Consider the following 55587-nt stretch of genomic DNA (forward strand, 5'->3'; position numbering starts at 1 on the left):
CGAGCTGGTGCCCGAGTTCGAGCAGGCCATGAGCCGGCTGCGCCCGGGCGAGGTATCCGAGCCGGTGGTCAGCCAGTTCGGCGTGCACCTGATCCAGGTCCTCGACCGCCGCGAAACCGAGATCACGCCGGAAAAGCAGCGCGATTTCGCCCGCGCCGAAGTGCGCGAGCAGAAGATCCGCGCGGCCTACGAAGATTGGCAGCGCCAACTGCGCCAGGCGGCCTACGTGGAATACCGCGTCAACCGCCAGCGTTCCGAGAATTGAGCGCGCGCGCCGCCGCCATGTCCGCACCGCTCGCGCTGGCCATCACCACCGGGGAGCCTGCCGGCATCGGCCCCGACATCACCGTGGGCGCCCTGCTGCAGATGGCCGGCGAGTACCCGCAGGCGCGCTTCCACGTGATCGGCGACGCGCGCCTGCTGGCCGAGCGCGCCGCCGCGCTCGGCGTGGCGCAGGCGTGGGCCCGCCGGCTGGCCGACGGCAGCGTGGCGAGTGAGGACATCGCGCTGTCGGTGCCGTGCCATGCCGGCCGGCTCGACGCGCGCAACGGCGACTACGTGCTGGCGCTGCTGGACCACGCCATCGACGGCTGCACGCCCGGCGCGGACGGCGCCGCGCGCTACGCCGGCATGGTCACGGCGCCGGTGCAGAAGAGCACCATCAATGACGCCGGCGTGCCGTTTACCGGCCACACCGAATACCTGGCCGAGCGCGCCGGCGTGCCGCGCGTGGTGATGATGCTGGCCGGCCCGCAGCCCGCGCACGCCAACGCCGTGCTGCGCGTGGCGCTGGCTACCACCCACCTGCCGCTGCGCGCGGTGCCCGACGCGATCGACGTGTCCATGCTGGTGCAGACGCTGGCCATCGTCGACGCCGACCTGCGCCGCCACTTCGGCATCGAGCGCCCGCGCATCCTGGTGACGGGGCTCAACCCCCACGCCGGCGAGAGCGGCCACATGGGCCACGAGGAAATCGACGTCATCATCCCCGCGCTGGCCGCGGCCGCCGACGCCGGCATCGACGCGCGCGGGCCCTATCCGGCCGACACGCTGTTCCAGCCGCGCCACCTCGACGGCGCCGACTGCGTGCTGGCGATGTACCACGACCAGGGCCTCGCGCCGCTCAAGTACGGCACCTTCGGGCACGGCGTCAACATCACGCTGGGCCTGCCCTTCATCCGCACGTCGGTCGACCACGGCACGGCGCTCGACCTGGCCGGCAGCGGCCGCGCCGAGCACGGCAGCATGATCGAGGCGATCCGCAATGCCATCGTCATGGCCGGACACGCCGGCGGCCGCTCGCGCGCTGTGCCGGCGGCAACCCGCTGAGGCCCGGCGAGAGCCGACGAGAGAGCTATGCGTTCCAACGTACATCAGGGCCACGTGGCCCGCAAACGATTCGGGCAGAACTTCCTGGTCGATGACGGCATCATCCACGGCATCGTCAGCGCCATCGACCCGCAGCCGGGCGACACCCTGGTCGAGATCGGCCCGGGCCTCGGCGCGCTGACCCAGCCGCTGCTCGAGCGCCTGCCGCGGATGCAGGTGGTGGAGCTGGACCGCGACCTGGTCGAGCGCCTGCGCCGCCGCTACGGCGAGCGCCTGACCGTCCATGCCGGCGACGCGCTGGCCTTCGACTTCGGCAAGCTGCACGAAGCGGGCAAGCCGCTGCGCATCGTCGGCAACCTGCCGTACAACATCTCCAGCCCGCTGCTGTTCCACCTCGCCGCCTTCGCCGACCTCGTGCGCGACCAGCATTTCATGCTGCAGAAGGAAGTGGTGGAGCGCATGGTGGCCGAGCCCGGCAGCAAGGCCTTCGGCCGGCTGTCGATCATGCTGCAGGTGCGCTATCACATGGAGCACGTGCTGGACGTGCCGCCGGCCTCGTTCAACCCGCCGCCCAAGGTCGACTCCGCCGTGGTGCGCATGATCCCGTGGCCGCGCCAGGCCGACGGCCAGTTGCGCTCGCCATATCCGGCCTGCGACCTGACCGTGCTTGGCGACGTGGTCGCCGCGGCGTTCTCGCAGCGGCGCAAGGTGCTGCGCAACACGCTGTCGATGCTGCGCGACCAGGTCGACTTCGACGCGCTGGGCTTCGACCTGAGCCGGCGCGCCGAGGAAGTGCCGGTGGCCGACTACGTCGGGCTGGCGCGCCAGCTCGAACTGCCCGCCGCGTGAGGCCGCTGCGATGATGCGCGCCATGCCGACCCGTATGCTCCGCGTCCATCGCTGGCGCCGCCGCTGAAGCGAGCGGCGTGCCGTCATCGATCCGGACATCCACCGACAGGTTCACCGATCCCGACTTCAGCCGCCGCAGCCCGCCCGGCAGGCGCATCGCCCCGCCGGACCGCTGCGCGGCGCCACCCCTCCCAAGGAAATGCCATGACTAGCGAAACGCAGGCGCCCCGGCGCAAGGTCATCCTCACCGGCGACCGTCCCACCGGCCAGCTCCACCTCGGCCACTACGTCGGCTCGCTCAAGAGCCGCGTGGCGCTGCAGGATTCCCACCAGCAATACCTGCTGCTGGCCGACACCCAGGCCATGACCGACAACGCGCACGATCCCGACAAGGTGCGGCGCAACGTGCTGGAGGTGGCGCTCGACTACCTGGCGGTCGGCATCGATCCGGCCAAGACCACCATCACGGTGCAGTCCTACCTGCCCGCGCTGGCCGAGCTGACGCTGCTGTACCTGAACTTCGTCACGGTGGCCCGCCTCGAGCGCAACCCGACCATCAAGGAAGAGATCCAGGCGCGCGGCTTCGGCCGCGACATCCCGGCCGGCTTCCTGTGCTACCCGGCCGCGCAGGCCGCCGACATCACTGGCTTCAAGGCCGAGGTGGTGCCGGTGGGCGAGGACCAGGCGCCGCTGATCGAGCAGACCAACGAGATCGTGCGCCGCATCAACCACCAGGTCGGGCGCGACGTGCTGCCCGAGGCCGCCGCGCTGATCCCGCGCTTCGGCCGCCTGCCCGGCGTCGACGGCAAGGCCAAGATGAGCAAGTCGCAGGGCAACGCGATCCCGCTCGCGGCCACGCCCGAGCAGATCAAGGAAGCGGTCATGCGCATGTACACCGATCCCAACCACCTCAAGGTGTCCGATCCGGGCCAGGTGGAAGGCAACGTGGTGTTCACCTACCTCGATGCGTTCGACGAGGCCGCCGACGAAGTGGCGGAACTGAAGGCGCACTACCGCCGCGGCGGCCTCGGCGACATGGTGCTCAAGCGCCGGCTCGAAGGCGTGCTGCAGGCGCTGCTGGCGCCGATCCGCGAGCGCCGCGAAGCGCTCGCCAAGGACCCGCAGCACGTGTTCGACATCCTGCGCCACGGCACCGAGCAGGCGCGCGGCATCACCCAGCGCACGCTTGACGAAGTGCGCGACGCGCTGGGCACGTTCCGCTTCTGAGTTTTTCGGGAAGGCGCGGCGCGCCGCTTCAGGCGCGCCGGTTCACCAGCACGATGCCGGCCAGCACCAGCAGCGCCGCCACCGCCGAGCGCACGCCCGCCTGCAGCACCGCGCCCATCAGCGGCGCGGTCATCTTGATCACCACCTGCTGCAGACCCCAGACCAGGCACAGCAGCACCATCAGGCCGATCGCGGTGCCGTCCAGCGGACGGCGGCTCAGCGCCGGCGCGCCCACCTCAAGGACGCGCCGCGTCGCGCGTGGAGTGGCGCTCGATCAGCTCGATCTTGTAGCCGTCCGGGTCCTCCACGAAGGCGATCACGGTAGTGCCGCCCTTGACCGGGCCCGCCTCGCGCGTGACCTTGCCGCCAGCCGCGCGGATACGCTCGCAGGTCGCCGCGGCGTCGTCGGTCTCCAGCGCGACGTGGCCGTAGGCGGTGCCCATTTCGTACTTGTCGACGCCGTAGTTGTAGGTCAGCTCCAGCACGGCCGTCTCGGATTCCGGGCCATAGCCGACGAAGGCCAGGCGGTACTTGTATTCGGGGTTGTCGCTCTGGCGCAGCAGTTGCATGCCGAGGATGCGGGTGTAGAAGTCGATCGAGCGCTGGAGGTCGCCGACGCGGAGCATGGTGTGGAGGAGACGCATTTTTGGGGTTTGGTTGTTGGTGGGGGGGAGGGGGGTATTTTAGACGGGATGGGGGTGGGCTTCAAAGGTGGCTGCATGACGTCAGTCTGCTGAGCTTCAAAGTCAACGGCTTTAACGTCAAAGGCTGAACGTCAAAGGCTTAACGTCAAAGTCAAAATCAACTTCAAAGTCAAAGGCTTTCGCTCCCCCGGAGCGACCTACTTTCTTTTCCCCGAAAAGAAAGTAGGCAAAGAAAGCGGGCTGCCTGGCCGGCAGGGGCAGAAACGTTGGGGTTTCTTGTTGGTGGTGGTTTCGTCGTGGGGCCTGTGGTTCTGCTGGCATCCTGCCGTTACCGGTGCGAGCGGCCACGATCTGGCTGGCGGTATGGGTTGCGGGGTCGGACCTATGATGGCGGGCGTACTGCTGGTTCGGGCATCTGCCGTTACCGGTGCTGGCGGTCACGGCGTAGCACCGGCACTGGTTTCGTGGTGGGCGTGGTGGACCCCGCGCGGGTGTGCTGGGTTGCTTTGAACCGGATTGCCTCTCAAGTCAAAACCATTTGGCACTGAGATCGAATGGGGGCCACCACGCCCACCACGAAACCAGCACCGTTCCTATGCCGTATGCATCCGCCCCGGTCGCGGCAGCAGCCCGAAGGGCCTGGACCTCCGCCATCATGCAGCGCCACCACGAATCGAACACTACCCGAGAGAACGTGGCCGCCAAAACCGGTGCCGGCAGAATCCCTGCAGAACCACGAACCCCACCACGAAACCACCAACCCGAGCAACCCTGTTCGGCTCTGCCCCTGCCGGCCAGGCAGCCCGCTTTCTTTGCCTACTTTCTTTTCGGGGAAAAGAAAGTAGGTCGCTCCGGGGGAGCGAAAGCCTTTGACTTTGAAGTTGACTTTGACTTTGACTTTAAGCCTTTGACGTTCAGCCTTTGACGTTAAAGCCGTTGACTTTGAAGCTCAGCAGACTGACGTCAAACCCCCTCTCAAAAAGTCGGCAACAACTCCGGCGGATGCGCCCGCAACTGCGCCCTCGCATCCCGAAACTCAGGAAAAATCGACGCCACCGTATCCCAGAACCTGGGACTATGGTTCATCTCCTTGAGATGCGCCAGCTCATGCGCCGCCACATAGTCGATCATCGACATCGGAAAATGCATCAGCCGCCAGTTCAGCCGGATCTTGCCGTCGGCGGTGCAGCTGCCCCAGCGCGTGGCGGCGGAGGTGAGCGCGAACGCGCTGTGCCGCACGCCGAGCTTTTCGGCGTAGACGTCCAGGCGCTGGGACAGCAGGCGCCTGGCCTGATGCTGCAGCCAGCCCTGCACGCGGTCCTTGATCTGCTGCTCGTCGGCGTGCGGCGGCAGCGCGAGGTGCAGCACGCGGGTGTCGGCGTCGAACAGCAGGATGCCGGCGGGGGACTCGAGCTGCAGCGTGATGGCCTGGCCCAGGAAGGGCAGGCTGGCGCCTTCGCGCCATTGCACGGTGGGCAGCACGCGCCGGGCTTCGCGGTGCCGCCACTCGCCGAGCTTGTTGAAGATCCAGCGCTGCTTTTCGAGGATCGCGGATTCGATGTCGGCCAGCGTCACCCAGCGCGGCGCGGTGATGGACAGGCCGCGGTCGTCGACGGTGAAGCCGATGGTCCGGCGCGACGAGCGCTTGAGCGTGTAGTGCACGCTGCGTTCGCCCACCTGCAGGCGGCGGGCGTTGGGCTGCGGCAGCGGCCAGGGCTGGGCACCGGGCAGGAGGGGCTGCGCCGGTGTGCATCCGCCCGGCGCCGCGCCGGATGCCGCGCCGTCGCCCGCGAGGGCGTCGGACAGCGGCAGCTCCATCTGGGAACCAGGGGCATCGGGGGATTGGCGCAGCAATTTCATGCGGGCTCGCGGCTCCGGTAGCTCTGGGCGTCGATTCTACGCATATCTTGCTCGATCCACGTCTCCACCTCCTGGTTGAGCTGGTCGGCGGTCTTGTTGGCCGAGGAAATCGGCGCGCCCACGGAGACCGTGATGGTGCCAGGGTACTTCATGAAGGCGTTGCGCGGCCACAGGCGGCCGGAGTTGACCGCGATCGGCACCACCCACGCGCCGGCCTCCACCGCCAGGCGCGCGCCGCCGCTCTTGTAGCGCGGTTTTTCCATGCCCGCGGGCGTGCGCGTGCCTTCCGGGAACATGATGATCCAGGCGCCCTCGGCCAGCCGCTCGCGGCCCTGGCGCACCGCCGAGGCGAACGCGCGCGTGCCTTCCTTGCGGTTGATGTGCACCATCTTGAGCATGCCCAGCGCCCAGCCGAAGAACGGCACCATCAGCAGCTCGCGCTTGAACACGAAGCACATCGGCTTGGGCATGGTGGCGACGTAGGCCACGGTTTCCCAGGCCGACTGGTGCTTGGACAGCACCACCACCGGCTTGTCGAGCACGCCGTCGAAGTTCTCGTAGCCCTCGAAGCGGTAGCGGATGCCGCAGATCAGCGTGGCGGCGGCGATCACCAGCCGCGGCCAGCCGCGCACGAAGGCGTAGCGGCGGTTGGCGCTCATGAACGGAAAGGCGATGAAGCACGCGCAGGCGTAGGGCGGCGTCAGCACCAGCAGGTACAGCGCGAACAGCAGGGAGCGGAGAAAGATCATCGGTGCGGGGAAAGGGCGAAAGGGCGCAGGGGATTCAGGAGGCGGCCAGGCGCGGGGCGCCGTCGCCGGTGAGCAGCCAGCGCGCGAACGCGCGCAGGTCATCGTGGACCAGCGTGCCGGCCGGCAGGCCGCCCTTGGCCAGGGTCTCCCGGCCCTTGCCGGTCAGCACCAGGTGCGGGGCGCAGGCCACCGCCACGCCGGCTTCGAGGTCGCGCAGCGAGTCGCCCACCAGCGGCACGCCCTTGAGCTCCACGCCGAAGCGCTCGGCCAGCTGCTCCAGCATGCCGGGCTTGGGCTTGCGGCAGTCGCAGCCGTCGGCGGCGGTATGCGGGCAGAAGAACACGGCGTCGACGCGCCCGCCGAGATGGGCCAGCGCCTTGTGCATCTTTTCATGCATGGCGTTGAGCGCGCTCATCTCGAACAGGCCGCGGCCGATGCCGGACTGGTTGCTGACGATCACCACGCGGTAGCCGGCCTGGTTGAGCGAGGCGATCGCCTCCAGGCTGCCTTCGATGGCGATCCATTCGTCCGGCGTCTTGATGAACTGGTCGCTGTCGAGGTTGACCACCCCGTCGCGGTCGAGGATGACGAGCTTGGGCGGAGTCTGCGGCATGATGGCCTCCCGGTTCGGTGCGCCCGCCTACGCGGCGAGCTTGGAGATGTCGGCCACGCGGTTGGCCAGCACGTGCAGCGAGGCCAGCAGCGCGAGCCGGTTGGCGCGCAGCTGCGCGTCCTCGGCCATCACCATGACGTCGTTGAAGAAGCGGTCCACCGCGTCGCGCAACTGCGCCAGGTCGCGCAGCGCGGCGGCGAAGTCGCCGCCGGCGAAGGCGGCCTCCACCTGCGGGCGCACGCTCTCGACGGCGGCATGCAGCGCGCTCTCGGCGGCTTCCTGCAGCAGCGCGGGCTGCACCTGGCCCACCGGCTCGGTGTTCTTGCGCAGGATGTTGGTGATGCGCTTGTTGGCCGCGGCCAGCGCCTCGGCCTGCGGCAGCGCGGCGAAGGTGCGCACCGCTTCCAGGCGGGCCAGGATGTCGTCCAGGCGCCGCGGGCGCTGGCTCACCACCGCTTCCACCTCGTTGGTGGTGTAGCCCTTGTCCTTGAGGTAGCCGCGCAGGCGGTCGTAGAGGAAGTCGGCGATGGCGTCCTGCGCGGGCTTGACCGCGGCGATGCCGGCGAACGACTGCTGCGCGATCTCCAGCAGCGTGTCCAGCGCCAGCGGCAGCGGCGTCTCCACCAGCATGCGCAGGATGCCCAGCGCGTGGCGGCGCAGCGCGAACGGATCCTTCTCGCCGGTCGGCGACAGGCCGATGCCCCAGATGCCGACCAGCGTCTCGAGCTTGTCGGCCAGCGCCACGGCCAGGCTCACCGGGCCGGCCGGCAGCGCGTCGCCGGCGAAGCGCGGGCGGTAGTGCTCGGAGCAGGCCAGCGCCACTTCCTCGGCCTCGCCGTCGTGGCGCGCGTAGTAGGTGCCCATCGTGCCCTGCAGCTCGGGGAACTCGCCCACCATGTCGGTCAGCAGGTCGGCCTTGGCCAGCTCGGCGCCGCGCATGGCGGCGGCCTTGTCCACGGCGATGCCGGCCGCGGCCAGCGCGTCGGCGATGTGGCCGGCGATCTGCTGCAGGCGCTGCACGCGGTCGAGCTGCGAGCCGATCTTGTTGTGGTAGACCACGCTGCCCAGTTGCGGCACGCGCGAGGCCAGGGTCTTCTTGCGGTCCTGGTCGAAGAAGAACTTGGCGTCGGCCAGGCGCGGGCGCACCACGCGCTCGTTGCCGGTGATGATGGACTGCGGCGTGTCGGTGGCGAGGTTGGAGACGATCAGGAAGCGGTTGCGCAGGTGGCCGGCGGCGTCGGTCAGCGCGAAGTACTTCTGGTTGGTCTGCATGGTCAGGATCAGGCATTCCTGCGGCACTTCGAGGAAGGCTGCCTCGAAATGGCAGGCGTAGACCACCGGCCATTCCACCAGCGAGTTGACTTCGTCGAGCAGCGCGTCGGGCATGATGACGCGGTCGTCGCCGGCCTGTTCCAGCAGCGCGGCGCGGATGCGCTCGCGGCGCGCGGCGTAGCTGGCCAGCACGCGGCCCCGGCTTTCCAGCACGGCGGCGTATTCGCCGGCGTGGGCGATCTCGATCGCGCCGTCGGACAGGAAGCGGTGGCCCTGCGTGGTGCGGCCGGCCTGCAGGCCGAGCGCCGTCACCGGCACGATTTCGGCGCCCAGCAGCGCGATCAGGCGGTGCGCGGGGCGAACGAAGTGCACGGTGCTGCCGTCCGGGCGCTGGTAGCTCATCACCTTGGGGATGGGCAGCTTGGCGATGGTGTCGTCGAGCGCCGCCTGCAGGCCCGCGACCAGCTCGGCGCCGCGCGCGGTGTAGCGGTGGAAGAAGGCGTCGGCCTTGCCGTCGGAGGCGCGCTCCAGGCTGCGCCAGTCGATCGATTCCACGCCCACCGACTTGGCCAGCGCGGCCAGCTTCTTGGCCAGCGGCGGGGTCGGCTCGCCGTTGGCGTCGAGCGCCACCGACAGCGGCAGCACCTTCTCGCGCTGCTCGCGGTCGGGCGCGTTGCGGCGCACGCGGGTCACTTGCGCGGCCAGGCGGCGCGGCGTGGCGAACGCGGTCACGGCCGCGCCGTCACCCAGCAGGCCCTGCGCCGAGAGGCCGGCGAACAGGCCCTGCGCGAAGGCTTCGCCCAGGCGCGCCAGCGCCTTCGGCGGCAGCTCTTCGGTGAACAGCTCGATCAGCAGCGTATCGTTCGAATCGGTCAGGAGTTGCGACATGAATCGTTTCCAGCAAGTTGGGGCACGCGCTGCGCGTCAGCAGCGCGGTGCGGTAGTGGGTTCTACGCCGGACAGCAGCCACAGGCCGTTCTGCTGGCGGAATTGCAGCGTGGTCGCCACGCACTGCGTGTCCGCGCCGGCGGGGCTGCTGCCGCGCGCGCCGGACGCGCCCGCGCCCGGGCGCGGCGCGAAGAAGCGCGCGTCGAGCCGGCGCAGGCGCCGGTCGTAGCGGATCTCGTCGATGCGGCCGCTGACCCAGAAATCGATCCGGGGCGGCAGTTGCGCAGCGGAATAATAGGTCTTGACCAGGCGCTTCACGCGGCCGTTGACGGTCTGCGTCTCGGTCCAGGTCAGCGGGTAGCGGATCGCGCTCTCGTAGGCGCGCAGCGGCACGCGGTGCCAGCCCAGGTCCTTGGAGCCGGACAGGTCGCACGAGAACGTGCGCACCAGTTGGGTCCACTGGTCGAGCGCGTTGTTGGGGCCGAACGCACCATGCCAGTGCCGGTCGATGGCCTGCTGCAGCGCCTGCGGGTTGGCCTCGCACACGTTGGACAGGTCGGCCGGCAGGTACAGCGCCTGCGGGCTGGGCACGGGCACGGTGGCGCCGGCCGCGCCGCGCGCGGCCAGGGCCAGCACCGCCAGGGCAGCGCCCCGGCGCCAGGCGCCGCGCGCGGCGCGCGTCATGCGGCGGCCTCGCGGTCGCACATCGGGAAGCCCAGCGCCTCGCGCGATTCGTAGTAGGCCTGCGCGACCGAGCGCGACAGGTTGCGGATGCGGCCGATGTAGGCGGCGCGCTCGGTGACGGAGATGGCACCGCGCGCGTCCAGCAGGTTGAAGGTGTGCGCGGCCTTGAGCAGCTGCTCGTAGGCGGGCAGCGGCAGGCGCCTGGCGGCCTCGGCTTCCTGTCCTTCGGCGGCGCCCATCAGGCGCTTGGCCTCGGCCTCGTGCTCGGCGAAATGGCGGAACAGGATCTCGGTGTTGCTCTGCTCGAAGTTGTAGGTGGACTGCTCCACCTCGTTCTGGTGGTACACGTCGCCGTAGGTCAGGCGGCGGGTCTTGCCGTTCTCTTCCCACTCGGTCCAGACCAGGTCGTAGACGTTCTCGACCTTCTGCAGGTACATCGCCAGCCGCTCGATGCCGTAGGTGATCTCGCCGGTGATCGGCTTGCAGTCGATGCCGCCGACCTGCTGGAAGTAGGTGAACTGGGTCACTTCCATGCCGTTGAGCCAGACTTCCCAGCCCAGGCCCCAGGCGCCCAGCGTGGGGTTCTCCCAGTCGTCCTCGACGAAGCGGATGTCGTTCTGCTTGAGGTCCAGGCCTAGCGCCTCGAGCGAGCCCAGGTACAGCTCCAGGATGTTCTCGGGCGCCGGCTTGAGCACCACCTGGTACTGGTAGTAGTGCTGCAGGCGGTTGGGGTTCTCGCCGTAGCGGCCGTCCTTGGGGCGGCGCGACGGCTGCACGTAGGCGGCGCGCCACGGCTCCGGCCCGATCGCGCGCAGGAAGGTGTGCACGTGCGAGGTTCCGGCGCCGACCTCCAGATCGATGGGTTGCAAGAGTGCGCAGCCCTGCCGGTCCCAGTAGGACTGCAGGGTGAGGATCATTTGTTGGAAGGTCAGCATAGGCGAAGACGGCAAAGACGACGGCGAAGACAAGTAGGGGCCCGCATGGGGTGCTCGATCACGCAGGGCCGGCAGGCGAGGGCGCCGCCGCGGCGGCAAAAGTCGCCAGAAGTCGCCGGGGCGTCGCACGGAGTTCGTGCCAAACCCCGAATTCTATCGGTTTTTTCCGCCAGGCCCGTCATCGGCACGGCCCTTGCATGTCATGGCGCGCTGGCGGGGCGTTTCGGGTGGCATCGGGGCGCTGTCGGGGGCGCTGTCGGCGCTCCGCAACGAATCGGGTAAACACCGAAGCCCCCTAAAGTCCCTGCCGATACTTGTCGATAGCGTTTTTGTATACAGTATTAGGCAGAGCCGCGCGCAGCGTCGTCATTGCTGCCGCAGCGGCCGAACCATCCGAATTCATCCACACGGACACCCAAATGGGGACACTGGTCATGTCGCTTCTTTCTCGCAAGCCCTATCTCGTCGCCATCGCCGTGATGATCGCCGCCGCGCTGCTGTCCGCCGTGGCGGGCGTCTCGGCCTAGCCCGGCCCGGGCCCGCTGCCTAGCCGCGCGCGCGCCGCCGCCAGGCGGCGGCCAGCACCAGCACGCAGCCCGCCAGCGCCGGCACGTTGCCCCAGCGCACGAACGGCGTGAAGCCCTGCGTGCCCTGCACGGTGGCCGTCAGCGTGCCGACCGTGAAGGTGGGCAGGCGCGCGCTCACCACGCCGTCGGGCGCGACCACGGCGGTCATGCCGGTGTTGGTCGAGCGCAGCATCGGCCGGCGCGTCTCCAGCGCGCGCATGCGCGAGATCTGCAGATGCTGGTCCAGCGCGATGGTGTCGCCGAACCACGCCAGGTTGGTCACGTTGGCCAGGATGTTGGCCGGCACCGGCTGGCTGCGCAGGGTCTCGGCGATTTCCTCGCCGAACAGATCCTCGTAGCAGATGTTGGGCGCCACCATGATGCCGCGCACCGGCAGCGGCGCCTGGTCCAGCCCGCCGCGGCGGAAATCCCCGAGCGGCATCTTCATCATGTCGACGAACCAGTGGAAGCCGAACGGGATGAACTCGCCGAACGGCACCAGGTGGTGCTTGTTGTAGCGGTAGAGCTGCTGCGTCAGCGGGCCCAGGCCGAACACGCTGTTGGTGAAGTCCACCGGCGAGTCCGCGCCGGCCGCGCCGAACAGCACGGTGGTGCCGCTGGCCGCGCTGAAGTCGCGCACGGCGATGGCGATGTCCACCGGCAGGTCCTGCAGGATGACCGGGAACGCGGTTTCCGGCGTGACCACGAGGTCGGCCGGCGTGGCCGTGATCAGGTCGCGGTACAGCTCCAGCGAGCGCTGCACGCCGGCCGGCTCGAACTTGATGTCCTGCGCCACGTTGCCTTGCAGCAGCCGCACCGAGATGGGCTTGCCGGCCGGCGTGGTCCAGGCCAGCGGCGCCAGCGCCGCGCCGGCCAGCGGCAGCGCCGCGGCGACCGCCAGCGCGAGCCAGCCGCCGCGCCGGCCATCGCGCCGGTCATCACGCTGGTCGTTGCGGGCAAAGCCGCGCACCGCCGCCACCAGCAGCGCGGCCACGGCGCCGGCCAGCGCGCCGATGCCGTACACGCCGACCAGCGGCGCGAAGCCGGCCAGCGGACCGTCGCTGTGGGCATAGCCGCTGGCCAGCCACGGGAAGCCGGTAAACACCACGCCGCGCAGCCATTCCGACAGGCCCCACGCGGCGCCGAAGGCCAGCGGCATCAGCAGCGCCGAAGCCCGCTCGCGCGCGCCCAGCCAGTGCCAGGCCGCGGCGGCCAGCGCCGGGTAGAGCGAGAGATAGGCGGCGAACAGCAGCACGGCCAGGAGCGCCATCCAGGCCGGCATCTCGCCGTAGACGTGCATGCTGATATAGAGCCACCACACGCCGGACAGGAACCAGCCCAGGCCGAAGGCGTAGCCGGCGGCGGCGGCGCCGCGCGCGCGCGGCGCGTCGGCGACCAGCGCCACCAGCCCGGCCAGCGACAGCAGCTGCAGCCACCACCAGGTGTGGGGCGCGTAGGCCTGGGTGTGGGCCACGCCGAGCACCGCGGCCAGCAGCAGGCGCGGCAGGCCGGCGCCGCGCGCGCGTTCGCGCCCGGCGGCGGCCGCACCGGTCCGGTCCGGGAACGGGCTCCTCATGCGCCGTCCAGGCCGGACGGCACGGCGGGCGCCTCGCGGCGCACCAGCAGCAGGTGTACCTGGCGCGCGTCGGCGCGCAGGACCTCGAAGCGCACCGGCGGCAGCACCACCACCTCGCCGCGGTGCGGGACGTGGCCGAGGTGGTTGCTCAGCAGGCCGCCCACGGTGTCCACGTCCTGGTCGGAGAAGTGGGTGCCGAAGACCTCGTTGAACTGCTCGATCTCGGTCAGGCCGTGCACGCGCCAGCCGCCGTCGGGCAGTTGCACGATGTTGTCGTGGTCCTCGTCGAGGTCGAACTCGTCCTCGATGTCGCCCACGATCTGCTCCAGCACGTCCTCGATCGTGACCAGCCCGGCGACGCCGCCGTACTCGTCCACCACCATCGCGATGTGGTTGCGGTTGATGCGGAACTCGCGCAGCAGGATGTTCAGGCGCTTGGATTCGGGGATGAAGACCGCCGGGCGCAGGGTCTCGCGCAGGTCGAACTGTTCGTCCGTGTAGTAGCGCAGCAGGTCCTTGGCCAGCAGGATGCCGATGACGTTGTCGCGGCTGCCCTCGTAGACGGGAAAGCGCGAGTGCGCGGTCTGCCGCATGAAGGGGATGAAGCTGTCCGGCGCGTCGGCGATGTTGACCATGTCCATCTGGCCGCGCGGCACCATGATGTCGCGCGCGGTCAGCTCGGAGACCTGGAACACGCCCTCGATCATGGAGAGGGAGTCGGCGTCGATCAGGTTGCGGGCGTGCGCGTCCTGCAGCACCGCAAGCAGTTCAACGCGGGATTCGGGCTCGGGGGAGATGAAATCCGAGAGCCGTTCGAGCAGGGATCGGGGTCGGTCGACTGGCTTCGAACTGGGATAAGGGTCGTTCATGGCGCGGCGAGCGCGTGGTGGAGATCGGTCAAAGGATACACCAAAAGAGTTTGCGTTCCGTGACAGCACAAGGCCGTGCGGCGCGGGCGCCGCACCGCGCGGCCCCGGGCGCGGCGGGCTCAGGCGGCCTTGCCACGCACGAGGTAGGGATCGGCGAAACCGAGCGCCTGCAGGGTCTCGGTCTCGATCGCCTCCATCTCCTCGGCCTCGGCGTCGTCTTCATGCTCGTAGCCCTGCGCGTGCAGCACGCCGTGCACGATCAGGTGGGCATAGTGCGCCTCGAGCGGCTTTTTCTGCTCGCGCGCTTCGCGCTCCACCACCGGGCAGCACAGCACGATGTCGCCGCTGACCGGGTCGGACTCGTGCTCGGCGTAGGCAAAGGTCAGCACATTGGTGGCGTAATCCTTGCCGCGGTAGCTGCGGTTCAGGCCGCGGCCTTCTTCCTCGCCGACGAAGCGCACGGTCAGCGCGGCGTCGGCGTACAGCGCCGATTTCACCCAGGTCTGCACCTTGCGCTGCGTGGGCAGGCCGCGGCGGCCCCGCATGCCGTCGCCGTACTGCAGCGCGAGGTCGAGTTCGGGCGGGGTGGCGGGCGTGCCCGTGGTGGTGACCAGCGGGGTGGCGGTGACGGCCACCGAGAGCGCGTCGTGGTTGTCCGGGCGCACCAGCAGGCCGGCCTGCTGGCGGTCGTCGGTGTGCTCGGCCAGCAGCGCGAGCACGCCGTCGGCGGCCTGCGACAGGTCCACGGTGAGGCTGCGGCCGTCGGCCAGCTGCACGCGCAGCGCATGCGCCTGGGTCTTGCGCGCGCGCCCGTCGGCGTCGAACAGGATCAGGCTGGCGGCGGCGTTCTTGATATTGGTGTTCACGGTCATTCGGTCAGGCATCCCGGTGCTGGGCATGGTATTCGTCATAGGCATCCACGATGCGCGCCACCAGCGGATGGCGCACCACGTCGATGCTGGTAAAGCGCGTCATGGCCACGCCGCGCACGTCGCGCAGCACGTGCTGCGCCTCCACCAGCCCGCTTTTCTGGCCGCGCGGCAGGTCGATCTGCGTGGTGTCGCCGGTGATCACCGCCTTGGAGCCGAAGCCGATGCGCGTGAGGAACATCTTCATCTGCTCCGGCGTGGTGTTCTGCGCTTCGTCGAGGATGATGAAGGCATGGTTGAGCGTGCGCCCGCGCATGTAGGCCAGCGGCGCGATCTCGATCATCTGGCGCTCGAACATCTTCTGCGTGCGGTCGAAGCCGAGCAGGTCGTAGAGCGCGTCGTAGAGCGGGCGCAGGTAGGGGTCGACCTTCTGCGCCAGGTCGCCGGGCAGGAAGCCCAGGCGCTCGCCGGCCTCCACCGCCGGGCGCGTGAGCACGATGCGCTTGACCGCGTCGCGCTCGAGCGCGTCCACCGCGCAGGCCACCGCCAGGTAGGTCTTGCCGGTGCCGGCCGGGCCGATGCCCAGCGTCAGGTCGTGGGCCAGGATGTTGCGCAGGTAGTCGCGCTGCATCGGCGTGCGGCCCTGCAGCCCGGTGCGGCGCGTGTGCAGCACCGGCGAGCTGTCCTCGCCCGTGCCGGCCTCGGCGGCATCGGCGCCCTCGGGCACGTAGCCGCCGTGCGCGGCCGACTGGCGCGCCTCCACCAGGCCGAGCTGCACGTCATCGATCGACAGCGCGCCGCGCGCCTGGTTGTAGAAGCGCTCGAGCGCCGCGGCGGCCTCGCGCGCGTAGGCGCCGCGCACCGTCATGCGGTGGCCGCGGCGCTGGATGGTGACGTCGAGCGCCTGCTCGATCTGGCGCAGGTTCTCGTCCAGCGGCCCGCACAGGTTCTGCAGGCGGGTGTTGTCGTCCTTGGGGGCGACGAATTCGGCTGAGGGGATCTTCATCTGGGCGGTCTTGTTCTTGTCGTTCCGGTCTGCATGGGCGCGGTTCGCGCGGTGCTACTGGCGCACCACGATCTCGCCGCGCAGCGAGTGCGGGAAGGCCTCGGTGATCGCCACCTCCACCATCTCGCCCACCAGGCGGTCGCGGCCGGCCTGCGGCACGCCGGGCAGCGCGAAGTTCACCACGCGGTTGTTCTCGGTGCGGCCGTGCAGCTCGGTCGGGTCCTTGCGCGCCGGGCCTTCGACCAGGATGCGCTGCACCGTGCCGACCATGCCGCGGCTGATGCGCTGCACGTTTTCCTCGATGGTGGCCTGCAGGTGCTGCAGGCGCCTGAGCTTGACCTCGTGCGGCGTGTCGTCGGACAGGCTGGCCGCCGGCGTGCCGGGGCGCGGGCTGAAGATGAACGAGAACGAGGTGTCGTAGCCGATCTCCTCGATCATCGCCATCAGCTTGTCGAAGTCGGCATCGGTCTCGCCGGGGAAGCCGACGATGAAGTCCGACGACAGCGACATGTCCGGGCGGATCGCGCGCAACTTGCGGATGATGCTCTTGTACTCCAGCACGCTGTAGCCGCGCTTCATCGCCATCAGGATGCGGTCCGAGGCATGCTGCACCGGCAGGTGCAGGTGGTTGACCAGCTTCGGGCAGCGCGCGTACATCTCGATCAGGCGCGGCGTGAATTCCTTCGGGTGGCTGGTGGTGTAGCGGATGCGCTCGATGCCGGGGATCTCGGCCACGTACTCGATCAGCAGCGCGAAGTCGGCGATCTCGCTGGTGCCGCCCATCGCGCCGCGGTAGGCGTTGACGTTCTGGCCCAGCAGCGTGACCTCGCGCACGCCCTGCCCGGCCAGGCCGGCGATCTCCGCCAGCACGTCCTCGAACGGGCGCGAGACTTCCTCGCCGCGCGTGTAGGGCACCACGCAGTAGCTGCAATACTTGGAGCAGCCTTCCATGATCGAGACGAACGCGCTCGGGCCTTCCACGCGCGCCGGCGGCAGGTGGTCGAACTTCTCGATCTCGGGGAACGAGATGTCCACCTGCGAGCGGCCGGTCTGGCGGCGGCGGTTGATCATCTCGGGCAGGCGGTGCAGCGTCTGCGGGCCGAACACCACGTCCACGTAGGGCGCGCGCTGCACGATGGCCGCGCCTTCCTGGCTGGCCACGCAGCCGCCCACGCCGATCACCAGTTCGGGCTTGAGCGCCTTGAGCGCCTTCATGCGGCCCAGCTCCGAGAACACTTTCTCCTGCGCCTTCTCGCGCACCGAGCAGGTGTTGAAGAGGATCACGTCGGCGTCCTCGGGGTTGTCGGTCTTCTCCAGGCCGTCGGTGGCGTGGAGCACGTCTACCATCTTGTCCGAGTCGTACTCGTTCATCTGGCAGCCGTAGGTCTTGATGAATACTTTCTTCATGGTGCCGGTCTCAGTGGTTTACCTGGGGGCATCAGGGTTTGGGGGACGAATGCGGTCGTGGCCGCGGATTGCAGCCACGAATGGCAGCCACGGACGGCGGTCACTGCGCCGTCTTCTCCTTCTGCTCCTGCTCGCTCAGCACCCACGCCGTCAGCAACTGGCCGTAGAGATCGAGCCTGAAGCGCACCGGCAGCTTCTGGCCGGCCACCGCGGCGACCGGCAGCAACTGGTTGTCGGTGCCGAACAGCCGCAGCCCCGGCGCCACGCCCACGGCCTTGCCGTCGAGCGTGGCCGACAGCGGCGCGCTGGCCGACGGCGTGGCCAGCACCAGCTGCGCGCGCGCCGCGTCGGCGGGAATCACGCGCAGCGGCACCTGCGCCAGCGCGCCGGCCGGCAACAGGGCGGCGCCCGCCGCAAGCGTGGCCAGCGTGGCGGCAAGCAGACAGGCACGGATGGTCGGCGCGCGGCGCGCGGCGCGGTTGGCTGGCATGGGGGCTCCGGCGAGAGGTTCGGGAACGGTTCGGAACAGCCTAGGCAAGGCTTCGGCAAGCAAAGGGCAACCCGCCATTCTACCCGCTCGCGCCATCCCTGGCGCCCCGCGGGCCCGCCGCTAGAACAGGCTGGATGCCTCTTGCAGCACACGTTGCTTCGACACCGTGCCCATCAGCTCGCGCCCGGCCGCGTCGCGCACCAGCGGGATGCGGTTGAGCGCGTGGTGGGTAAACAGTTGCAGCGCGTCGGGCAGGTGCGACTCCGGCGTCAGCGTGGGGAAGTCGCGCTCGCACAGCGCCGCCAGCGCCGCGCCCGGCTGCTCGCGCAGCGCGCGCTGCACGGCGTGGATCGACAGCGCGCCGAGCAGGCGGCCCTCGGGGCACACCACGTACAGATAGCGCGTGCCGGTCTCGGCGAACTTGTCGCTGGCCTGCGCGAGCGTGGCGTCGGGGCCGATGATGGTGTCGGTCGGGTCGCACAGCCCGGCCAGCGTCAGGGCGCGCGCGCGCTCGGCCGCGGCCGAGGCCTGGGTGCGCTCGGCCACCACGCTGTAGAGCGACAGCGTCTGGCAGCGCGAGGCGGTGTAGTACGCCGCCGCCGCGCCGATCATGCCCGGCAGCAGCAGCGCCGGCGCCAGCGTCATCTCGAACACCATCAGCACCGACATCAGCGGCGCCTGGCTGGTGGCGGCCAGGAACGCGGCCATGCCGACCAGCGGCAGCAGCGGCGCGCCGGCGCCGCCCGGCACGGCCGGCGCCAGCAACTGGCCCAGCGCCGCGCCCACGAACAGCGATGGCGTGAACACCCCGCCCACCGCGCCCGAGCCCATGCTCAGCACCGTGGCCGCCAGCTTGGCCAGCAGCACCGCCGCCAGCGGCACGCTCAGCGCATGCGCCTGCAGGATGGACTGGATGGTGTAGTAGCCGTTGCCCACCACCTCGGGCACCCGCATCGCCAGCACGCCCACCAGCGCGCCGCCCAGCGCCAGGCGCGGCACCAGCCCGCCGGGCACGTGCGAGAAGGCGGCCCTGGCCAGGCTCGAGGCGCGCATGAAGCCGGCGCCGGCCACGCCCGCGAGCACGCCCAGCAGCGCGGCGGCCAGCAGCATCGGCGGGTGCAGCAGGTCCGACGGCACGCTCAGCCCCGGGTAGAGCGGCTGCAGGCCGCCGTGCAATTGGCTGACCACGGTGCCGGCCACCGAGGCCAGGAACAGCGGCATCAGCCGCTGCACCGCCACCGCGCCGAACACCACCTCGGCGACGAACACCGCCGCCGAGAGCGGCGTGTGATAGACCGAGGCCAGCCCGGCCGCGGCGGCGCAGGCGGTGAGCATGCGCCGCAGGTTGGTGTCGCCGTCCGGCCCCGGGCGCCCGCGCGCCGACGGGAACACCGAGCCGCACAGCGCGGCGAGCTGGATCATGGCGCCTTCCTTGCCGACCGAGCTGCCGGTGACGATCGAGCAGAACGAGGACAGCGCGCGCAGCAGCGTGATGCGCACCGGCAGGCGTCCGGTGCCGCTGGCCACCGCTTCCATATAGTCGGACACGCCGGGCTGGGCCGCGTTGAGGCGCGCGGCGGCGCTCAGCAGCAGACCCGCCACCACGCCGCCGAGCGTCGGGATCGCCACGCGCCAGGCCAGCGCCAGCCCGGCGAACACGGTGACGATGTCGGCCCGCGTGCCGAACATGGCCAGCCCGCTGGCGTCCAGCGCCTCCTTGAACAGGGTGGTGACGATGGCGGCGGCGATCCCCACCGGGATGGCGGTGAAAAGGGTGACTTCCTGGTCTTCGATGAATCGGAACCGCATCGTGTCTGCATCCGGGGGCGAGGGGGGATGCGCCGCCGCCCGCCCGCGCCGCGGCCACGGGCCAGGCGGGGCAAGGCTTGGCTGGCAGCATCATAGCGCAGGGGGCGGCGCTTTTTTTCGGGGTTTGCCCGCCGGGCCGCGGCGGGCGGCGGTGCCGGGATCTTGCCGCAAACGAGGTTGGCCCCTGCGCGCGGACGCCAGGCTGTTACACTAGCGTTCTTTCCTCCAAAGAAGCGGGGGCAGTCGCCTCGCTTCGCCGGCCGTGTTGGCCGGTTTTCGGTTTTCTCACTCACGTCGCCCCCGCGATTGGCGCACCGCGTGCGCAAAGGGCGGCCGAAGCGTCAATTCATGTCTTTTTCCGAACTTGGCTTGTCCGACAAGCTCCTGCGTGCAGTGGCCGAACAGGGCTATACCACGCCGACCCCGATTCAAGCGCAGGCCATCCCCGCCATCCTCAAGGGCGGCGACCTGCTCGCCGGCGCGCAGACCGGCACCGGCAAGACGGCCGGCTTCACGCTGCCGCTGCTGCAACTGCTGTCCGAATCCCCGGCCAGCCGCGAACCCGCGCGCGGCCAGCGCCTGCCGGTGCGCGCCCTGGTCCTCACGCCCACCCGCGAACTGGCGGCGCAGGTCGAGGAAAGCGTGCGCAACTACGGCAAGTACCTCAAGCTGCGCTCGATGGTGATGTTCGGCGGCGTCGGCATCAACCCGCAGATCGAGCAGCTCAAGCGCGGCGTCGACATCGTGGTGGCCACGCCCGGTCGCCTGCTGGACCACCTGTCCCAGCGCACCATCGATCTCTCGCACGTGGAAATCCTGGTGCTGGACGAAGCCGACCGCATGCTCGACATGGGCTTCATCCACGACATCCGCAAGATCCTCAACGTGCTGCCGCCGAAGCGCCAGAACCTGCTGTTCTCGGCCACCTTCTCGGACGAGATCCGCGGCCTGGCCGACCGGCTGCTCGACAACCCCGCCTCGATCGAGGTGGCGCGCCGCAATACCACCGCCGAAACGGTGGCGCAGCGCGTCTACCCGGTGGACCGCGAGCGCAAGCGCGAACTGCTGGCCCATCTCGTGCGCGAGAACGACTGGCACCAGGTGCTGGTGTTTACGCGCACCAAGCATGGCGCCAACCGCCTGGCCGAGCAGCTCGACAAGGACGGCCTGTCGGCGCTGGCGATCCACGGCAACAAGAGCCAGTCCGCGCGCACGCGCGCGCTGACCGAGTTCAAGGCCGGCACGCTGCGCCTGCTGGTGGCCACCGACATCGCGGCGCGCGGCATCGACATCGACCAGCTTCCCCACGTGGTCAACTACGACCTGCCCAACGTGCCCGAAGACTACGTGCACCGGATCGGCCGCACCGGCCGCGCCGGCGCCGAGGGCGAGGCGATCTCGCTGGTGTGCGTGGACGAGGCCGGCCTGTTGCGCGACATCGAACGCCTGATCAAGCGCCAGATCGAAAAGACCGTGCTGCCGGGCTTCGAGGTCGATCCGTCGATCCCGCCCGAGCCGATCCAGAAGGGCCGGCAGGCCCGCGGCCAGGGCAATGGCGGTGGCGGCGGTGGTGGTGGCGGCCGTGGCCGCGCCCCGGCCCCCGCGGGCGGCGGCCAGCCGCGCGCGCGCGCGCCCGAAGGCGGCGAGCGCCAGCAGCGTCCGGCCCGCGCGCCGCAAGGCCGCGGCACCGCCGCGCCGGCCGGCGCCGAAGGCCAGCGCCGCGCGCCGCAGCCGCAGGGCCAGCGTCCCGCGCAGGGCGGCGGCCGTCCGGCGCAGGCCGGCCAGGGCGCGCCGCGCAACGGCCAGGCCAACGGCAACCGCGCCGCCGGCAATGGCAATGGTGGCGGTAACGGCAACGGCGGTGGCCGCGGCGGCAACGGTGGCGGCGACGTCAACGGCAACGTCGCGCAGCCGCGCGGCGGCCAGGGCCGCCGTCCGGCGCCGCAAGCCGCGCTGCTGGGCGGCCAGCGCAAGACCGGCCGCTGATTCCCCTACGGCGGCCGCGCATCATGTCCAGCTCAGGCTTCGATCTTCCGGGTACGGGCGATGGCGTCGATGATGGCGGCGTGCCCTACGCTGGCCTGACGCCGGACCTGCTGCTCGACGCGCTGGAAGCCGCCGGCTTCCAGCCGGACGGCCGCCTGCTGGCGCTCAACAGCTATGAGAACCGGGTCTGGCAGGTCGGCATCGAAGACAGCGCGCCGGTGGTGGCCAAGTTCTACCGGCCCGGCCGCTGGAGCGACGCCGCCATCCTGGAGGAACACGCGTTCGTGCAGCAACTGGCCGACGCCGAGATCCCGGCGGTGCCGGCCATCGCGCGCGACGGCCGCACGCTGCTGGCGCACGCGGGCTTCCGCTTCGCGGTGTTCCCGCGCTGCGGCGGGCGCGAGCCCGAGCTCGACCGCGCCGACACGCTGACCTGGCTCGGCCGTTTCATCGGCCGCATCCACGCGGTTGGCGCCACGCGGCCCTACGTTGCGCGCCCGGCCATCGACGTGGACACCTTCGGCGTGGCCCCGCGCGACTGGCTGCTGGCGCACGACTGCATTCCGCACGACCTGCGCCCGGCCTGGGAAGCGGTGGCGGCGCTCGCCATCGACGGCGCGCGCCGCTGCTACGAGCGCGCCGGCGAACTGCCGCTGCTGCGCCTGCATGGCGACTGCCATCGCGGCAACGTGCTGTGGATAGAGGCGTCGCAGGCCGGCGCGCGCCCGCCCGGCCCGCACTTCGTCGACTTCGACGACAGCCGCATGGGCCCGGCCGTGCAGGATCTGTGGATGCTGCTCGAAGGCGACCGCGCCGCGATGCAGCGCCAGATGGCCGACATCCTGGCCGGCTACGAGGACTTCGCGGAATTCCATCCGCGCCAGCTCCACCTGATCGAGGCGCTGCGCACGCTGCGCCTGCTGCACTACAGCGCGTGGCTGGCCAGCCGCTGGCGCGACCCGGCCTTCCCCGCGGCCTTTCCGTGGTTCGGCACGGCGCGCTACTGGCAGGACCGCATCCTCGAACTGCGCGAGCAGGTCGCGCTGATGGACGAGCCGCCGCTCTGGCCGGCATGAAGCCCGGCCGGACCCGGACATCAGCCCGGGCACAAGCGCGGGCACAAGCGCGGCCTAAAGCAAGCGGCGCGGACCGCGCAGGCCTTACTTCTTGTCCTGCGCCTTGACCAGCACCACCGGGCACGGCGCATGCGCCAGCACCCGGCCCGCCACCGAGCCGATCACCGCGTCGAAGAACGAGCCGCGCCCGTGCGTGCCCATGACGATGCCCTGCGCGTCCACGCTGGTGGCATAGGCCACGATGCGCTCCGGCGCGAAGCCATGCAGCGCGTGGCGCTCGAAGGCGACGCCGCCCGCGGCGAGAATGTCCGACACCGACTTCATGGCCTTGTCGCTTTCCTCCTGGTGCCAGGCGTCGATGGTTTCCTTGCTGACGAAGGCGCGTACCTGTCCGGTGACTTCCGGCGTCACGTGCACCACGTGCACGGTGAAGCCGCTCTGCAGCAGGCGGCCTTCGATGATGAAGCGCGCGGCGGCATCGGCAAAGGGCGAACCATCGGTGGCAAGCACGATATTGGTCATGGGGCGATCTCCTGATTGAGCAACGGTTGTCCTGGCGTGGCTGCGCCCCGGGGCGCAGGCCGGGACGGCGTGCGGACAGCGGGGGGCGGCCATTGCGGGCAATGATGGCACCGATGGCAGGCGCCTGCCAGGATCCAGATCAAGTTATGTCGATTTCGGCACTCGCCGCCGGCGGGTTTTTTAGGCGTTCTTTGCGCGCGGCGGCCGCATCGATGCGCAGTCTTGATGCGGCCGCGCCTACGCTGCAGGCAGGAACATTGCGCCGGGCTTTCCCCCGGCTTGCCGTCATGTCGACCTGGATCGTTTACCGGCTGGCGCTCGGCGCGCTGGCCATCGCCGCGCTGGTGCTGCTGTTCGCCGCCGAATACGGGCTCGCCAGCGCCATCGCGCGCCGCGAGCATGGCTTCGCGCGCGCGCCGGACGAGCAGGGGCCGTAGCGGCCCGCCCGCGCGGCGCGCCTAGTTCTGGAGCACCTGCGCGGCGAAGCCGGCGAGGTAGCCACTGCCGATGCAGGCAGCCAGCCAGCCGGCCAGGATGAGGGCGCTTTCCTTGAAGGTCATGGCGTGCTCCCGCGCGCGGCTCAGACGGCGAAGCCGAACGGGTACTCGTTGACCACGGTGCGGGCGCCGCCGCCGAAGGCATCCGCGCCGCCGGCAGCGCGCGCATGGCCGTGGCCGTTGCCGGCATCGGCGCCGCGCGCGTCGGCGGCGAAGGCGGAGTTGAGCGAGAGCAGGGCGGCGCCGGCGAGGGCGGCGGCGAGCAGCAGGCGGGTGGTGGTGATGGTCATGGCGGATCGCTCTTTGTTGAAATCGGCAGAAGCGTTCGCGCTTCCATGCCACCAAGAATAGATCCGCGGCCTTGCCGCAATGCGGTGCTGTCTCGTATTCGATATTCAGGAAATTTGAATATCCATCCGGCCGATGGGGTCATGCGGCGGCCATGAGGCGGGGTACGCGGCGGGCCGCCGGCCTGGCGGCTCAGCGCGGCCCCGCGCCGGCAGGCTTCAGCGGCGCCATTCGCGCTCGCGCCCGCGATCGTCGTACCGGTCGTGCTCGTGATCGTCATGGTGATCGCGCCAGCGCCGCTCGCGCCATTCGCGCTCACGCCAGGCCCGCTCGCGCCAGCCCGGGCCGTAGTAGCCCGGACCGTAGTAGCCGGGGCCCACCACCACGGGCGCCGGCGCGACGTACACGGGCGCCGGCGCATAGACCGGCGCGGGCTGGTAGACCGGGGCCGGCTGGTACACCGGGGCCGGCGCGACGTACACCGGCGCGGGCACGCCGATGCCGATGTCCACGTCGACGCGCGCGCTGGCCGCGCTCGAAGCCAGCGCGGTGGAAACCGCGACGGCGGCAAAAGTGCAAAGGGTGGCGATGTTTCGCACGGGGGCAGCTCCGGTTGGCAAGTGACTGCACTTTAGCCGGTCGCGCCGGCGCCAGGTATTAGCGGCCCAATACAACTGTGTCCGGGTGTAACGTCCACGCCCGGGTCCGCGCTCGGTTTGCCCCTACGCGCTGCGCCACGGCATGCGCCGGCCCAGCCACGGCGCCAGCGCGGTGGTGGCCACGCCCAGCGCGATCAGCGCCAGCCCGGCCGACAGGTCGGCGGAGATGCGCTCGTGGAAGGCCGCCGCGGAGACGATCAGCCCGATCACCGGCACGCACAGCATGGCCACCGAGGTGGCCGCCGGCGGCAGCGCCTGCGTCATGTTCAGCACCACGATGAAAGTCAGCGCGGTGGCCAGCGGGCCGGTGTAGAACAGCAGCGGCCAGATCTCCGGGATGGACAGGAAATGCGGCGCGCCGTCGCGCAGCAGCGCCAGCAGCACCAGCGGCACCGAGGCCACGGCGGTCTCCCACGGAATCATGTCCGCGCCCAGGCGCACCGCGCGGCTGGCGCGCAGCTGGATGATGCTGAGCGACCACGCCAGCGAGGCGCCGAGCAGCATCGCCAGCCCCACCACCGTATGCAGCTGCCAGCCGCCCAGCGCCGGCGCCACCATCAGCGCGATGCCGGCGTAGCTCAGCCCGGTGGCGATCCACTGCGGGCGCGACAGCCGCTCCTTGAGCACCAGCGACGACAGCGGGATCACCCACACCGAGGTGGCATAGGCGATCACCGAGGCGCGCCCGGGCGGCACGTACTGCAGCGCCCACAGCGCCAGCGCGGTGAAGGCCGCCATCTGCAGCAGGCCCACGCCGATCACCAGCGGCCATTCCTGCCGGCTCGGCAGCCGCAGCCGGCGCAGCACGCCCAGCACCACGAAGCTGATCGCCGCGGCCGAGACGAAGCGCGCGGCGGCGAACCACAGCGGGCTGACGTGGGTCAGGCCCAGTTTCATCACCGGCCAGTTGCCGCCCCAGATCGCCACGGCGCAGGCCAGCGGAACGAACCGGCGCCATCCTTGTTGTGCTGCTTGCATGCTTCGACTCGTATTGCGGTGCCGCCAGTGCGGAAACGTCCTTTGCGCCCGGCGCGCGAATGCACCTGGGCGACCCGGAAAGTCTACGTTCTGGTGCGCCGCAGCAAAAACCGAAGTTCGCTGCATGGATCGCGCATGGCGGCATAGAATGCCGTCATTCGATCGAACCGGAGTGCAACGTGCTGGAAGACCTGGAACTGGACGCCACCGACATCCGCATCCTCAACGAGCTGCAGCGCGACGCCAGCCTGACCAACGTGGAGCTGGCCAGCCGCGTCAGCCTGTCGCCGTCGCCGTGCCTGGCGCGCGTCAAGCAACTGGAGAAGCGCGGCGTGATCTCGCGCCGGGTGACGCTGCTCGACGCGCGCCGCCTCGGGCTGAAGGTGGTGGTGTTCATCCAGGTCTCGCTGGACAAGCAGCGGCGCGAAAGCCTGGACGTGTTCGAGCGGCGCATCGCGGCGCTGCCGCAGGTGATGGAGTGCTACCTGATGTCGGGCGACGCCGACTACCTGCTGCGCGTGATCGTGCCCGACGTGGAGGCGCTGGAGCGGCTGATCATCGACCAGATCACGCGCATCCCCGGCGTGTCGAACATCCGCTCCAGCTTCGCGCTCAAGCAGGTGCTGTACAGCACGGCGCTGCCATTGGCCTAGTCCCGTCCCGCCTGTTGCCGGGCCTCCCGCGCGCACAGCGCCACCACGCTGTCGAGGCGCGTGTCGGCGCAGGCCACGGCGATGCCGCCGGCCAGCAGCGGCGCGGCCAGCCGCGTGAGCACGTTGCCGGGCGGCATCTCCACCGCCAGCCGCATGCCGCATTCGCGCGCCAGCAGCATGGTCTCGTGCCAGCGCACCGGCACCGCGAGATTGCGCGCGAGGTCGGCGGCGATGCGCGCCGGGTCGCGCAGCTCGCGCGCGGCGCTGGCGCTGAAGTAGCGCAGGCGCGGCCGCGCCACCGCGACGCTGGCGAAGGCGCGCTCCAACTCGGCCGCCTGCGCGTCGAGCAGCGCGCAGTGCGACGGCACGCTGATGGCCACCGGCTTGGCCGCGTGCGCGCCGGCGGCCAGCGCCAGTTCGGCCACGCGCGCCATCGCCGCCTCGGCGCCGGCGATCACGATCTGCATCGGCGCGTTGAAGTTGGCCAGGTAGACCGGCGCGGCCGGCGCGCATACCCGCGCCACGATGCGTTCGAGCGGCGCGCGCTCCAGCCCGAGGATGGCCGTCATGCCGTAGCCGCGCGGATAGGCCTGCGCCATCAGCCGCGCGCGCAGCGCCACCAGCCGGACCGCGTCGGCATGCTCCAGCACGCCCGCGCACACGGCCGCCGCATAGGCGCCGATGGACAGGCCCGCCACCGCGTCGGGCCGCGCGCCTTCGGCCAGCAGGCAGCGCGCCGTCGCCACGCCGGCGGTCAGCAGGCATAGCTGCACGGCCACGGTGGAGGCCAGCGCCGCCGCGCTGTCCAGCGCCAGCACGTCCTCGCCGAGCGCCGCGCTGGTCTCGGCCACGGTGGCGCGCGTGGCCGGGTGGTCGGGCAGCGCGTGCAGCATGCCGGCGCGCTGCGCGCCCTGGCCGGGGAAGGTGAACAGCGTGCTCATGGTGCTCATGGGCGTGCCGCCGGCGCCAGCCACGGGTCGTCGCACATGACCGGGCCGTCCGCGGTCTTGAGCAGCACGCGCCCGCCCGTGCGCGCGCGCTCGCGCAGCGCGAACGCGCCGCGCGGCGTGCCGACCTGGATGTCGAGGCGGGGATCGTCGAGCAGCGCGATCAGCGCGCGCTCGGCAGGCGGCGCGAGCGGCGCGGCGGCGGTGACGAGCAGGTCGAGGTCGCTGCCCTCGTGCAGCAGGTCGAGGCCCGACGCGAGGCTGAAGCCCACGCTGCCGGCCACGCCCCAGTCCACCCGCATGGCGTCCAGCAGCGGCGCGGCGCGCGCGAGCGCGGCCAGCGCGGGCAGCGCTCGGCGCGGATGCTCGCGCCAGCGCGCCAGCCGCGCGATCATGCGCGGCGTGACGGCGCGCGCCACCTGCGCGGCGGGCAGCCACGCGGCGTGGCGCTGCGCGCGCGTGGCGCCGCGCAGGCCCACCGGGATGCGGCCGCGCGCATCGGCGCGCGCGCGCCGCACCACCAGCGGCGTCTGCGCCAGCCACGCGGCGCTCGCCCACGCGGGCAGCGCGCAGTCCGCGCGGTCCGCATGGTCCGCGCAGTCAGCAACGAAGGCGGCGGGATCGGCGAGCCACAGCAGGTCGTGCGGCAGCGGGGCGGATGCGGTCATGGCCTGCGGGCGCGGGGCGCGTCAGTCATCCCACTGCTGTGCCAGTACCTCGCGCACGCGGCCCGACGCCTGGCGGTTGGGCCCGCCCAGGCGGCCGCGCAGGTCGCGCTGCGGGTCGGCCAGGATGTCGGCGAGCGCGGCCAGCAGCGCGCCCTGCACGGTATCGAGGTCGGCCGCATCGGGCGCGGCCGCGTGGCCCACGCGGATGCGCCGCCACAGCAGGCCCAGCGTGGCGTAGCTGCCGATGTCGTAGGCCATCGGCGGCACGCTGGCGGCGAACGTTTCCAGGTCTTCCACGCTGCGCATGGTGATGCGCGCGGCGGCCTGCTTGCCCATCGCGTGGACTTCCACGCCGGCGTCGTCGAGCGCGAGCAGGCGGTTGGCCTGGTAGCCGTGCGCGAGGAAGGCGCCCGACATGGCGGGCCCGACCAGCAGCGCGATGACCGGGTGCCCGCGCAGCCGCGCTTGCGCGTAGGCGCCGGCGGCGCCGGCCAGCGACTGGTGGATCCCGAACGCTTCCTCGCGCCGGCCATAGGCCTGGCTGGGCGTGTCGACGATGGCGACGACGGGCCGCTTGATGGCGGCGTCGCGGTCGGCCTGCACCACCTCGTGCACGGCGCGCGCCAGCGACCAGCCTTCGATCACGCCGGCCTCGCCGTGGCGCGCGCGCGGCCACGCGCTGGCCGGGTCGGGCACCAGCGCGACGAAGCGCGCCGGCTGGCCGCCGAGGGCGGCATCGGCCACCTGCACGCTGGCCGGGTAGCCGGCCACGCGCGCGGCGTTGCCACTCAGCGCGGTCAGCCAGGCGGCGCCGCGGCTGGCGGCGGGATTTGCGGTCGCGGTTGCGATTGCGGCTGCGATATTCATGACGAAGCTCCGTCGGCGTAGATGTCGCGCACGGTCTGCGGCTCCGGCTGGCGCGCCGGATCGTACGACCGCAGCCGCTCCAGGTAATGCGCGTAGCGCTCGCTGCGGTGCGTGGCCGGCGGCCCGGCCGCCAGCAGCGCGCGCACGGTGGCGCGGACGGCCGCGCTGTCGTCTTCCACGTAGCGGTCCGCCAGCCCGGTGGCGATGCGCTGCTCGCCGCCGGTGAAGCTCCAGATGAACGGGCGGTCGCGCGAATCGTATTCGGCCACGCCGGCTTCCTGCTCGATCACGGCCGGGCCGTTGAGGCCGAGCCGCGCCTCGCGCGTGACCACCAGATAGCTGCACAGCCCGGCGGCGATCGACATGCCGCCGAAGCAGCCGACCTGCCCGGCGATCACGCCGACCACCGCCTGGTAGCGGCGCAGGTCGGCGATGCCCGCGTGGATCTCGGCGATGGCGGCGAGGCCGAGGTTGGCCTCCTGCAGGCGCACGCCGCCGGTCTCGAACAGGATCACCGCGCGCGTGGGCACGCCGCGGCGGTTGTCCTGCGCGGCCAGCTCCAGCGCGCCGGCGATCTTGGCGCCGCCGACCTCGCCCAGGCTGCCGCCCTGGAACGCGCCTTCGATGGCCAGCACCACGGCGCCGTGGCCGTCGATGCGGCCCTTGGCCACGATCACGCCGTCATCGGCCTGCGGCACCACGCCCTGGCGCGCCAGCCACGGCGACACCAGCCCGTCGAACGGGCCGGCCAGTTCGCGCACGGTCCCGGCATCGAGCAGCGCATGCGCGCGGGCGCGCGCGCCCAGCTCGACGAAGCTCTCGCGTCCGAGCAGCGACGGATGGTTCATGGCTGCTCCTTGCTGTTGTCGTCGGCGGATGCGTCCAGCGCTTCGAACGCCTCGGCCAGGCGCATGCCGACCACGCCCGGCGTGGCGCCGAAGTCGTGGATGCGGATGCGCATGGCCGCGCGCGGCCCGGCCTTGAACACGCGCGCGAGCTGCGCGTCCCACACCTTGCCGTAGCCGTCCACCGAGGTGGTGACGTCGATCACGGTGGTGCCGGCGCTGCCGGGCTCGACCAGGACCTCGAGGTCGCCGGAGCCGACCACGCCGACCAGCACGCGGCGGCCGGCCGGCGCGCCGGCGGGATATTCGAACTGAAGCTGTTCCATTTACTTGTCTCCTTGCAGGCTGGCGGGGGCGGCGTCGAGCGATGCCATCGCCAGCGGCAGGCGGTCGAGGAAAAAGGTGGCGGCGAGCAGGTCGGCGGCGCCGCCGGGCGAGGCGTTGCAGGCCAGCATGCCGGCCTCCAGCGCGCGCAGCAGGCGGCGCCCGGGCAGCGTGGCGATGCCGCCGGCGGCCAGCACCCGCGCCGCGCCGGACTGCATCAGCGCCAGCCCTTCGCGGCCGGCGCGGGCCAGCACGCAGGTGTCGTCGAGCCGGCTCATGATCGCCAGCAGCGCGTTGACGCGCGCGCTCGGCTCGGCGTCGCCGCGCGCGCGGCTGCGCCGCAGTTCGGGCAGGCCGGCGCGCAGCACGTGCGGAAAGCCGGCCTGCGCCTGGCCGCGCGCGCCGCGCACGCCGTAGTCGAGGCAGGCGCGCTCGCCCTTGTGGCCGGTGCGCGCGGGGCGGTGGCGGTCGGGCAGGCGCGCCACGGCGCCGGCGGTGCGCGCCACGGCATGGGCGGAATGCGGCGAGCGGGTGGCGCGCGGCTGCTGGTGCCAGCCAGCGGCGCCGACCAGCAGGCCCAGGCTCCAGATCGCGCCGCGGTGCGTGTTGACGCCGCCGGTGGCGCGCATCATCGCGGCCTCCGCTTCGCGGCCCAGCGCGCCGAGCGTCTCGCGCAGCGCCACGCCGGGCCGCGCGGCCCGCAGGCCGGCGGCGGCCATCGCCGCGAAGGCGGGATGCAGCGCGCGCGCCGAGCGGCACATCAGGTCCAGGTCGAGGTCGGCATGGGCGCCGCTGCCGCGGCTGTCCACCAGGCCGGGCTTGGGCGACAGCGCGGCCTCGTCGAGCAGCGCGGCCACGGCGAGGTCGGCCAGCATGGCGGCGGCGGGCGGCAGGCCCGCATCGGGCCGCGCGAGCAGGGCGGGGCTTGCCATCACCAGCTCCTGAAGCGAGCCGGCGGCTGGTACAGCCCGCCCGACCAGTCGACCAGGTCGGCCATGCTTTTCGCCGCCAGCAGCGAGCGCGTGGCCTGGCTGCGCTGCACGCCGAGATCCTCGGGCAGCGCGATCAGGCCGTCGCTGCGCATGCGGCGCGTGGCGGCGGGGTCGTGGCGCAGGCCGACCGGCGTGACGCCGGCCACCGCCGCCAGCATGGCGCGGCGTTCCTCGAGCGAGCGCGCCTTGTACAGGTAGGCGATGCCTTCCTCGGTCAGCACGTGGGTGACGTCGTCGCCGTAGATCATCACCGGCGCCAGCGGCATGCCGCTGTCCCTGGCCACCTGCACCGCGTCGAGCGATTCGACGAAGGTCGGCTTGCCGCCGGCCTGGAAGGTCTCCACCATCTGCACCACCAGCTTGCGCCCGCGCGCGAGCGGATCCCCGGTCTCGATCAGGTCCAGCCACGCGGGCGTGGCATGGCGCCGCCCGCCCGGGTTGTGGCCCATGTTGGGCGCGCCGCCGAAGCCGGACAGGCGCCCGCGCGTGACCGTGGAGGAATGGCCGTCGCCGTCGATCTGCAGCGTGGAGCCGATGAACAGGTCCACCGCGTACTGGCCGGCGAGCTGGCAGAGCGCGCGGTTCGAGCGCAGCGAGCCGTCGGCGCCGGTGAAGAAGATGTCCGGGCGCGCGGCCACGTAGCCTTCCATGCCGAGCTCGCTGCCGAAGCTGTGCACGCTCTCCACCCAGCCCGACTCGATCGCGGGGATCAGCGTGGGGTGCGGGTTGAGTGCCCAGTGCTTGCAGATCTTGCCCTTGAGGCCGAGCGACTCGCCGTAGGTCGGCAGGATCAGCTCGATCGCCGCGGTGTTGAAGCCGATGCCGTGGTTGAGCGACTGCACTTGGTGGCGCTCGTAGATGCCGCGGATCGCCATCATCGCCATCAGCACGTGCACCGGCTTGATCAGGCGCGGGTCGCGCGTGAACAGCGGCTCGCAGAAGAAGGGCCGGTCGGCCTGCACCACGTAGTCGATCCACGAGCCGGGAATGTCCACGCGCGGCAGGCCGGCGGGGTCGTCCACGATCTCGTTGACCTGCGCCACCACGATGCCGTCGCGGAACGCGGCGGCTTCCACCAGCGCGGGCGTGTCCTCGGTGCTGGGGCCGGTGTAGAGGTTGCCGTCGCGGTCGGCCTTGTAGCCGGCGATCAGCACGATGTCCGGCGTGAGGTCGACGTAGAGCCGCGCGTACAGCTCGATATAGGTGTGGATGGCGCCGATCTCGAGCTGGCCGTCCTCGAGGAACTGCGAGATGCGCAGGCTCTGCGCGCCGGCGTAGGCGAAGTCCAGCTTGCGCGCGATGCCGCGCTCGAACAGGTCCAGGTGCTCGACCCGGCTGACGCTCGGGATGATCATGTGCAGGCCGTGCACCTTGGCCGGGTCCACCTCGGCCAACGCGCGCGAGAGGAAATCGGCCTGCTTCTGGTTGTTGCCTTCTAGCACCACGCGGTCGCCCGGCGCGGCGATGGCTTCGAGGAACGGGACGATGTCGGCGGTGGGCACCACGCGGCCGTTGGCGAAGGCCGCGCCGCGCGCCTGGCGCTGGCGCTTGCCGGCGCGGCGGGTGTCCCATTGTCGGTCGGTGGCTGGATTCGGCATCGCGTCTGCCCTGTGTGGTGGCTGGGAATGTCACCACGATAGGGGGCCGGCGCGGCGCAAGCAATGACGCCCGCCGCGGCATCGTTACTCCGGGCGTAAGTGTCGGCGCCGCCGCAGTTAGCGCCAGGCTAACGATCCGTCCGCCGGGTTGATTGATGCGTCCCGGCGGCCTGCCTAAGGTAGACCGTGACGGAAGCCCGCATGGCGCGGCGCGTTCCGCGCACCCGCAAAAACAGCCTGCGCGCAAGCACGCCGGCAGGCCATCTGGAGACAAGCACCATGATCATCTACGGAACCGCCTTGCTGGCGGTCTGCCATCTCGCCGGCCTGTTCCTCGGCGAACTGCTCGGCGTGGCCATCGGCGTCAAGGCCAACGTGGGCGGCGTCGGCATCGCCATGCTGCTGCTCATCGGCATCCGGCTGTGGCTGCACGGGCGCGGCCTGCTGCCGCGCGAGACCGAGGCCGGCGTGGGCTTCTGGGGCGCGATGTACATCCCGGTGGTGGTGGCGATGGCGGCGCAGCAGAACGTGGTCGCCGCGCTGCGCGGCGGGCCGGTCGCGCTGCTCGCCGCGTTCGGCGCGGTGCTGGTGTCGGCCGGCTGCATCGCCGTGCTGAGCCGCACCGGCGACCACGCGCCGCTGCCGCCGCTCGACGCCGCCGGCGCCGCCGTCTCCACGCACTGAGGAGCCGCCATCATGCATTCCATCCCGCACATGTTCCAGGCCGTGCTGCTGCAGAACGGCCTGGTCACGGCCTTCGCCGCGGTCGGCATCATCATGTGGCTGTCGTCGCGGCTGTCGCGCTGGCTGACCTTCGGCCGCGTGCACGGCTCGGCCATCGCCATCGTCATCGGCCTGCTGCTGGCCTACTACGGCGGCATCGTCACCGGCAAGGAAAAGGGCCTGGCCGACCTCTCGCTGTTCTCCGGCATCGGCCTGATGGGCGGTGCCATGCTGCGCGATTTCGCCATCGTTGCCACCGCGTTCGAGGTGCAGGTCACGGAAGCGCGCAAGGCCGGGCTGGTGGGCGCGGTCTCGCTGCTGCTCGGCACCGTGCTGCCGTTCATCGTCGGCGCGGCGGTGGCGCGCGCGTTCGGCTACAGCGACGCGGTCAGCATGACCACCATCGGCGCCGGCGCCGTGACCTACATCGTCGGGCCGGTCACGGGCGCGGCGCTCGGCGCCAGTTCCGACGTGATCGCGCTGAGCATCGCCACCGGCCTCATCAAGGCCATCATCGTGATGGTCGGCACGCCGATGGCGGCCGGCTTCCTCGGCCTGAACAACCCGCGCGCGGCGATGGTGTTCGGCGGGCTGGCCGGCACCGTCAGCGGCGTCTCGGCCGGGCTGGCCGCGACCGACCGCCGGCTGGTGCCCTACGGCGCGCTGGTCGCCACGTTCCACACCGGGCTGGGCTGCCTGCTGGGGCCGTCGCTGCTGTTCCTGGCCACCAAGGCGGTGGTCGGCTAGCCTTCGCGCTCGCGCATCGCCAGCCGGCACACCGCGGCCAGCGCGAGCAGGTTGGGGTCGCGCTCGCGCCGGCGCAGGAAGCTCAGGCCGATGCGCTGGCGCAGCCGGTATTGCGGCGACAGCGGGATCAGCGTCACCTTGTGCGGCAGCATGTCGCGCACGCGCCCCGGCAGCAGCGCGTAGCCCACGCCGCCGCTCACGAGGTTCATCAGCGAGAAGATGTCGCCGGTCTTCATCACCACCTTGGGCGTGAAGCCGGCGATGCGGAAGGCTTCCACGAAGCCCTGGAAGGTGACGAAGCCTTCGCTGAGCGAGACGAAGGCTTCGTCGCGGCAGGCGTGCAGGTCGACCGACGCCTGGCGCGCGTAGGCCGACTCGGCCGGCGCGGCGAAGTGGATCTCGTCCTCGAACAGCGCGATCGACTCGACCTCCGGGTCGGGCTCGGGCACCGCCATCAGCGCCGCGTCGATGGCGCCCTGCTTGAGCTTGAACAGCAGGTCGGCGTTGGAGCCGAGCACCAGCTCGGGCTGCAGTTCCGGGCGCCGCAGCTTGATGCCCATCACCACTTCCGGCACGGTGCGGATGGTCAGCGAATACAGCGAGCCGATCTTGAGGTGGTCGGCCGAATAGCCGGCCGCCTCGCGCGTGGCGCGGATGCCGTCGGACATGGTCTTGATCACTTCGCCGGCGATCTCGGCCAGCACGTGCGCGGCCTCGGTGGGAATCAGGCTGCGCCCCTCGTGGCGGAACAGCGCGCAGCGCATGCCTTCCTCGAGCGAGTGCAGCGCGCGGTGCACGCTGACCGCGCTCACGTCCAGCGCCTCGGCGGCCTTGGCGAGGTTGCCGGCTTCCATGTACGCGAGCAGGACTTCGAGCTTGCGGAAGGTGATCTCTTCGTTGATGCGGTTGCGCATGGGGATGCGGACAAGGCGGCGGGCGGTGGCGATGCGGGCCATGATAACCAGATTCGCGCACCGCGGCGGGTCCGGCGCCGCGGTGCGCGGGGAACGCGGCGCGGGTGTGGCGGTGACGTGGCGGTGATGTGCGGTGGCGTGGCGGCGTGGACGGAAGGGCGGCGCGGGCGCGGATGCCTGCCCCCCCGACAAAACCCCTTCCGCCAGAATGGTTAGCAGGATAATAGTTTGCAACCTAACTATATGGTTGCTATCATTCCCTCCATGCCCCCGCTCGACGCCCTCCGTTTCGCCTTCACCGGCCAGCTCATGCTGGCCGGCCGCCAATGGCGTCACATCTCGCAGGGCGCGGTGACCGCCTACGGCATCTCCGCCGCCGCGGCCGGGCCGCTGCTGTTCATCCGCCGCCTCGGCGGCGGTGTGCGGCAGGTCACGCTGGCCGACTACGTGGGGCTGGAAGGCGCGTCGCTGGTGCGGCTGGTCGACCAGCTTTCCGCCGCGGGCCTGGTGCGCCGCGAGGTCGACGCCAATGACCGCCGCGCCAACGCGCTGTGGCTGACCGACGCCGGCGAGGAACTCGCCACCAAGATCGAGGCCGAGCTCAAGCAGTTGCGCGCGGATGTCTTCGCGGGCCTGACCGAGCAGGATTTCGAAGGCGCGCTGCGCGTGCTCGACGCGCTCTCGCGCGCGGCCGCCGCCGCGGGCGGCAATGCCGGCAACATCACCATCTCCGGCCTCACGGAATCCTGACGGCAATGATGACCTGGCCTTCCGGAAGAGACTGGCTCTTTTCCTTCAAAGCCTTCGTGGCCGCCATGCTGGCGCTGTTCATCGCGCTCTATCTTGGCCTGCCGCGCCCGTACTGGGCGATGGCTTCCGTCTATATCGTGGCGCACCCGCTGACCGGCGCGACGCGCTCCAAGGCGCTGTACCGCGTGCTCGGCACGCTGCTGGGCGCGGCCGCCGCCGTGGTCATGGTGCCCACGCTGGTCAACGCGCCGGCGCTGCTGATGGCGGCGGTGGCGGTGTGGACCGGCGTGCTGCTGTACGTGGCGCTGCTGCACCGCACGCCGCGCAGCTACGTCTTCATGCTGGCGGCCTACACGCTGCCGCTGGTGGCGCTGCCTTCGGTCAACGACCCCGGCGGCATCTTCGACATCGCCGTGGCGCGCGCCGAGGAAATCTGCATCGGCATCCTGTGCGCCAGCGTGGTCGGCTCGCTGCTGTTCCCGGCCGACGTGGCCACGGTGCTGCGCCAGCGCTCGGCCCAGTGGCTCGGCGACGCCGCGCTGTGGGCCACCGACATGCTGTGCGCGGACGCCGCCGCCAAGGTCTCGCGCCACCACAGCCGGCACCGGCTGGCGGCCGACATCCTGGCGCTGGACCAGCTCATCAGCCAGCTTTCCTACGATACCGAGACCGCCGCGCGCGTGCGGCAGGCGCAGGAGCTGCGCGGGCGCATGACCATGCTGCTGCCGGTGCTGTCGTCGCTGGCGGCGGTGGTGGAAGCCCTGCACCAGAATCCGGCCGGCATGCCCGGGCGGCTGTCGCGCAACATGGCGCGGGTGCAGAAGTGGATCGCCGGCGGCGCGCAGGCGCCGCTGCCCGAGCTGGAGCTGCCGCAGGCGTCGCCGATGGCGGACGCGCAGGCGCGGCTCGATGCCACGGAGGCCGGCGATGGTGCCGAGGGCGCGCGCGGCCCGGACTGGCACGACGCGCTGGCCGCCACCGCCGAGGGCCGCCTGCGCGAGCTGATGGAGCTGTGGCAGGACTGCGTGGCATTGCAGCGCCGCGTCGGCGCGGCCGCGCCGGAAGCGGAGTGGACGCCGGCGTTCCGGCGCTGGGAAGTCGGCGCCGCGCGCCACTACGACCACGGCATGCTGCTGTTCTCCACGGTGACGGTGGCGCTGGCCATCTTCAGCATGGGCATGATCTGGATCTGGTCGGGCTGGGCCGACGGCGCCGGCGCGGTGGCGCTGGGCGCGGTCGCCTGCTGCTTCTTCGCGGCGCTGGACGAGCCCGCGCCGATGATCCATTCGTTCTTCACCTGGAACGTGGTGTGCCTGGTGATCGCCACCATCTACCTGTTCCTGGTGCTGCCCAACGCGCACGACTTCGAGATGCTGGTGCTGATGTTCTCCGCGCCCTACCTGGCGATCGGCGTGCTGATGGCGCAGCCGCGGCTGGCCCTGATCGGCCTGCCGCTGGCGGTCATCACGGCCAACGACATCGGCATCCAGGGCGCCTACAGCGCGGACTTCCAGGCCTTCTTCAACGGCAACGTGGCCGGCATCGCCGGCATCCTGTTCGCGCTGATCTGGACCCTGGTGTTCCGCCCGTTCGGCACCCGGGTGGCGGCGCGCCGGCTGGTGCGCGCGAGCTGGGACGATATCGCCCGCAACGCCACCGGGCGCGAGCCCGGCGAGCACGCCCACCTGCGCGCGCGCATGCTGGACCGCCTGGCGCAACTGGTGCCGCGGCTGGCCGCCAGCGAGAGCGAGCTGTCCACCGACGGCTTCTCCGAAGTGCGCGTGGAGCTGAGCACGCTGGCATTGCAGCGCGAGATGCCGGACCTGGCGCCGGACCACCAGCATGCCGTGCGGCGCGTGCTGCACGGCGTGGCCAGCTACTACCAGGCGCGCCTCGACGCGCGCGCCGAGGCGCCGCCGCAGGTGCTGCGCGAGCGCATGGGCAAGGCCATCCGCGCCGTCGCCACGCGCGCCGACCACGCCTCGCGCGAGGCGTTCGCGGCGCTGGTGGAGATGCATGTGGCGCTGTTCGCCGCGGCGCCGCCGGCACCGCTGCCGCCGCCGTCCGGTCCGGCCGGGAGCCGATGATGGTCATGGCAATGAATAACCGTTACCCACGCGGAGGCGCGCAATGAGCGGCGAGATCGACGTCTACGGCGTGTTTGTCCCGAGCCTGCTGGCATGGATGCTGGTGGCTTTCCTGATTACCGCCTGCGCGCGCGCCGTGCTGGCGCGCACGGGCTTTTACCGGCTGGTCTGGCACCGGTCGCTGTTCAATCTGGCGTTTTACGTGATCGTGCTGGGTGGCGTCGTCTACCTCGCGCATCGGCTGCAGTCATGAAACTGAATCTTCGCACGCTCGGACCTGTGGTCCTTACCCTCGTCGTCACCGCGGTCGCGGTGGTCGTCGTCAAGCACCTGTGGGACTACTACACCATCGCGCCGTGGACGCGCGACGGCCACGTGCGCGCCGACGTGGTGCAGATCGCGCCGGACGTGTCGGGCCTCGTGACCAAGGTGCTGGTCAAGGACAACCAGCTCGTGCGGCGCGGCCAGCCGCTGTTCGAGATCGACCGCGACCGCTTCGCGCTGGCGCTGCAGCAGGCGCAGGCCACGCTGGCCGCGCAGAGCGCCACGCTGGCGCAGGCGCGGCGCGAGTCGCGCCGCAGCCAGACGCTCTCGGAAGTGGTCTCCAAGGAAGTGGTGGAAGAAGGCCTGGCCAAGGTCCAGCAGGGCGAGGCCGCCGTGCAGCAGGCGCAGGCCGCGGTCGACCTGGCGCGCCTGAACCTGACGCGCACCAGCGTGCTCAGCCCGGTGGACGGCTACGTCAACGACCGCCTGCCGCGCCTGGGCGACTACGTCACCACCGGCCGCCCGGTGCTGTCGATGGTGGACGCCAACTCGTTCCACGTGGAAGGCTATTTCGAGGAAACCAAGCTGCACGGCATCCACATCGGCAACCCGGTGGACATCCGCATCATGGGCGAGTCGCGCGTGCTGCACGGCCACGTGCAGAGCATCGCCGCCGGCATCGAGGACCGCGACCGCACCAACGGCTCGAACCTGCTGCCCAACGTCAACCCGACCTTCAACTGGGTGCGGCTGGCGCAGCGCATCCCGGTGCGCATCGTGCTGGACGAGCCGCCGCCCGACCTGCGCCTGGTGGCGGGCCGCACCGCCACCGTGTCGGTGCGCGAGGCGCGCGCGCAAGGTTCGGCGCAGGGTCCGGCGCAAGAGAGCGGCAAGGCCGCCTCGGCCCCGGCCGCGGCCAGCCAGGGAGCGGCGCGATGAACGCGCTGCGCCTGGCCCTGCTGCCGGCGCTGGTGCCGCTGCTGTTCGCGTGCACCACGGTGGGCCCCGATTACCGCGTGCCGGACGATGCCGCCATCCATGCGCCGGCTGCCAACGGCGCGCTGCTCGGCGCCGACAACGCGGCCGTCTCCGTCGGCGAGGTGCCGGACGGCTGGTGGCGCCTGTACGACGACCCGAAGCTCGACCAGCTCGTGCAGCAGGCGCTGGCCGCCAACACCGACCTGCGCGTGGCCTCGGCCAACCTCAAGCGCGCCATCGCGGTCTATCACGAGGTGGAGTCGGAGAACCTGCCGCAGGGCGCCTTCGGCGCCAGCGTGGCGCGCGGGCAGATCGCCGGCGAGCCGCTGCTGCACGAAGAGAAGATCCCGGTGTTCAACTTCGGCGACGTGGGGCTCAACGTCTCCTACCTGATCGACTTCTTCGGCAAGCTGGCGCGCGCGGACGAAGCCGCGCTGGCCGGCGCGCAGGCCAGCGCCGCCGCGCTCGACCAGGCCCGCGTGGTGGTGGTGGCCGAGACTGTGCGCGCCTACGTGCAGGGCTGCGCCGCCACGCACGAGCTTGAAGTGGCCGAGCACCAGCTCGTGCTGCAGAACCGCGGCGTGGAGATCGCCCGCAAGATGGTCGAGGCCGGCCGCGGCCAGCCGGTCGACCTGCTGCGCGCCGAGGCCCAGTCCGACGCGCTGCGCGCCAACCTGCCGCGCTTCAAGGCCGAGCAGGACGGCGCGGCCTATCGTCTCGCGGTGATGCTGGGCAAGCCGCCCACCGCGGAGTCGCGCGCCGAATACGCCTGCCATGAGGAGCCGCGCCTGACCCAGCCGCTGCCGGTGGGCGACGGCGCCGCGCTGCTCAAGCGCCGGCCCGACGTGCGCCAGGCCGAGCGCGAGCTGGCCGCCGCCACGGCGAAGATCGGCGTGGCCACGGCGGACCTGTACCCGTCCATCCGCATCGGCGCCTCCACCGGCCTGAGCGGCATTCTCGACCACCTCGGCCAGGGCCAGACCGCGCACTGGACCGTGGGCCCGCTCATCACCTGGAACCTGCCGACCAACGGCACGCGCGCGCGCATCCACGGCACCGAGGCCGGCGCCGAGGCCGCGCTGGCGCATTTCGACGGCGTGGTGCTCAAGGCGCTGCGCGAGACCCAGACCGCGCTGAGCAGCTACACGCGCGAGCTGGAGCGCGCCGGCGCGCTGCGCGACGCGCGCGACAAGGCCAGCGAGGCCGCGCGCCAGAACCGCCAGCTCTACCAGGCCGGCCGCTCGCCGTACCTGTCCAGCCTCGACGCGGACCGCACGCTGGCCAGCACCGAGGCCCAGCTCGCCGCGGCGCAAAGCCAGGTCGCGCTCGACCAGATCAGCCTGTTCCTCGCGCTCGGCGGCGGCTGGCAGGGCGCGCCCAAGGTCGAAGCGCATACAATGGGCGAGCGCTGAGCCGGCCTGCCTTCGGTCCGGCCGGCCGGTCTCTCATTATTCGAAGCACAACATGGCAATCACTCCTTTCCCCTATTCCCGTTTTTCCCTCGGCAAGACGCTGGCCGCCGCCGTGGCCGCGCTCGGCATCGCCGCCTCGGGCGCCGCGCTGGCGCAGGAGCAGGCCGTGCGCGTGGGCACCGTCAGCGGCCCCGACGCGCAGGTCTGGCAGGTGGTCCAGAAAGTGGCCAGGCGCAACGGCCTCGACGTCAAGGTCGTGGAGTTCAACGACTACGTGCAGCCCAACGCCGCGCTCGACGCCGGCGACCTCGACGCCAACAGCTTCCAGCACCAGCCGTACCTCGACAGCCAGATCAAGCAGCGCGGCTACAAGATGACGAGCGTGGGCTACACCTACATCTCGCCGCTGGGCATCTACTCGCAGAAGCTCAAGTCGCCCAAGGACCTGCTGCAGGGCGCCAAGGTGGCGGTGCCCAACGACCCGTCCAACGAGAACCGCGCGCTGCTGCTGCTGGCCGCGCAGGGCGTGATCAAGCTCAAGCCCGGCGTGGGCAGCAACGGCGTCAACGCCACGCCGCTGGACGTGAGCGACAACCCGAAGAAGCTGAAGCTCGTCGAGCTCGACGCGGCGCAGCTCGCGCGCGCGCTGCCCGACGTGGCCGCGGCCGTGATCAACACCAACTACGCGCTGGCCGCCGGCCTGCAGCCGCTGCGCAACGCCATCGCGCTGGAAGACATCCACAGCCCGTACGCCAACATCATCGTGGTGCGCACGCAGGACAAGGACAAGCCGTGGGTGAAGAAGCTGGTGGCGGCGTACCAGTCGGAGGAAGTGCGCCAGTTCATGAAGAGCGAGTTCAAGGGCGCGATGGTGCCGTCGTTCTAAGCTGTCGGGTTTGACGGGCGGGCGCGGCGCATTCGCGGGCGCCTGCCCTCTCCCCCGACCCCTCTCCCGCACGCGGGAGAGGGGCGCAAACCTGAAGCGATTGACGAAGCCCGCGAACGGGCCCACGCCGCGCGAGCTAGCCCAAGCAAGGTGTCCTCCCTCTCCCCTCGCGGGGAGAGGGCCGGGGAGAGGGGTGGTTCGGCTAGGAGCCACATCAGGCGAAGCCAACGGTGTTACCCAACACACCAGCACCATCCAGCACCCCCGCCAATTTAGGACAAGTCCTAAATACGGCGCACTCCCCCGCACGTACACTGGGAACCGATGCGCACGAGCCACCTCGGCCCGCGCCGGAACCGCTCCTCCACCATCGGACGCCATGTACGCAAAACTCCTCCTCCCAGCCCTTCTCGTCCTCGCCCTCGGCGCCTGCGGCAAGTCCGCGCCCGACGCGCAGGGCACGGCCCCGGCATCGGCCGCCGCGCAGCCGGCGACCGCGATCTCGGTGGACGCCATCGCCGCCGCGACCAAGGGATTCAGCGCCGGCAACCTGCTCAGCGCGAAGAAGGTCTATGTCTTCTTCGACCCGCAGTGCCCGCATTGCGGCGAGCTGTGGAAGGCCGCCACGCCGCTGATGTCCTCGGTGCATTTCACCTGGATCCCGGTGGCGCTGCTGACGCCGGAGCGTTCCGCGCAGCAGGGCGCCGCGCTGCTCGACAGCAAGGACGCGGTGAAGACCATGAACAGCCACGAGGCCACGCTGGCGACCGCGCAGCGCGGGCTCGACACCGCCGGCATGGCGCTGCCCGAGCAGGCGCTGGCGCAGGTCAAGGCCAATACCGAATACTTCCTGCGGCTGGGCATCACCAGCGTGCCGTTTGTCGTGTTCGCGGGCGAGGGCGGGCAGGCGCAGACCTTCGAGGGCGCGCTGTCCACCGATGCCCTGAAGGCCCGCCTCGGCGTCTGAGGCGGCGCGGCGGATTGCCACATGCGGCAATCCGCCGCGCGGGGCTTGCATAAGGTCTATCTGGCCGCCAGCCGCCTTGCCGGCGCCGTGCCGGCCAGCCCGGCCGCGCCGCTCCAGTAGACCCAGCTGCGCGTGCGCCGCAGCCGGTCCAGGTAGTCGTTCTCGAAGCCGCGCGGGAAGCGGCTCGCGGCTTGCCGCGCGGCGTCCTGCAGGCCCGCCGCTTCCCACACCCGGATCGTGCCCGAGGCGAGCCGGCCGGCCATGCCGAGGTCGAAGTAGGGCACGGCCAGGCCGAGGTGATGGCGCGACTGCGACACGCTCGCGCTCCAGTCGCGCATGGCGTCGGCCAGCGCCAGCAGCGCCGCCGAGAACGACTGGCGGGTGCGCGCCATCAGCATGCGGCCGCTGAGCACGCCGTCCACGAGGTCGCGCTGCGCGTCCGACAACCGCGCGCGCTCGAAGCTGCCCAGCGTCGGATGGCGCGCGGCGAGCAGGCGCAGGCAATCGGCCAGCCCGGTGGCGCCTTCGTCGTCGATGGCGAGCGCGGGGCAGCGCGGGTCGGCGTCGGAGAGCAGCGGCAGCACTTCGGCCGCGTGGCGCGGCGAGGCCAGTTCATGGACGGTGTGCGCGATGCCGGCGTCCTGCATGAACAGCGCGAGCGTGGCGCAGGCCGGGCATCCTTTCGATACGAAGAGTTGGTACATCGCGAGGACGAGACATCCCGTCCCCCAGGGCAAGGTATTGCCGGGGGAGAAATGCCGTTCGGGGGGAGGTCTGGACAGGCGGACTTTACGGCCGCGCCGCGCGCGCGGAAAGAATCAGATCCGGCGAATATGACCGGATCAGCGCAAGCCGCCGCATCTGCGCGGCACGCCCGCAATAGTCCCGCGGTATTCCCGTGGTATTCCCGCAGTACCTCGCTGTCGCCCCCGGCGCGCGGCTACACCACGATCTCGCGGTGCTGGCGCGGCATGCGCGCGAGCAGGTCGGCCAGCTTCTTCAGCGCCAGCGCCAGGCGCGCGCGCTCCTTGACGCCGCCCAGCGAGATGCGGATCGCGTTGGGCGGGTTGGGCCCGGCGTGGAAGGCGTCGGAGGCGGTCACGCGCAGGTCTTCGGCGTGCGCGGCCTGGGTCAGCTCGCGCGAGGTCCAGTAGCTCGGCAGCAGGTGCCACATGTGGATGCCGGCCGAAGGCGGGTGGCCGAGGCTGCCCAGCATGCCGCGCGCGAGCGCCAGGCGCGCGGCGCATTCGGCGCGGATGTCGCCCAGCAGCGCAAGGGCCGTGCCGTCGTGCACCCACTGCGTGGCCAGCGCGGTGGACAGCGGCGTGGACATCAGCGCGAACGAGCGCAGCGCGGCCAGCACCGCGTCCTGGTCGGCGGCCGGCGGCGTGACGAGGTAGGCGGTGCGCAGGCCCGGGCTCAGGCATTTGGACAGCGTGGCGATGTAATAGACGTGCGCGGGCGAGTAGTGCGCCAGCGGCGGCGGCGCGTGCGGCGTCAGCAGCCAGTACGGGTCGTCCTCGATGATGGCGATGCCGCGCTGCTCGGCCACGCGCGCGATGTCGCGGCGGCGCTGCGCCGGCATGGTGCGGGCGTTGGGGTTCTGCGAGGTCGGGTTGAGGTAGGCCACGCGCGCGCCGTGCTCGCGGCAGGCCGCTTCCAGCGCGTCGGGGCGCATGCCCTGGTCGTCCGCGGCGACGCTCGCCACCGCGCGGCCGAGCTGCTCGGCGGCCAGCCGCAGGCCCGGGTAGCACAGCGGCTCGGTGACGATGGTGCCGCCGGGCGGCGTGAGCGCGAGGATCAGCGCGGCCAGCGCGGCCTGCGCGCCGGGGCAGGCGACCAGCCGCGCGGGCGCCACCTCGCCCAGCATCGGCGCCAGCCACAGCGCGCCGGCGGCCTTGTCGGGGCTGCTGCCGCCGCCCAACTGGTAGGTCATCAGCAGGTTGGCGTCGGTGCGCATCAGCACCTGCGACATGCCGCGCCGCAGCAGGTCGTCGAAGTCGAGCCCCTCGGGCGGCGGCGGCACGTTCATGCTGAGGTCCACCATCTGCGCCAGTTCCACCGTGGGCGCGGCGACGAAGGTGCCGAGCGCGCCGCGCGCCTCCACCAGGTGGCGGCGCTTGGCTTCGGCCAGCGCGCGGGTCACGGTGGTGAGGTCCACGCCGAGCAGCTCGGCGAGCTGGCGCTGGGGCGGCAGGCGGTCGCCCGGACTGAGCCCGCCGTCGGCCACGGCCTGCTCCATCGCGGCCACCACCTGCAGGTAGCGCGCGCCCTTGCCGGGGCGGAAATCGGGTAGCCACGCCGGCCGCGCGGCGGTTTCCGTGGCTGGCTCTCGTGGGGTGGATTTTCTAGGCATAAACCCTCGTTGTATGGCTTTTGTCTTACCTTAAGATCCGGCACCGCATCGCATTAAGCCATACATTGAGCCGTTTTGTATGCCCTCCCGCCTTCGTGGCGGCCGTCGCTCGCAGCAAGCCCTCGCCCCATGTATTCCGCGTGCCGTGGCATTCCGTCCCGACAAGTGCATAGGTTATGTGATGCATAACTAAGGTGATTCAGATATGCGCAAATCGACGGCCGGGCCAGCCATGGCGATCCGGCGCCCCCTACATGCCCGGGCAAAGGCGTGGGCCGGCAAGCTGCCGGGCTCCGCGCTGGCCTGCGGAGCCGCAGCGGCGCTGCTGCTCAACGGCTGCTCGATGGAACTCTTCTCCCCGAAGGGCGCCATCGGGCACCAGGAAAAATCGCTCATCGTCATCTCGCTCGCGCTGATGCTGATGGTGGTGATTCCGGTCATCGTCCTCACGCTGTATTTCGCCTGGCGCTACCGCGCTTCCAACACGCGCGCGACCTACGCGCCGAAGTGGGCGCACTCCACCGCCATCGAGGTGGTGGTGTGGACCATCCCGTGCGTGATCGTGATCTTCCTCGGCATCCTGATCTGGGACACCACGCACAAGCTCGACCCGTACCGGCCCATCGAGTCGGCCGCCGAGCCGGTGGAAGTGGAGGTGGTCGCGCTGAACTGGAAATGGCTGTTCATCTATCCGCAGTACGGCGTGGCCTCGCTCAACCAGCTGACGATTCCGGTGGACACGCCGGTCAACTTCCGGATCACGGCCGAGTCGATGATGAACTCCTTCTTCATCCCGCAGCTGGGCAGCCAGGTCTACGCGATGGCGGGCATGCAGACGCGCCTGCACCTGATCGCCGACACGCCGGGCGTGTATCTCGGCCAGTCCGCCGCGTTCAGCGGGCAGGGCTTCTCCGACATGCACTTCAAGACCTTCGCCACCTCGCGCGCCGACTTCGAGCGCTGGATCGCCGAGGCGAAGCAGTCCGCCCGGCCGCTCGACGAGAAGGCCTTCCGCATGCTCGAGCGCCCCAGCAGCAAGGACCCGGCCACGCTGTATTCGAGCGTGGCGCCGGCGCTGTTCGCCGGCGTGGTGAACAAGTACATGAAGGGCGGCGACGCGATCTGCCGCGCGAACAGCCCGGTCACGCTGGAGGCCGCCGCCGCGCCCGCCGCCGTGACAGTTGCCACGCCCGCCGCCGCGCCCGCCTCCCGGGACCTTTCGCAAGTCTCGATTCCGCGCTCCGGCGCCACGGCCACGGAGCTATAAGCCATGTTTGGAAAACTCACCCTCGACGCCATCCCGTACCATGAGCCGATCATCATGGGCACGCTGGCGGTCGTCCTGCTGGGCGGCGCCGCGCTGCTCGGCGCGATCACCTACTTCGGCAAGTGGAAGTACCTGTGGACCGAGTGGTTCACCTCGGTGGACCACAAGAAGATCGGCGTGATGTACATCATCATGGCGCTGGTGATGCTGCTGCGCGGCTTCGCCGACGCCATCATGATGCGCGCGCAGCAGGCCCTGGCCTACGGCGACGCGGCCGGCTACCTGCCGCCGCACCACTACGACCAGATCTTCACCGCGCACGGCGTGATCATGATCTTCTTCGTGGCCACGCCGTTCATCCTCGGCCTGATGAACGTGATCGTGCCGCTGCAGATCGGCGCGCGCGACGTGGCCTACCCGTTCGTCAACTCGCTGAGCTTCTGGCTGGCGGTGGCGGGCGCGGTGCTGGTGATGCTGTCGATGTTCGTCGGCGACTTCGCCGCCACCGGCTGGGTCGCCTACCCGCCGCTGTCGGAGCTCGGCTACAGTCCGACGGTCGGGGTCGACTACTACATATGGTCCCTGCAGGTATCGGGGCTGGGCACCACGCTGACCGGCATCAACTTCATCGTCACCATCCTGCGCATGCGCGCGCCCGGCCTGAACCTGATGAAGATGCCGGTGTTCACGTGGACCGCGCTGATCACCAACATCCTGATCGTGGCGGTGTTCCCGGTGCTGACCGCGACGCTGGCGCTGCTGACCGCCGACCGCTACCTGGGCATGCATTTCTTCACCAACGAGCTCGGTGGGAATGCCATGATGTACATCAACCTGATCTGGGTCTGGGGCCACCCCGAGGTGTACATCCTGATCCTGCCGTGCTTCGGCGCGTTCTCGGAAATCATCTCGACGTTCTCGGGCAAGCCGCTGTTCGGCTACAAGTCGATGGTGTACGCCACCTCGTCGATCGGCATCCTCTCGTTCTTCGTCTGGCTGCACCACTTCTTCACGATGGGCTCGGGCGCCAACGTCAATGCCTTCTTCGGCATCATGACCTCGATCATCTCGATCCCGACCGGGGTCAAGCTGTTCAACTGGCTGTTCACGATGTACCGCGGCCGCATCCGCTACCACTCGTCGACGCTGTGGACCATCGGCTTCATGGTGACGTTCGCCATCGGCGGCATGACCGGCGTGCTGCTGGCGGTGCCGGGAGCGGACTTCGTGCTGCACAACAGCCTGTTCCTGGTGGCCCACTTCCACAACGTCATCATCGGCGGCGTGGTGTTCGGCTGCCTGGCGGCGATGAGCTTCTGGTTCCCCAAGGTGTTCGGCTTCACCCTCAACGAGCGCTGGGGCAAGATCTCGTTCTGGTGCTGGCTGGTGGGCTTCTACCTGGCCTTCATGCCGCTCTACGTGCTCGGCTTCAAGGGCATGACGCGCCGGATGAACCACTACGCCAACGTCGACTGGCATCCCTACCTGGTGGTGGCGCTGTGCGGCGCGGTGATCATCGGCGCCGGCATCCTGGCGCTGCTGATCCAGCTCTACGTCAGCGTGCGCGACCGCAAGCAGAACATGGACCCGACCGGCGACCCGTGGAACGGCCGCAGCCTGGAATGGGCCACGGCCTCGCCGGCGCCGTTCTACAACTTCGCCCACGTGCCGCACATCACCTCGCTCGAGCAGCACTGGGACGACAAGGAAAGCGGCCGCGCCTACGTGCAGCCCGCGCGCTACGAGGACATCCACATGCCGAAGAACACCGGCGCCGGCATCATCATCTCCGGCTTCAGCCTGGTGCTGTGCTTCGCGCTGGTGTGGCATATCTGGCCGCTGGCCATCGTCGCGCTGGCCGGCATGATCGGCACCTTCATCCTGCGCAGCTACGACCGCGACGTGGACTACTACGTGCCGGCGGCGGAAGTCGAGCGCATCGAGAACTCGCGCTACGCGAAGCTGCAGGAGGCGGCGTAAACCATGAGCAATACCATGACCGCGCACGCCCACGCGGCGCACGACCACGCCCATCACGACGACGGCACCAAGACCACGCTCGGGTTCTGGATCTACCTGATGAGCGACTGCCTGATCTTCTCGGTGCTGTTCGCCACCTTCGGCGTGCTGGCGGGCAACACCGCCGGCGGGCCGGGCGGGCGCGAGCTGTTCGAGCTGCCGTTCGTGCTGGGCGAGACCATGCTGCTGCTGCTCAGCAGCTTCACCTTCGGCGTGGCGATGCTGTACATGCATTCCGGGCGCAGCCAGATGGTGGTGCGCTGGCTGGGCGTGACCTTCCTGCTCGGCGCCGGCTTCATCGCGATGGAGCTGTACGAGTTCACCGAGCTGCTGCACCGCGGCGCGGGCCCCGGCGTGAGCGCGTTCCTGTCCTCGTACTTCACGCTGGTCGGCACCCACGGCCTGCACGTGACCTGCGGGCTGGTGTGGATCGCCGTGATGATGCACCAGATCAAGCGCTTCGGGCTGGACGGCGTCACCAGCCGCCGCTTGAACTGCCTGAGCATGTTCTGGCACTTCCTGGACCTGATCTGGATCTGCGTCTTTACCTTCGTTTACCTGCGTGAGTTCGTATGAAGACCAAGCATCTCCACCCGGCCGGCGCCGCCGACGCCGCGCACGGCAGTTTCAAGGGCTACGTGGTCGGCTTCGTGCTGTCGGTGCTGCTGACCTTCGCCTCGTTCGGCGCCGTGATGCTCGACGTGGTGCCGCGCCACCTGGGCCTGGCGGCCATCGTCGCGCTGTGCGTGGCGCAGCTGCTGGTGCAGCTCGTGTTCTTCCTGCACATGGGCGCCGCGCGCGACCAGCGCCAGAACACCGCCATCTTCATCTGCAGCGCGCTGCTGATCGCCATCATCGTGGCGGGCTCGCTGTGGGTCATGCATAACGCCAACGTCAACATGATGCCGACGCAGATGTCGATGGAGCGCGCCAAGATGCGCGACTAGCCGGCCCGGCCGGCGCCGCGCGCGCCGCCGCGCCGCCTTTTCAATTCCACCGGACGGAATTGAAGGGCTGCAAAGCGGGGCGCGCGGGCCTATTCTCGTCTCCAACAAACGGGGCACCGCGCCGCTGGCGCACGGTGCCCCGGATTCCACGGAGACGACAGTGCATTCCCTTTCCCGTCGCGTCGCCAGCAGGCTGGCCGCGCTATCCGCCGCGCCGCTCGGCGCGTGCTTGTCCGCGCTGGCCCTCGCCGCCGCGTGCCTGCCGGCCACCGCCACGGCGGCCTTTCCCGACAAGCCCATCCGCATCGTGGTGCCGTTCTCCCCGGGCGGCGGCACCGACCTGATCGCGCGCACCATCGGCGTGGCCATGTCGCAGGACCTTGGCCAGCCCGTGGTGGTCGACAACAAGCCCGGCGGCGGCACCATCATCGGCACCGACAACGTGGCCAAGAGCGCGCCGGACGGCTACACGCTGGTGATGGCGACCTTCGCGCACGCCGTCAACCCGAGCCTGCAGCCCAAGCTGCCCTACGCCACCGATAAGGCGTTCGCGCCGGTGGTGCTGGTGGGCCGCTCGCCCAACGTGCTGGTGGTGCGCCCGGACAGCCCGTACCAGGCCGTGCAGGACCTGATCGCCGCGGCCCGCGCCAACCCCGGCAAGATCTCGTTCGCCTCGCAGGGACCGGGCACCTCGGCGCACCTCGCCGGCGAGCTGTTCAAGAGCCTGGCCAAGGTCAACCTCAACCACATTCCCTACCGCGGCGCCGGCCCGGCCATCACCGACCTGCTCGGCGGCCAGGTGGACCTGATGTTCGCCACCGCCTCGGCGGTCGGCAACCTGCTGGAGTCCGGCAAGCTGCGCGCGCTCGGCGTGACCAGCGCGCAGCGCTCCACCAGCCCCGACCTGGCCAGGGTGCCGACCATCGCCGAGAGCGGCGTGCCCGGCTACGTGGCGGAAAGCTGGTACGGGCTGTTCGCGCCCGCCGGCACGCCGGCGCCGGTCATCGCCCGCCTCAACGCCGCGGCCAGGAAGGCCGTGGCCACCGACGCCTTCCGCAAGCGCGCCGACGCCGAGGGGCTGATCGTCAGCCCCGGCACGCCGGAGGCGTTCGGCCGCTACGTGCGCGGCGAGCAGGCGCGCTGGAGCCAGGTCGTCAAAGACGCAAAGATCACCATCAACTGAACCGAGCCGCAGCCAGACACACCATGACCGACTATTCCTTCATCGAGCTGGAAACGCAGGACGGCATCGCCGTGCTGACCCTCAACCGCCCCGACAAGCGCAACGCCATCACCGACGATATGCGCAGCGAGCTGATCGACGCGCTGGAGCGCGTCACCGTCGAGCGCGGCATCCGCGCGCTGGTGCTGACCGGCAGCGGCAAGGGCTTCTGCGCCGGCGGCGACGTGGCCGGCATGCAGAAGCGCATGGACGCGCCGCAGGGCGAGGTCGGCTTCAACGGCTGGGCGCGCCAGCAGCGCGTGCACCACTCGGTGGCGCTGCTGCACGACATGCCCAAGCCGACCATCGCCGCGGTCAACGGCGCGGCCGCCGGGCTGGGCGCCGACATGGCGATGGCCTGCGACTTCGTGGTCGCCTCCGAGAGCGCCAGCTTTGCCTGGTCCTACATCCACCGCGGGCTGATCCCCGACGGCGGCGGCATGTATTTCCTGCCGCGCCGCACCGGCCTGTCCAGGGCCAAGGAACTGATCTTCAGCGGACGCAAGGTGGACGCGGCCGAGGCGCTGCGGCTCGGCATCGCCGACCGCGTGAGCGCGCCGGACGCGCTGCTGGCCGACGCGCGCAACTGGGCGGCGGAGCTGAGCCACGGCTCGCCCACCGCGCTGGCGCTGGGCAAGTCCATCCTCAACCAGAGCTTCGAGCTGCCGGCCGGGCAGGTGTTCGCGCAGGGCAGCCAGGCGCAGGGCATCTGCTACACCAGCAGCGAGCACCGCGCGTCGGTGCTGGCCTTCCTCAACAAGACCGCGGCCGCGGCGAAGGGCTGACGCGATGGCATCCGACCTGATTTCCACCGCCTCCACCGCCTCCACCGCCTCCACCGCCTCCACCGCCTCCGCCATCGCGCGCCTGGTCAAGCCGCGCAGCGTGGCGGTCATCGGCGCCTCGGCCGACCCGGCCAAGACCTCGGGCCGCCCGGTGTCCTACCTGACGCGGCACGGCTTCGGCGGCGCCATCTACCCGGTCAACCCGAAGGTGGACACCATCGGCGGCATCCGCTGCTACCCGGACATCGGCTCGCTGCCCGAGGTGCCGGACGTGGGCATCGTGCTGCTCGGCGCCGAGCGCGCGCAGCACGCCGTGCGCGAGCTGGCCGCGCGCGGCACCGGCGCGGCCATCGTGCTGGCCAGCGGCTACACCGAGACCGGCGCCGAGGGCGCGCGCCGCCAGGCCGAGCTGGTCGAGGCGGCCGGCAGCATGCGCCTGCTCGGGCCCAACACCATCGGGCTGGTCAACGTGACCGACGGCATTCCGCTGTCGGCCAGCGGCGCGCTGGAGATGGAGCATTTCCCGGCCGGCAGCATCGGCGTGGTGTCGCAGAGCGGCGGCATCCTCGGCGCCCTGCTGTCGCGCGCCGCGGCGCGCGGCATCGGCCTGTCCAAGCTGGTCTCCACCAGCAACGAGGCCGACCTCGACCTGGCCGACTTCATCGACTACCTGGCTGACGACGAAGCCACCCGCGTGATCGCGCTGTACGTGGAAAGCGTGCGCGACCCGGCGCGCTTTCGCGCCGCCGCGCTCAAGGCGGCGGCCGCCGGCAAGCCGGTGGTGGCGTTCAAGATCGGCCGCTCCGAGGCCGGCGCGCGCGCGGCGGTCTCGCATACCGGCGCGCTGGCCGGCGCCGACCGCATGTACGACGCGCTGTTCCGCCAGGTCGGCGTGATCCGCGCGCAGACCTTCGCCGACCTGATCGACATTCCCGCCGCGCTGGCGGCCGGGCGCGTGCTGCGCGGCCGGCGCGTGGCGGTGCTGACCTCGACCGGCGGCGCCGGCACGCTGGTGTCGGACAGCCTGGGCGTGTCCGGCTTCGAGACGCCGCCGCCCGACGCGGCCACCGCGGCACAGCTGCGCGCGCTGCAGAACGGCGACCACGCCGCGCTGGACCGCAATCCGATCGACGTCACGCTGGCCGGCCTGCAGCCCGACCTGCTGCGCGCGGCCATCCGCACGCTGCTCGACAGCCCGGGCTACGACGCCGTGGCGGTGATCGTCGGCTCCTCCGGCCTGGCCATGCCGGACCTGATGGCCGACGCCATCCGCGACTGCCTGCCGGGCAGCGACAAGCCGGTGCTGGCCTACGTCAGCCCGCACGCGCCGCACGTGGCCGCGGTGCTGAACCAGCGCGGCGTGCCGGCCTTCAGCGCGCCGGAAAGCTGCGCCGCGGCGCTGGGCGCGATGCTCGACGCGGCGCGCCTGCGTGCGGCGGCGGAGCAGGCGTTGGCGGCCGCGCCTGTCGCGCCTGTCGCGCCCGCCGCCGGCATCGCGGACCTGCCGTCCGGCTCGCTCGACGAGGCGCAGGCCAAGGCGCTGTTCGCGCGCTTCGGCGTGCCCACGGTGCGCGAGACGGTGGTGCGCGACGATGTGCAGGCGCAGGCCGCCGCGCGCGCGCTCGGCGAGCGCGTGGTGCTGAAGATCCTGTCGTCGGAGATCACGCACAAGAGCGACATCGGCGGCGTGGCGGTCGGCGTGGCGCCGCAGGACGTGCCCGCGCGGCTGGCGGCGATGCGCGCCGAGGTGGCCGGCCACACCGGCCGCGAGCCGGAGCGCTTCCTGGTGCAGGAGATGGTCGGCGGCGGCGTCGAGATGATCCTCGGCCTGCACCGCGACGCGCTCGGCACCGCGGTGCTGCTCGGCATGGGCGGCGTCGCCGCCGAGCTGTTCCAGGACACCACCCTGCGCCTGCTGCCGCCCGGCGGCGCGCTCTCGCGCGAAGAGGCGGCGGCGATGGCGCGCGAGCTCAAGACGTGGCCGCTGCTGGACGGCTACCGCGGCCGCCCCAGGGCGGACGTGCCGGCGCTGGCCGAGGCCATCGTCGCGTTCTCGCGCATGGCCGCCGCGCTCGGCGAGCGGCTGGTGGAGGCCGAGATCAACCCGGTGTTCGTGCTGCCGGCCGGGCAGGGCGTGCGCGCCGCCGACGGCGTGGCGGTCATCGCCTAGCCGGGACTCGCGCCGGGGGCTCGCGCGCCGGGCCGGTCTGTGCCAGACTGCTGCCCTCGGCGCCGCATTTCCGTCCAGCGGAAATGCGGCGCTTCATGCCATCGGAGGCCGCAGTGGATTCGGAGGATGCAAGCAGCCGCGCGCGCGGGCGGCCAGCCAGCCAGCTTGCCAACCGCTCGCTGGAGCGCGGCATCGCGCTGCTGCGCGCGTTCCGGCCCGGCTCCGAGGTGCTCGGCAACGGCGAGCTGGCCGAGCGCACCGGGCTGGCGCGCTCCACCGTCAGCCGCCTGACGCAAAGCCTGGTCGAGACCGGCTTCCTGCAATACGACCCCGACCTGCGCGCCTACCGCCTCGGCGCGCCGGTGCTGAGCCTGGCGCACGCCATGCGCACCGGCTCCACCGTGCTGCAGCTGGCCGCGCCGCTGATGCGCGAGCTGGCGCAGGCCGAGCACATCAACGTCGGGCTGGCGATGGCCGACCAGGACGAGATGGTCTACCTGGAATCGATCCGCTACAGCCGCAAGGTGTCGCTGCGCAACGTGGTGACGGGCCAGCGCGTGCCCATCGCGCTGACCTCGCTGGGCCGCGCCTGGCTGGCGGCCGCGCCCGCGCATGAGCGCGAGGCGCTGATGCGGCAGTTCCGCCAGCGCTTCTCCGCGCACTGGCCCGAGCTGGAAGCGGAGATCCTCGAGGCCATCGACCACGTGCAGCGGCACGGCTGGTGCGCCGCCGGCTGGCAGCCCGAGGTGGTGGCGCTGTCCACGCCGATGCAGCTTGGCCACTATCCGCTCCACGTGCTCAACGTCAGCACCTCCACGCGCGCCGGCGTGGCCGCGGCCAGCCGCGAGCTCAGGCCGCACCTGATGCGGCTGGCGGCGCAATTGCGGCAGGCCTTCGAGCAGGCGCGGCCGGACTGACGCGACGGGCAGGGCGCACATGGCGCGGCGGCGCGGATCGGTCCGTCCGCCGCGCCACGTGGCTGGCCGGCCATTTCCCGCGCGCGGTCGGGCGGCACCTGACTGCCTTCCTGCGCTTCTTCCTGCATCTCCTCCTCATCCCGCCGGGGACCGCGTCCGCATAATTACTTGACATATAAACTATATAGATCTAAATTAAATTGCGCCCCACGATAACGGAACCGCTGAATGGCCGGATGCCGGAACAGCGGTCGGAACAGCGCAACGGACGAGCGCAAGCTCAAGGAGACCTGGTGATGAAGATCGTTTGCATCGGCGGCGGCCCGGCGGGCCTGTATTTCGCGCTGCTCATGAAGCAGCAGAACCCGCGGCACGAGATCGTGGTGGTGGAGCGCAACAAGCCTTATGACACCTTCGGCTGGGGGGTGGTGTTCTCGGACGCCACGATGGACAACATGCGCCGCTGGGACCCCGTCACGGCCGACGCGATCCAGCAGGCCTTCAACCACTGGGACGACATCGAGCTGGAATTCAAGGGCCAGGTGATCCGCTCGGGCGGGCACGGCTTCGTCGGCATCGGCCGCAAGAAGCTGCTCAACATCCTGCAGGAGCGCTGCGAGCAGCTTGGCGTGAAGCTGGTGTTCGAGACCGAGGCCGACTCCGACACCGACTATCCCGACGCCGATCTCGTCATCGCCAGCGACGGCATCAATTCCCGCGTCCGCGACAAGTACGCCGGGACCTTCCGGCCCGACGTGGTGGTGCGGCCCAACCGCTATATCTGGCTGGGCACGCACAAGCTGTACGACGCCTTCACCTTCCTGTTCGAGAAGACCGAGCACGGCTGGTTCCAGGCGCACATCTACAAGTTCGACGACAAGACCACCACCTTCATCGTCGAATGTCCCGAGCACGTGTGGCTCGCGCACGGGCTGGACAAGGCCGACCAGGAACAGTCGATCGCCTTCTGCGAGAAGCTGTTCGCCGCCAACCTCAAGGGCGCCCCGCTGATGACCAACGCGCGCCACCTGCGCGGCTCGGCGTGGCTCAACTTCCAGCGCGTGGTGTGCGAACAGTGGTGGCTGCGCAATGCGCACGGCAGCCACGTGGTGCTGATGGGCGACGCCGTGCACACCGCGCACTTCGCCATCGGCTCGGGCACCAAGCTCGCCTTCGAGGACGCCATCGAGCTGACCCGGCAGTTCCGCCTGCTCGGCGACAGCCCCGACCAGATCGAGGCCGTGCTCACGCGCTACCAGGAAGCGCGCCGCATCGAGACGCTGCGGCTGCAGAACGCGGCGTGGAACGCGATGGAATGGTTCGAGGTCTGCGGCGAGCGCTACTGCGACCAGTTCGAGCCGCCGCAGTTCATGTACTCCATGCTCACGCGCAGCCAGCGCATCAGCCACGAGAACCTGCGCCTGCGCGACCAGCCGTGGCTGGAAGGCTACGAGCGCTGGCTGGCGCGGCGCGCGGGCGTGCCGGTGGCGGACGGCAGCGCGCCGCCGCCGCCGATGTTCACGCCGTACACGGTGCGCGGGGTCACGCTCAAGAACCGCATCGTGGTCTCGCCGATGGCGCAGTACTCGGCCGTGGACGGCGAGCCCGGCGACTATCACCTCGTGCACCTGGGG

55 protein-coding genes and 1 pseudogene (2 of these 56 running past the window's edge) are annotated in these 55587 nt (G+C 71.0%); 26 read left to right on the plus strand and 30 right to left on the minus strand.

Going from position 1 to position 55587, the window contains the following annotated elements; genetic code table 11:
* The 4 genes from AC3WXD_RS23225 to trpS all read left to right on the plus strand — a co-directional run.
* Positions 1 to 265, plus strand: the 3' portion of a protein-coding gene (locus tag AC3WXD_RS23225) for a peptidylprolyl isomerase (protein ID WP_029044335.1). 1241 nt of this gene lie to the left of the window's left edge; 265 of the gene's 1506 nt are visible here — the last part of the coding sequence; the start codon falls outside the window, past its left edge; the stop codon is at positions 263 to 265.
* Positions 266 to 282: 17 nt separating this feature from the next.
* Complete coding sequence (gene pdxA / locus AC3WXD_RS23230; protein ID WP_492324781.1) at positions 283 to 1329, plus strand: 4-hydroxythreonine-4-phosphate dehydrogenase PdxA; 1047 nt, start codon at positions 283 to 285, stop codon at positions 1327 to 1329.
* 27 nt (positions 1330 to 1356) lie between these two features.
* A complete protein-coding gene (gene rsmA, locus AC3WXD_RS23235; protein ID WP_020206453.1) occupies positions 1357 to 2178 on the plus strand; it encodes a 16S rRNA (adenine(1518)-N(6)/adenine(1519)-N(6))-dimethyltransferase RsmA in 822 nt (273 codons plus the stop codon).
* Positions 2179 to 2382: 204 nt separating this feature from the next.
* The gene (gene trpS, locus AC3WXD_RS23240; RefSeq protein ID WP_020206454.1) at positions 2383 to 3405 is read left to right on the plus strand and encodes a tryptophan--tRNA ligase; all 1023 of its coding nucleotides are present in this window, start codon (positions 2383 to 2385) and stop codon (positions 3403 to 3405) included.
* 58 nt (positions 3406 to 3463) lie between these two features.
* Here the strand turns inward: trpS and AC3WXD_RS23245 are convergent.
* The 16 genes and pseudogenes from AC3WXD_RS23245 to AC3WXD_RS23320 form a co-directional block, all read right to left on the minus strand.
* Positions 3464 to 3586, minus strand: a pseudogene (locus AC3WXD_RS23245) (DMT family transporter); the annotation flags it as partial.
* A gap of 55 nt (positions 3587 to 3641) precedes the next feature.
* A complete protein-coding gene (gene gloA / locus AC3WXD_RS23250) occupies positions 3642 to 4049 on the minus strand; it encodes a lactoylglutathione lyase (protein ID WP_492324782.1) in 408 nt (135 codons plus the stop codon).
* Between the two features lie 117 nt (positions 4050 to 4166).
* Positions 4167 to 4490, minus strand: a complete 324-nt coding sequence (locus AC3WXD_RS23255) for a hypothetical protein (RefSeq protein ID WP_492324783.1) — start codon at positions 4488 to 4490, stop codon at positions 4167 to 4169.
* 534 nt (positions 4491 to 5024) lie between these two features.
* Entirely contained in the window at positions 5025 to 5909 is an 885-nt protein-coding gene (locus AC3WXD_RS23260) for a M48 family metallopeptidase (protein ID WP_029044374.1), read from the minus strand.
* Positions 5906 to 6658 (minus strand): lysophospholipid acyltransferase family protein, encoded by a 753-nt coding sequence (locus AC3WXD_RS23265; protein WP_020206609.1) that lies wholly within the window; start codon positions 6656 to 6658, stop codon positions 5906 to 5908. The genes AC3WXD_RS23260 and AC3WXD_RS23265 overlap by 4 nt, the downstream gene beginning before the upstream one ends.
* A gap of 34 nt (positions 6659 to 6692) precedes the next feature.
* A complete protein-coding gene (gmhB, locus tag AC3WXD_RS23270; protein ID WP_020206608.1) occupies positions 6693 to 7271 on the minus strand; it encodes a D-glycero-beta-D-manno-heptose 1,7-bisphosphate 7-phosphatase in 579 nt (192 codons plus the stop codon).
* A gap of 27 nt (positions 7272 to 7298) precedes the next feature.
* Complete coding sequence (glyS, locus tag AC3WXD_RS23275) at positions 7299 to 9431, minus strand: glycine--tRNA ligase subunit beta (RefSeq protein ID WP_492324784.1); 2133 nt, start codon at positions 9429 to 9431, stop codon at positions 7299 to 7301.
* Between the two features lie 36 nt (positions 9432 to 9467).
* On the minus strand, positions 9468 to 10115 hold the full coding sequence (locus tag AC3WXD_RS23280) for a hypothetical protein (protein WP_059410496.1): 648 nt from the start codon (positions 10113 to 10115) through the stop codon (positions 9468 to 9470).
* Positions 10112 to 11050 carry a glycine--tRNA ligase subunit alpha gene (gene glyQ, locus AC3WXD_RS23285; RefSeq protein WP_020424012.1) on the minus strand — a complete coding sequence of 313 codons (939 nt, stop codon included), beginning with the start codon at positions 11048 to 11050 and terminating at the stop codon, positions 10112 to 10114. The genes AC3WXD_RS23280 and glyQ overlap by 4 nt, the downstream gene beginning before the upstream one ends.
* A gap of 546 nt (positions 11051 to 11596) precedes the next feature.
* A complete protein-coding gene (gene lnt / locus AC3WXD_RS23290; protein ID WP_492324785.1) occupies positions 11597 to 13192 on the minus strand; it encodes an apolipoprotein N-acyltransferase in 1596 nt (531 codons plus the stop codon).
* A complete protein-coding gene (locus AC3WXD_RS23295; RefSeq protein ID WP_059410498.1) occupies positions 13189 to 14061 on the minus strand; it encodes a CorC family transporter in 873 nt (290 codons plus the stop codon). Before AC3WXD_RS23295 ends, lnt begins: the two co-directional genes overlap by 4 nt.
* 119 nt (positions 14062 to 14180) lie before the next feature.
* Positions 14181 to 14933, minus strand: coding sequence for an rRNA maturation RNase YbeY (gene ybeY, locus AC3WXD_RS23300; RefSeq protein ID WP_492324786.1), 753 nt, complete (start codon positions 14931 to 14933; stop codon positions 14181 to 14183).
* Between the two features lie 4 nt (positions 14934 to 14937).
* A complete protein-coding gene (locus tag AC3WXD_RS23305) occupies positions 14938 to 15936 on the minus strand; it encodes a PhoH family protein (protein WP_059410500.1) in 999 nt (332 codons plus the stop codon).
* A 54-nt stretch (positions 15937 to 15990) separates the two neighbouring features.
* Positions 15991 to 17343 (minus strand): tRNA (N6-isopentenyl adenosine(37)-C2)-methylthiotransferase MiaB, encoded by a 1353-nt coding sequence (gene miaB / locus AC3WXD_RS23310; RefSeq protein ID WP_020206598.1) that lies wholly within the window; start codon positions 17341 to 17343, stop codon positions 15991 to 15993.
* A gap of 100 nt (positions 17344 to 17443) precedes the next feature.
* Entirely contained in the window at positions 17444 to 17833 is a 390-nt protein-coding gene (locus tag AC3WXD_RS23315; RefSeq protein ID WP_059410502.1) for a hypothetical protein, read from the minus strand.
* A 120-nt stretch (positions 17834 to 17953) separates the two neighbouring features.
* The gene (locus AC3WXD_RS23320; protein WP_059410503.1) at positions 17954 to 19642 is read right to left on the minus strand and encodes a ClcB-like voltage-gated chloride channel protein; all 1689 of its coding nucleotides are present in this window, start codon (positions 19640 to 19642) and stop codon (positions 17954 to 17956) included.
* A gap of 348 nt (positions 19643 to 19990) precedes the next feature.
* On the opposite strand from AC3WXD_RS23320, the gene AC3WXD_RS23325 reads away from it, so the two are divergent.
* Positions 19991 to 21628, plus strand: a complete 1638-nt coding sequence (locus tag AC3WXD_RS23325) for a DEAD/DEAH box helicase (RefSeq protein ID WP_492324787.1) — start codon at positions 19991 to 19993, stop codon at positions 21626 to 21628.
* Positions 21629 to 21651: 23 nt separating this feature from the next.
* Positions 21652 to 22704, plus strand: coding sequence for a serine/threonine protein kinase (locus AC3WXD_RS23330; RefSeq protein WP_020205198.1), 1053 nt, complete (start codon positions 21652 to 21654; stop codon positions 22702 to 22704).
* An 84-nt stretch (positions 22705 to 22788) separates the two neighbouring features.
* Here AC3WXD_RS23330 and AC3WXD_RS23335 read toward each other — a convergent pair whose 3' ends face one another.
* Positions 22789 to 23226 carry a universal stress protein gene (locus AC3WXD_RS23335; RefSeq protein ID WP_059410505.1) on the minus strand — a complete coding sequence of 146 codons (438 nt, stop codon included), beginning with the start codon at positions 23224 to 23226 and terminating at the stop codon, positions 22789 to 22791.
* Between the two features lie 287 nt (positions 23227 to 23513).
* Between AC3WXD_RS23335 and AC3WXD_RS23340 the strand changes: the two genes are divergently transcribed.
* Positions 23514 to 23663 carry a hypothetical protein gene (locus AC3WXD_RS23340; RefSeq protein WP_020205196.1) on the plus strand — a complete coding sequence of 50 codons (150 nt, stop codon included), beginning with the start codon at positions 23514 to 23516 and terminating at the stop codon, positions 23661 to 23663.
* 143 nt (positions 23664 to 23806) lie between these two features.
* Here AC3WXD_RS23340 and AC3WXD_RS23345 read toward each other — a convergent pair whose 3' ends face one another.
* The 3 genes from AC3WXD_RS23345 to AC3WXD_RS23355 form a co-directional block, all read right to left on the minus strand.
* Complete coding sequence (locus tag AC3WXD_RS23345; protein WP_059410557.1) at positions 23807 to 24013, minus strand: hypothetical protein; 207 nt, start codon at positions 24011 to 24013, stop codon at positions 23807 to 23809.
* 216 nt (positions 24014 to 24229) lie between these two features.
* Complete coding sequence (locus AC3WXD_RS23350) at positions 24230 to 24610, minus strand: hypothetical protein (protein ID WP_020205193.1); 381 nt, start codon at positions 24608 to 24610, stop codon at positions 24230 to 24232.
* Between the two features lie 123 nt (positions 24611 to 24733).
* On the minus strand, positions 24734 to 25648 hold the full coding sequence (locus tag AC3WXD_RS23355; RefSeq protein WP_492324788.1) for a DMT family transporter: 915 nt from the start codon (positions 25646 to 25648) through the stop codon (positions 24734 to 24736).
* 182 nt (positions 25649 to 25830) lie between these two features.
* Between AC3WXD_RS23355 and AC3WXD_RS23360 the strand changes: the two genes are divergently transcribed.
* Positions 25831 to 26301 (plus strand): Lrp/AsnC family transcriptional regulator, encoded by a 471-nt coding sequence (locus AC3WXD_RS23360; RefSeq protein WP_029044072.1) that lies wholly within the window; start codon positions 25831 to 25833, stop codon positions 26299 to 26301.
* Here AC3WXD_RS23360 and mdcH read toward each other — a convergent pair.
* From mdcH to mdcA, 7 genes are read right to left on the minus strand one after another with little or no spacing between them, the layout of a single operon-like run.
* Positions 26298 to 27242, minus strand: a complete 945-nt coding sequence (gene mdcH, locus AC3WXD_RS23365) for a malonate decarboxylase subunit epsilon (RefSeq protein ID WP_492324809.1) — start codon at positions 27240 to 27242, stop codon at positions 26298 to 26300. The genes AC3WXD_RS23360 and mdcH overlap by 4 nt on opposite strands.
* 5 nt (positions 27243 to 27247) lie before the next feature.
* On the minus strand, positions 27248 to 27916 hold the full coding sequence (locus AC3WXD_RS23370) for a malonate decarboxylase holo-ACP synthase (protein ID WP_492324789.1): 669 nt from the start codon (positions 27914 to 27916) through the stop codon (positions 27248 to 27250).
* Between the two features lie 21 nt (positions 27917 to 27937).
* Positions 27938 to 28783, minus strand: a complete 846-nt coding sequence (gene mdcE, locus AC3WXD_RS23375; RefSeq protein ID WP_492324790.1) for a biotin-independent malonate decarboxylase subunit gamma — start codon at positions 28781 to 28783, stop codon at positions 27938 to 27940.
* Positions 28780 to 29631, minus strand: coding sequence for a biotin-independent malonate decarboxylase subunit beta (locus tag AC3WXD_RS23380; RefSeq protein WP_492324791.1), 852 nt, complete (start codon positions 29629 to 29631; stop codon positions 28780 to 28782). Before AC3WXD_RS23380 ends, mdcE begins: the two co-directional genes overlap by 4 nt.
* Entirely contained in the window at positions 29628 to 29954 is a 327-nt protein-coding gene (locus tag AC3WXD_RS23385) for a malonate decarboxylase subunit delta (RefSeq protein ID WP_020205186.1), read from the minus strand. Before AC3WXD_RS23385 ends, AC3WXD_RS23380 begins: the two co-directional genes overlap by 4 nt.
* The gene (locus tag AC3WXD_RS23390) at positions 29955 to 30884 is read right to left on the minus strand and encodes a triphosphoribosyl-dephospho-CoA synthase (protein WP_492324792.1); all 930 of its coding nucleotides are present in this window, start codon (positions 30882 to 30884) and stop codon (positions 29955 to 29957) included.
* Entirely contained in the window at positions 30884 to 32542 is a 1659-nt protein-coding gene (mdcA, locus tag AC3WXD_RS23395; protein ID WP_020205184.1) for a malonate decarboxylase subunit alpha, read from the minus strand. Before mdcA ends, AC3WXD_RS23390 begins: the two co-directional genes overlap by 1 nt.
* A 279-nt stretch (positions 32543 to 32821) precedes the next feature.
* Between mdcA and madL the strand changes: the two genes are divergently transcribed.
* Positions 32822 to 33226 (plus strand): malonate transporter subunit MadL, encoded by a 405-nt coding sequence (madL, locus tag AC3WXD_RS23400; protein WP_492324793.1) that lies wholly within the window; start codon positions 32822 to 32824, stop codon positions 33224 to 33226.
* Between the two features lie 12 nt (positions 33227 to 33238).
* Positions 33239 to 34012: a malonate transporter subunit MadM gene (madM, locus tag AC3WXD_RS23405; RefSeq protein ID WP_020205182.1), complete on the plus strand. Its 774-nt coding sequence runs from the start codon at positions 33239 to 33241 to the stop codon at positions 34010 to 34012.
* On the opposite strand, the gene AC3WXD_RS23410 is transcribed toward madM, so the two are convergent.
* Positions 34009 to 34926, minus strand: a complete 918-nt coding sequence (locus AC3WXD_RS23410; RefSeq protein WP_029044070.1) for a LysR family transcriptional regulator — start codon at positions 34924 to 34926, stop codon at positions 34009 to 34011. The two genes, madM and AC3WXD_RS23410, sit on opposite strands and share 4 nt — an antisense overlap.
* 264 nt (positions 34927 to 35190) lie before the next feature.
* Here AC3WXD_RS23410 and AC3WXD_RS23415 point away from each other — a divergent pair, with 264 nt between their 5' ends.
* The 7 genes from AC3WXD_RS23415 (at position 35191) to AC3WXD_RS23445 (ending at position 42270) form a co-directional block, all read left to right on the plus strand.
* Positions 35191 to 35676, plus strand: a complete 486-nt coding sequence (locus AC3WXD_RS23415; protein WP_020423897.1) for a MarR family winged helix-turn-helix transcriptional regulator — start codon at positions 35191 to 35193, stop codon at positions 35674 to 35676.
* A gap of 5 nt (positions 35677 to 35681) precedes the next feature.
* Entirely contained in the window at positions 35682 to 37763 is a 2082-nt protein-coding gene (locus tag AC3WXD_RS23420) for an FUSC family protein (RefSeq protein ID WP_492324794.1), read from the plus strand.
* 43 nt (positions 37764 to 37806) lie between these two features.
* Positions 37807 to 38016, plus strand: a complete 210-nt coding sequence (locus tag AC3WXD_RS23425; protein WP_020205178.1) for a DUF1656 domain-containing protein — start codon at positions 37807 to 37809, stop codon at positions 38014 to 38016.
* A complete protein-coding gene (locus tag AC3WXD_RS23430; protein ID WP_454730961.1) occupies positions 38013 to 38966 on the plus strand; it encodes an efflux RND transporter periplasmic adaptor subunit in 954 nt (317 codons plus the stop codon). The genes AC3WXD_RS23425 and AC3WXD_RS23430 overlap by 4 nt, the downstream gene beginning before the upstream one ends.
* On the plus strand, positions 38963 to 40417 hold the full coding sequence (locus AC3WXD_RS23435) for an efflux transporter outer membrane subunit (protein WP_492324795.1): 1455 nt from the start codon (positions 38963 to 38965) through the stop codon (positions 40415 to 40417). Before AC3WXD_RS23430 ends, AC3WXD_RS23435 begins: the two co-directional genes overlap by 4 nt.
* A 52-nt stretch (positions 40418 to 40469) precedes the next feature.
* A complete protein-coding gene (locus AC3WXD_RS23440) occupies positions 40470 to 41303 on the plus strand; it encodes a MetQ/NlpA family ABC transporter substrate-binding protein (RefSeq protein ID WP_492324796.1) in 834 nt (277 codons plus the stop codon).
* A gap of 379 nt (positions 41304 to 41682) precedes the next feature.
* Positions 41683 to 42270 (plus strand): thioredoxin fold domain-containing protein, encoded by a 588-nt coding sequence (locus tag AC3WXD_RS23445; protein ID WP_020205174.1) that lies wholly within the window; start codon positions 41683 to 41685, stop codon positions 42268 to 42270.
* A 56-nt stretch (positions 42271 to 42326) separates the two neighbouring features.
* Here the strand turns inward: AC3WXD_RS23445 and AC3WXD_RS23450 are convergent, their stop codons facing one another.
* Together AC3WXD_RS23450 and AC3WXD_RS23455 are read right to left on the minus strand one after the other, a co-directional pair.
* Positions 42327 to 42974: a hypothetical protein gene (locus tag AC3WXD_RS23450; protein ID WP_454730964.1), complete on the minus strand. Its 648-nt coding sequence runs from the start codon at positions 42972 to 42974 to the stop codon at positions 42327 to 42329.
* Positions 42975 to 43210: 236 nt separating this feature from the next.
* Positions 43211 to 44626: an aminotransferase-like domain-containing protein gene (locus AC3WXD_RS23455; RefSeq protein ID WP_492324797.1), complete on the minus strand. Its 1416-nt coding sequence runs from the start codon at positions 44624 to 44626 to the stop codon at positions 43211 to 43213.
* Positions 44627 to 44831: 205 nt separating this feature from the next.
* Between AC3WXD_RS23455 and cyoA the strand changes: the two genes are divergently transcribed.
* The 9 genes from cyoA to AC3WXD_RS23500 all read left to right on the plus strand — a co-directional run.
* Positions 44832 to 45893 (plus strand): ubiquinol oxidase subunit II, encoded by a 1062-nt coding sequence (gene cyoA, locus AC3WXD_RS23460; protein ID WP_155888215.1) that lies wholly within the window; start codon positions 44832 to 44834, stop codon positions 45891 to 45893.
* Between the two features lie 3 nt (positions 45894 to 45896).
* Complete coding sequence (cyoB, locus tag AC3WXD_RS23465) at positions 45897 to 47873, plus strand: cytochrome o ubiquinol oxidase subunit I (protein ID WP_492324798.1); 1977 nt, start codon at positions 45897 to 45899, stop codon at positions 47871 to 47873.
* A gap of 3 nt (positions 47874 to 47876) precedes the next feature.
* Entirely contained in the window at positions 47877 to 48488 is a 612-nt protein-coding gene (gene cyoC, locus AC3WXD_RS23470) for a cytochrome o ubiquinol oxidase subunit III (protein WP_492324799.1), read from the plus strand.
* Complete coding sequence (cyoD, locus tag AC3WXD_RS23475) at positions 48485 to 48859, plus strand: cytochrome o ubiquinol oxidase subunit IV (RefSeq protein WP_059410572.1); 375 nt, start codon at positions 48485 to 48487, stop codon at positions 48857 to 48859. Before cyoC ends, cyoD begins: the two co-directional genes overlap by 4 nt.
* Before the next feature lie 229 nt (positions 48860 to 49088).
* A complete protein-coding gene (locus AC3WXD_RS23480; RefSeq protein ID WP_492324810.1) occupies positions 49089 to 50042 on the plus strand; it encodes a tripartite tricarboxylate transporter substrate binding protein in 954 nt (317 codons plus the stop codon).
* Between the two features lie 23 nt (positions 50043 to 50065).
* Entirely contained in the window at positions 50066 to 50866 is an 801-nt protein-coding gene (locus AC3WXD_RS23485; RefSeq protein ID WP_492324800.1) for an enoyl-CoA hydratase/isomerase family protein, read from the plus strand.
* A gap of 4 nt (positions 50867 to 50870) precedes the next feature.
* Positions 50871 to 53036, plus strand: coding sequence for an acetate--CoA ligase family protein (locus AC3WXD_RS23490; RefSeq protein WP_492324801.1), 2166 nt, complete (start codon positions 50871 to 50873; stop codon positions 53034 to 53036).
* A 113-nt stretch (positions 53037 to 53149) separates the two neighbouring features.
* Positions 53150 to 53953, plus strand: a complete 804-nt coding sequence (locus tag AC3WXD_RS23495) for an IclR family transcriptional regulator (RefSeq protein ID WP_020423895.1) — start codon at positions 53150 to 53152, stop codon at positions 53951 to 53953.
* 296 nt (positions 53954 to 54249) lie between these two features.
* Positions 54250 to 55587, plus strand: partial view of a bifunctional salicylyl-CoA 5-hydroxylase/oxidoreductase gene (locus AC3WXD_RS23500; protein ID WP_492324811.1) — the 5' portion only. It continues 987 nt past the right edge of the window; only the first 1338 of its 2325 coding nucleotides appear in the window; the start codon lies at positions 54250 to 54252; its stop codon lies beyond the right edge, outside the window.

The organism is Cupriavidus sp. FW216-B1 (assembly GCF_058789195.1).

Coding starts and splice junctions, on each gene's coding strand:
- pdxA (WP_492324781.1), top strand. CDS start 283: ATGTCCGCACCGCTCGCGCTGGCCATCACCACCGGGGAGCCTGCCGGC.
- rsmA (WP_020206453.1), top strand. CDS start 1,357: ATGCGTTCCAACGTACATCAGGGCCACGTGGCCCGCAAACGATTCGGG.
- trpS (WP_020206454.1), top strand. CDS start 2,383: ATGACTAGCGAAACGCAGGCGCCCCGGCGCAAGGTCATCCTCACCGGC.
- gloA (WP_492324782.1), bottom strand. CDS start 4,049: ATGCGTCTCCTCCACACCATGCTCCGCGTCGGCGACCTCCAGCGCTCG.
- AC3WXD_RS23260 (WP_029044374.1), bottom strand. CDS start 5,909: ATGAAATTGCTGCGCCAATCCCCCGATGCCCCTGGTTCCCAGATGGAG.
- AC3WXD_RS23265 (WP_020206609.1), bottom strand. CDS start 6,658: ATGATCTTTCTCCGCTCCCTGCTGTTCGCGCTGTACCTGCTGGTGCTG.
- gmhB (WP_020206608.1), bottom strand. CDS start 7,271: ATGCCGCAGACTCCGCCCAAGCTCGTCATCCTCGACCGCGACGGGGTG.
- glyS (WP_492324784.1), bottom strand. CDS start 9,431: ATGTCGCAACTCCTGACCGATTCGAACGATACGCTGCTGATCGAGCTG.
- AC3WXD_RS23280 (WP_059410496.1), bottom strand. CDS start 10,115: ATGACGCGCGCCGCGCGCGGCGCCTGGCGCCGGGGCGCTGCCCTGGCG.
- glyQ (WP_020424012.1), bottom strand. CDS start 11,050: ATGCTGACCTTCCAACAAATGATCCTCACCCTGCAGTCCTACTGGGAC.
- lnt (WP_492324785.1), bottom strand. CDS start 13,192: ATGAGGAGCCCGTTCCCGGACCGGACCGGTGCGGCCGCCGCCGGGCGC.
- AC3WXD_RS23295 (WP_059410498.1), bottom strand. CDS start 14,061: ATGAACGACCCTTATCCCAGTTCGAAGCCAGTCGACCGACCCCGATCC.
- ybeY (WP_492324786.1), bottom strand. CDS start 14,933: ATGACCGTGAACACCAATATCAAGAACGCCGCCGCCAGCCTGATCCTG.
- AC3WXD_RS23305 (WP_059410500.1), bottom strand. CDS start 15,936: ATGAAGATCCCCTCAGCCGAATTCGTCGCCCCCAAGGACGACAACACC.
- miaB (WP_020206598.1), bottom strand. CDS start 17,343: ATGAAGAAAGTATTCATCAAGACCTACGGCTGCCAGATGAACGAGTAC.
- AC3WXD_RS23315 (WP_059410502.1), bottom strand. CDS start 17,833: ATGCCAGCCAACCGCGCCGCGCGCCGCGCGCCGACCATCCGTGCCTGT.
- AC3WXD_RS23320 (WP_059410503.1), bottom strand. CDS start 19,642: ATGCGGTTCCGATTCATCGAAGACCAGGAAGTCACCCTTTTCACCGCC.
- AC3WXD_RS23325 (WP_492324787.1), top strand. CDS start 19,991: ATGTCTTTTTCCGAACTTGGCTTGTCCGACAAGCTCCTGCGTGCAGTG.
- AC3WXD_RS23330 (WP_020205198.1), top strand. CDS start 21,652: ATGTCCAGCTCAGGCTTCGATCTTCCGGGTACGGGCGATGGCGTCGAT.
- AC3WXD_RS23335 (WP_059410505.1), bottom strand. CDS start 23,226: ATGACCAATATCGTGCTTGCCACCGATGGTTCGCCCTTTGCCGATGCC.
- AC3WXD_RS23340 (WP_020205196.1), top strand. CDS start 23,514: ATGTCGACCTGGATCGTTTACCGGCTGGCGCTCGGCGCGCTGGCCATC.
- AC3WXD_RS23345 (WP_059410557.1), bottom strand. CDS start 24,013: ATGACCATCACCACCACCCGCCTGCTGCTCGCCGCCGCCCTCGCCGGC.
- AC3WXD_RS23355 (WP_492324788.1), bottom strand. CDS start 25,648: ATGCAAGCAGCACAACAAGGATGGCGCCGGTTCGTTCCGCTGGCCTGC.
- mdcH (WP_492324809.1), bottom strand. CDS start 27,242: ATGAGCACGCTGTTCACCTTCCCCGGCCAGGGCGCGCAGCGCGCCGGC.
- AC3WXD_RS23370 (WP_492324789.1), bottom strand. CDS start 27,916: ATGACCGCATCCGCCCCGCTGCCGCACGACCTGCTGTGGCTCGCCGAT.
- mdcE (WP_492324790.1), bottom strand. CDS start 28,783: ATGAATATCGCAGCCGCAATCGCAACCGCGACCGCAAATCCCGCCGCC.
- AC3WXD_RS23380 (WP_492324791.1), bottom strand. CDS start 29,631: ATGAACCATCCGTCGCTGCTCGGACGCGAGAGCTTCGTCGAGCTGGGC.
- AC3WXD_RS23385 (WP_020205186.1), bottom strand. CDS start 29,954: ATGGAACAGCTTCAGTTCGAATATCCCGCCGGCGCGCCGGCCGGCCGC.
- AC3WXD_RS23390 (WP_492324792.1), bottom strand. CDS start 30,884: ATGGCAAGCCCCGCCCTGCTCGCGCGGCCCGATGCGGGCCTGCCGCCC.
- mdcA (WP_020205184.1), bottom strand. CDS start 32,542: ATGCCGAATCCAGCCACCGACCGACAATGGGACACCCGCCGCGCCGGC.
- madL (WP_492324793.1), top strand. CDS start 32,822: ATGATCATCTACGGAACCGCCTTGCTGGCGGTCTGCCATCTCGCCGGC.
- madM (WP_020205182.1), top strand. CDS start 33,239: ATGCATTCCATCCCGCACATGTTCCAGGCCGTGCTGCTGCAGAACGGC.
- AC3WXD_RS23410 (WP_029044070.1), bottom strand. CDS start 34,926: ATGCGCAACCGCATCAACGAAGAGATCACCTTCCGCAAGCTCGAAGTC.
- AC3WXD_RS23415 (WP_020423897.1), top strand. CDS start 35,191: ATGCCCCCGCTCGACGCCCTCCGTTTCGCCTTCACCGGCCAGCTCATG.
- AC3WXD_RS23420 (WP_492324794.1), top strand. CDS start 35,682: ATGATGACCTGGCCTTCCGGAAGAGACTGGCTCTTTTCCTTCAAAGCC.
- AC3WXD_RS23425 (WP_020205178.1), top strand. CDS start 37,807: ATGAGCGGCGAGATCGACGTCTACGGCGTGTTTGTCCCGAGCCTGCTG.
- AC3WXD_RS23430 (WP_454730961.1), top strand. CDS start 38,013: ATGAAACTGAATCTTCGCACGCTCGGACCTGTGGTCCTTACCCTCGTC.
- AC3WXD_RS23435 (WP_492324795.1), top strand. CDS start 38,963: ATGAACGCGCTGCGCCTGGCCCTGCTGCCGGCGCTGGTGCCGCTGCTG.
- AC3WXD_RS23440 (WP_492324796.1), top strand. CDS start 40,470: ATGGCAATCACTCCTTTCCCCTATTCCCGTTTTTCCCTCGGCAAGACG.
- AC3WXD_RS23445 (WP_020205174.1), top strand. CDS start 41,683: ATGTACGCAAAACTCCTCCTCCCAGCCCTTCTCGTCCTCGCCCTCGGC.
- AC3WXD_RS23450 (WP_454730964.1), bottom strand. CDS start 42,974: ATGTACCAACTCTTCGTATCGAAAGGATGCCCGGCCTGCGCCACGCTC.
- AC3WXD_RS23455 (WP_492324797.1), bottom strand. CDS start 44,626: ATGCCTAGAAAATCCACCCCACGAGAGCCAGCCACGGAAACCGCCGCG.
- cyoA (WP_155888215.1), top strand. CDS start 44,832: ATGCGCAAATCGACGGCCGGGCCAGCCATGGCGATCCGGCGCCCCCTA.
- cyoB (WP_492324798.1), top strand. CDS start 45,897: ATGTTTGGAAAACTCACCCTCGACGCCATCCCGTACCATGAGCCGATC.
- cyoC (WP_492324799.1), top strand. CDS start 47,877: ATGAGCAATACCATGACCGCGCACGCCCACGCGGCGCACGACCACGCC.
- cyoD (WP_059410572.1), top strand. CDS start 48,485: ATGAAGACCAAGCATCTCCACCCGGCCGGCGCCGCCGACGCCGCGCAC.
- AC3WXD_RS23485 (WP_492324800.1), top strand. CDS start 50,066: ATGACCGACTATTCCTTCATCGAGCTGGAAACGCAGGACGGCATCGCC.
- AC3WXD_RS23490 (WP_492324801.1), top strand. CDS start 50,871: ATGGCATCCGACCTGATTTCCACCGCCTCCACCGCCTCCACCGCCTCC.